The organism is Pseudarthrobacter sp. NPDC092202 (assembly GCF_044755505.1).
GTDB lineage: Bacteria > Actinomycetota > Actinomycetes > Actinomycetales > Micrococcaceae > Arthrobacter.
Map to the genome: position 1 here is coordinate 1 of NZ_JBIVRG010000001.1, position 56,877 is coordinate 56,877.

The 56,877-nt window shown below is 66.7% G+C and carries 52 protein-coding genes (1 of these 52 only partly in view); 34 read left to right on the top strand and 18 right to left on the bottom strand.

Features of this window, described 5'->3' with window-relative positions:
- On the top strand, positions 1-197 hold a 197-nt coding region (locus ACIQF4_RS00005), incomplete at its 5' end, for a hypothetical protein (protein ID WP_400579820.1).
- A 76-nt stretch (positions 198-273) separates the two neighbouring features.
- Positions 274-2,076, top strand: a complete 1,803-nt coding sequence (gene menD / locus ACIQF4_RS00010) for a 2-succinyl-5-enolpyruvyl-6-hydroxy-3-cyclohexene-1-carboxylic-acid synthase (protein WP_400516203.1) — start codon at positions 274-276, stop codon at positions 2,074-2,076.
- Here menD and ACIQF4_RS00015 read toward each other — a convergent pair.
- Entirely contained in the window at positions 2,073-2,537 is a 465-nt protein-coding gene (locus tag ACIQF4_RS00015) for a MarR family transcriptional regulator (protein ID WP_350004461.1), read from the bottom strand. The genes menD and ACIQF4_RS00015 overlap by 4 nt on opposite strands.
- A 125-nt stretch (positions 2,538-2,662) precedes the next feature.
- Here ACIQF4_RS00015 and ACIQF4_RS00020 point away from each other — a divergent pair, with 125 nt between their 5' ends.
- Positions 2,663-3,202 (top strand): YceI family protein, encoded by a 540-nt coding sequence (locus tag ACIQF4_RS00020; protein ID WP_350004463.1) that lies wholly within the window; start codon positions 2,663-2,665, stop codon positions 3,200-3,202.
- A gap of 60 nt (positions 3,203-3,262) precedes the next feature.
- Here ACIQF4_RS00020 and ACIQF4_RS00025 read toward each other — a convergent pair whose 3' ends face one another.
- The 5 genes from ACIQF4_RS00025 to ACIQF4_RS00045 form a co-directional block, all read right to left on the bottom strand.
- On the bottom strand, positions 3,263-4,492 hold the full coding sequence (locus tag ACIQF4_RS00025; RefSeq protein ID WP_400516204.1) for an aminotransferase class I/II-fold pyridoxal phosphate-dependent enzyme: 1,230 nt from the start codon (positions 4,490-4,492) through the stop codon (positions 3,263-3,265).
- A 285-nt stretch (positions 4,493-4,777) separates the two neighbouring features.
- Entirely contained in the window at positions 4,778-5,578 is an 801-nt protein-coding gene (locus ACIQF4_RS00030; RefSeq protein WP_231456244.1) for an amino acid ABC transporter ATP-binding protein, read from the bottom strand.
- Between the two features lie 12 nt (positions 5,579-5,590).
- Entirely contained in the window at positions 5,591-6,382 is a 792-nt protein-coding gene (locus ACIQF4_RS00035) for an amino acid ABC transporter permease (RefSeq protein WP_104184452.1), read from the bottom strand.
- 150 nt (positions 6,383-6,532) lie between these two features.
- The gene (locus ACIQF4_RS00040) at positions 6,533-7,333 is read right to left on the bottom strand and encodes an ABC transporter substrate-binding protein (protein ID WP_350004472.1); all 801 of its coding nucleotides are present in this window, start codon (positions 7,331-7,333) and stop codon (positions 6,533-6,535) included.
- Positions 7,334-7,558: 225 nt separating this feature from the next.
- On the bottom strand, positions 7,559-8,962 hold the full coding sequence (locus tag ACIQF4_RS00045) for an isochorismate synthase MenF (RefSeq protein ID WP_400516205.1): 1,404 nt from the start codon (positions 8,960-8,962) through the stop codon (positions 7,559-7,561).
- A 114-nt stretch (positions 8,963-9,076) separates the two neighbouring features.
- Here ACIQF4_RS00045 and ACIQF4_RS00050 point away from each other — a divergent pair, with 114 nt between their 5' ends.
- From ACIQF4_RS00050 to ACIQF4_RS00065, 4 genes are all read left to right on the top strand, one after another.
- On the top strand, positions 9,077-9,853 hold the full coding sequence (locus tag ACIQF4_RS00050) for a demethylmenaquinone methyltransferase (protein WP_350004479.1): 777 nt from the start codon (positions 9,077-9,079) through the stop codon (positions 9,851-9,853).
- A 3-nt stretch (positions 9,854-9,856) separates the two neighbouring features.
- Entirely contained in the window at positions 9,857-11,188 is a 1,332-nt protein-coding gene (locus ACIQF4_RS00055; protein ID WP_400516206.1) for a geranylgeranyl reductase family protein, read from the top strand.
- Positions 11,185-12,285, top strand: a complete 1,101-nt coding sequence (locus ACIQF4_RS00060) for a polyprenyl synthetase family protein (RefSeq protein WP_400516207.1) — start codon at positions 11,185-11,187, stop codon at positions 12,283-12,285. The genes ACIQF4_RS00055 and ACIQF4_RS00060 overlap by 4 nt, the downstream gene beginning before the upstream one ends.
- Before the next feature lie 802 nt (positions 12,286-13,087).
- Positions 13,088-13,522 (top strand): DUF559 domain-containing protein, encoded by a 435-nt coding sequence (locus ACIQF4_RS00065; RefSeq protein WP_350004485.1) that lies wholly within the window; start codon positions 13,088-13,090, stop codon positions 13,520-13,522.
- 140 nt (positions 13,523-13,662) lie between these two features.
- Here ACIQF4_RS00065 and ACIQF4_RS00070 read toward each other — a convergent pair whose 3' ends face one another.
- Together ACIQF4_RS00070 and ACIQF4_RS00075 are read right to left on the bottom strand one after the other, a co-directional pair.
- Positions 13,663-14,088, bottom strand: a complete 426-nt coding sequence (locus tag ACIQF4_RS00070; RefSeq protein WP_400516208.1) for a hypothetical protein — start codon at positions 14,086-14,088, stop codon at positions 13,663-13,665.
- A 62-nt stretch (positions 14,089-14,150) separates the two neighbouring features.
- Positions 14,151-14,807, bottom strand: a complete 657-nt coding sequence (locus tag ACIQF4_RS00075) for a trimeric intracellular cation channel family protein (RefSeq protein ID WP_400516209.1) — start codon at positions 14,805-14,807, stop codon at positions 14,151-14,153.
- 61 nt (positions 14,808-14,868) lie between these two features.
- Between ACIQF4_RS00075 and ACIQF4_RS00080 the strand changes: the two genes are divergently transcribed.
- From ACIQF4_RS00080 to ACIQF4_RS00105, 6 genes are all read left to right on the top strand, one after another.
- On the top strand, positions 14,869-15,738 hold the full coding sequence (locus tag ACIQF4_RS00080; RefSeq protein ID WP_400516210.1) for a sirohydrochlorin chelatase: 870 nt from the start codon (positions 14,869-14,871) through the stop codon (positions 15,736-15,738).
- A 54-nt stretch (positions 15,739-15,792) separates the two neighbouring features.
- Positions 15,793-17,538 (top strand): nitrite/sulfite reductase, encoded by a 1,746-nt coding sequence (locus ACIQF4_RS00085; RefSeq protein ID WP_400516211.1) that lies wholly within the window; start codon positions 15,793-15,795, stop codon positions 17,536-17,538.
- A gap of 26 nt (positions 17,539-17,564) precedes the next feature.
- Positions 17,565-18,323 carry a phosphoadenylyl-sulfate reductase gene (locus tag ACIQF4_RS00090; RefSeq protein ID WP_374152973.1) on the top strand — a complete coding sequence of 253 codons (759 nt, stop codon included), beginning with the start codon at positions 17,565-17,567 and terminating at the stop codon, positions 18,321-18,323.
- A complete protein-coding gene (gene cysD, locus ACIQF4_RS00095) occupies positions 18,320-19,267 on the top strand; it encodes a sulfate adenylyltransferase subunit CysD (protein ID WP_400516212.1) in 948 nt (315 codons plus the stop codon). The genes ACIQF4_RS00090 and cysD overlap by 4 nt, the downstream gene beginning before the upstream one ends.
- Positions 19,267-20,676: a sulfate adenylyltransferase subunit 1 gene (locus ACIQF4_RS00100; protein WP_400516213.1), complete on the top strand. Its 1,410-nt coding sequence runs from the start codon at positions 19,267-19,269 to the stop codon at positions 20,674-20,676. Before cysD ends, ACIQF4_RS00100 begins: the two co-directional genes overlap by 1 nt.
- Before the next feature lie 233 nt (positions 20,677-20,909).
- Complete coding sequence (locus tag ACIQF4_RS00105) at positions 20,910-21,692, top strand: hypothetical protein (RefSeq protein WP_400516214.1); 783 nt, start codon at positions 20,910-20,912, stop codon at positions 21,690-21,692.
- A 27-nt stretch (positions 21,693-21,719) separates the two neighbouring features.
- Here the strand turns inward: ACIQF4_RS00105 and ACIQF4_RS00110 are convergent, their stop codons facing one another.
- The gene (locus ACIQF4_RS00110) at positions 21,720-22,151 is read right to left on the bottom strand and encodes an SRPBCC family protein (protein WP_350004500.1); all 432 of its coding nucleotides are present in this window, start codon (positions 22,149-22,151) and stop codon (positions 21,720-21,722) included.
- Between the two features lie 83 nt (positions 22,152-22,234).
- On the opposite strand from ACIQF4_RS00110, the gene ACIQF4_RS00115 reads away from it, so the two are divergent.
- From ACIQF4_RS00115 to ACIQF4_RS00145, 7 genes are all read left to right on the top strand, one after another.
- Positions 22,235-23,401: an RtcB family protein gene (locus ACIQF4_RS00115; RefSeq protein ID WP_400516215.1), complete on the top strand. Its 1,167-nt coding sequence runs from the start codon at positions 22,235-22,237 to the stop codon at positions 23,399-23,401.
- Between the two features lie 206 nt (positions 23,402-23,607).
- On the top strand, positions 23,608-24,732 hold the full coding sequence (locus ACIQF4_RS00120; RefSeq protein ID WP_400516301.1) for an ABC transporter substrate-binding protein: 1,125 nt from the start codon (positions 23,608-23,610) through the stop codon (positions 24,730-24,732).
- A gap of 27 nt (positions 24,733-24,759) precedes the next feature.
- Entirely contained in the window at positions 24,760-25,485 is a 726-nt protein-coding gene (locus ACIQF4_RS00125) for an ABC transporter ATP-binding protein (protein ID WP_066278184.1), read from the top strand.
- Complete coding sequence (locus tag ACIQF4_RS00130; protein WP_400516216.1) at positions 25,475-26,413, top strand: ABC transporter permease; 939 nt, start codon at positions 25,475-25,477, stop codon at positions 26,411-26,413. The genes ACIQF4_RS00125 and ACIQF4_RS00130 overlap by 11 nt, the downstream gene beginning before the upstream one ends.
- A gap of 199 nt (positions 26,414-26,612) precedes the next feature.
- Positions 26,613-27,089 carry an SRPBCC family protein gene (locus tag ACIQF4_RS00135; protein WP_400516217.1) on the top strand — a complete coding sequence of 159 codons (477 nt, stop codon included), beginning with the start codon at positions 26,613-26,615 and terminating at the stop codon, positions 27,087-27,089.
- 74 nt (positions 27,090-27,163) lie between these two features.
- On the top strand, positions 27,164-28,435 hold the full coding sequence (gene cobA, locus ACIQF4_RS00140) for a uroporphyrinogen-III C-methyltransferase (RefSeq protein ID WP_400516218.1): 1,272 nt from the start codon (positions 27,164-27,166) through the stop codon (positions 28,433-28,435).
- Between the two features lie 32 nt (positions 28,436-28,467).
- On the top strand, positions 28,468-29,934 hold the full coding sequence (locus ACIQF4_RS00145; protein WP_400516219.1) for an FAD-dependent oxidoreductase: 1,467 nt from the start codon (positions 28,468-28,470) through the stop codon (positions 29,932-29,934).
- Between the two features lie 80 nt (positions 29,935-30,014).
- Here ACIQF4_RS00145 and ACIQF4_RS00150 read toward each other — a convergent pair whose 3' ends face one another.
- From ACIQF4_RS00150 to ACIQF4_RS00160, 3 genes are read right to left on the bottom strand one after another with little or no spacing between them, the layout of a single operon-like run.
- Positions 30,015-31,238 (bottom strand): SRPBCC family protein, encoded by a 1,224-nt coding sequence (locus ACIQF4_RS00150; protein ID WP_400516220.1) that lies wholly within the window; start codon positions 31,236-31,238, stop codon positions 30,015-30,017.
- A 30-nt stretch (positions 31,239-31,268) separates the two neighbouring features.
- Positions 31,269-32,096: a DUF1206 domain-containing protein gene (locus tag ACIQF4_RS00155; RefSeq protein WP_400516221.1), complete on the bottom strand. Its 828-nt coding sequence runs from the start codon at positions 32,094-32,096 to the stop codon at positions 31,269-31,271.
- 3 nt (positions 32,097-32,099) lie between these two features.
- Complete coding sequence (locus ACIQF4_RS00160) at positions 32,100-32,390, bottom strand: hypothetical protein (protein WP_174180091.1); 291 nt, start codon at positions 32,388-32,390, stop codon at positions 32,100-32,102.
- Positions 32,391-32,543: 153 nt separating this feature from the next.
- Between ACIQF4_RS00160 and ACIQF4_RS00165 the strand changes: the two genes are divergently transcribed.
- Complete coding sequence (locus ACIQF4_RS00165; protein ID WP_400516222.1) at positions 32,544-33,080, top strand: hypothetical protein; 537 nt, start codon at positions 32,544-32,546, stop codon at positions 33,078-33,080.
- 168 nt (positions 33,081-33,248) lie between these two features.
- Here the strand turns inward: ACIQF4_RS00165 and ACIQF4_RS00170 are convergent, their stop codons facing one another.
- The 3 genes from ACIQF4_RS00170 to ACIQF4_RS00180 all read right to left on the bottom strand — a co-directional run bounded on the left by ACIQF4_RS00170 (position 33,249) and on the right by ACIQF4_RS00180 (position 36,590).
- Entirely contained in the window at positions 33,249-34,508 is a 1,260-nt protein-coding gene (locus tag ACIQF4_RS00170; RefSeq protein WP_400516223.1) for an AI-2E family transporter, read from the bottom strand.
- Positions 34,509-34,626: 118 nt separating this feature from the next.
- The gene (locus ACIQF4_RS00175) at positions 34,627-35,307 is read right to left on the bottom strand and encodes a FadR/GntR family transcriptional regulator (protein WP_350004517.1); all 681 of its coding nucleotides are present in this window, start codon (positions 35,305-35,307) and stop codon (positions 34,627-34,629) included.
- A gap of 5 nt (positions 35,308-35,312) precedes the next feature.
- Positions 35,313-36,590 carry a CynX/NimT family MFS transporter gene (locus ACIQF4_RS00180; RefSeq protein WP_400516224.1) on the bottom strand — a complete coding sequence of 426 codons (1,278 nt, stop codon included), beginning with the start codon at positions 36,588-36,590 and terminating at the stop codon, positions 35,313-35,315.
- A 145-nt stretch (positions 36,591-36,735) separates the two neighbouring features.
- Here ACIQF4_RS00180 and ACIQF4_RS00185 point away from each other — a divergent pair, with 145 nt between their 5' ends.
- Positions 36,736-38,406, top strand: a complete 1,671-nt coding sequence (locus ACIQF4_RS00185; protein ID WP_400516225.1) for a CHAD domain-containing protein — start codon at positions 36,736-36,738, stop codon at positions 38,404-38,406.
- A gap of 25 nt (positions 38,407-38,431) precedes the next feature.
- Here ACIQF4_RS00185 and ACIQF4_RS00190 read toward each other — a convergent pair whose 3' ends face one another.
- The gene (locus tag ACIQF4_RS00190; RefSeq protein WP_350004522.1) at positions 38,432-39,868 is read right to left on the bottom strand and encodes a PucR family transcriptional regulator ligand-binding domain-containing protein; all 1,437 of its coding nucleotides are present in this window, start codon (positions 39,866-39,868) and stop codon (positions 38,432-38,434) included.
- Positions 39,869-40,036: 168 nt separating this feature from the next.
- Here ACIQF4_RS00190 and ACIQF4_RS00195 point away from each other — a divergent pair, with 168 nt between their 5' ends.
- Both ACIQF4_RS00195 and gabT read left to right on the top strand, forming a co-directional pair.
- Positions 40,037-41,467 carry a gamma-aminobutyraldehyde dehydrogenase gene (locus ACIQF4_RS00195; protein ID WP_400516226.1) on the top strand — a complete coding sequence of 477 codons (1,431 nt, stop codon included), beginning with the start codon at positions 40,037-40,039 and terminating at the stop codon, positions 41,465-41,467.
- 42 nt (positions 41,468-41,509) lie between these two features.
- Positions 41,510-42,880 carry a 4-aminobutyrate--2-oxoglutarate transaminase gene (gene gabT / locus ACIQF4_RS00200; protein ID WP_400516227.1) on the top strand — a complete coding sequence of 457 codons (1,371 nt, stop codon included), beginning with the start codon at positions 41,510-41,512 and terminating at the stop codon, positions 42,878-42,880.
- An 86-nt stretch (positions 42,881-42,966) separates the two neighbouring features.
- Here the strand turns inward: gabT and ACIQF4_RS00205 are convergent, their stop codons facing one another.
- Both ACIQF4_RS00205 and rarD read right to left on the bottom strand, forming a co-directional pair.
- Positions 42,967-44,106 carry a phytase gene (locus tag ACIQF4_RS00205; RefSeq protein WP_400516228.1) on the bottom strand — a complete coding sequence of 380 codons (1,140 nt, stop codon included), beginning with the start codon at positions 44,104-44,106 and terminating at the stop codon, positions 42,967-42,969.
- A complete protein-coding gene (gene rarD, locus ACIQF4_RS00210) occupies positions 44,103-45,134 on the bottom strand; it encodes an EamA family transporter RarD (protein WP_400516229.1) in 1,032 nt (343 codons plus the stop codon). The genes ACIQF4_RS00205 and rarD overlap by 4 nt, the downstream gene beginning before the upstream one ends.
- Before the next feature lie 105 nt (positions 45,135-45,239).
- Here rarD and ACIQF4_RS00215 point away from each other — a divergent pair, with 105 nt between their 5' ends.
- The 10 genes from ACIQF4_RS00215 to ACIQF4_RS00260 all read left to right on the top strand — a co-directional run.
- Complete coding sequence (locus ACIQF4_RS00215; protein ID WP_400516230.1) at positions 45,240-46,238, top strand: DNA topoisomerase IB; 999 nt, start codon at positions 45,240-45,242, stop codon at positions 46,236-46,238.
- A 53-nt stretch (positions 46,239-46,291) separates the two neighbouring features.
- Positions 46,292-47,758, top strand: a complete 1,467-nt coding sequence (locus tag ACIQF4_RS00220; RefSeq protein ID WP_400516231.1) for an FAD-dependent oxidoreductase — start codon at positions 46,292-46,294, stop codon at positions 47,756-47,758.
- 193 nt (positions 47,759-47,951) lie between these two features.
- Positions 47,952-49,307: a GAF domain-containing protein gene (locus ACIQF4_RS00225; protein ID WP_400516232.1), complete on the top strand. Its 1,356-nt coding sequence runs from the start codon at positions 47,952-47,954 to the stop codon at positions 49,305-49,307.
- Positions 49,308-49,457: 150 nt separating this feature from the next.
- Positions 49,458-50,981, top strand: a complete 1,524-nt coding sequence (locus tag ACIQF4_RS00230) for an aldehyde dehydrogenase family protein (RefSeq protein ID WP_350005866.1) — start codon at positions 49,458-49,460, stop codon at positions 50,979-50,981.
- 41 nt (positions 50,982-51,022) lie between these two features.
- On the top strand, positions 51,023-52,045 hold the full coding sequence (gene adhP / locus ACIQF4_RS00235) for an alcohol dehydrogenase AdhP (protein ID WP_350005868.1): 1,023 nt from the start codon (positions 51,023-51,025) through the stop codon (positions 52,043-52,045).
- Positions 52,045-52,455, top strand: coding sequence for a DUF779 domain-containing protein (locus ACIQF4_RS00240; RefSeq protein ID WP_400516233.1), 411 nt, complete (start codon positions 52,045-52,047; stop codon positions 52,453-52,455). Before adhP ends, ACIQF4_RS00240 begins: the two co-directional genes overlap by 1 nt.
- A 169-nt stretch (positions 52,456-52,624) precedes the next feature.
- Positions 52,625-54,172: an amino acid permease gene (locus ACIQF4_RS00245; RefSeq protein WP_400516234.1), complete on the top strand. Its 1,548-nt coding sequence runs from the start codon at positions 52,625-52,627 to the stop codon at positions 54,170-54,172.
- Between the two features lie 88 nt (positions 54,173-54,260).
- Positions 54,261-54,866, top strand: coding sequence for a TetR/AcrR family transcriptional regulator (locus ACIQF4_RS00250; RefSeq protein WP_400516235.1), 606 nt, complete (start codon positions 54,261-54,263; stop codon positions 54,864-54,866).
- 221 nt (positions 54,867-55,087) lie between these two features.
- Positions 55,088-56,074: an ABC transporter substrate-binding protein gene (locus ACIQF4_RS00255; protein ID WP_400516236.1), complete on the top strand. Its 987-nt coding sequence runs from the start codon at positions 55,088-55,090 to the stop codon at positions 56,072-56,074.
- Positions 56,071-56,877 carry the 5' portion of an ABC transporter permease gene (locus ACIQF4_RS00260; RefSeq protein WP_400516237.1) on the top strand. The gene runs 36 nt beyond the window's last position, so only the first 807 of its 843 coding nucleotides appear in the window; the start codon lies at positions 56,071-56,073; the stop codon falls past the right edge of the window. The genes ACIQF4_RS00255 and ACIQF4_RS00260 overlap by 4 nt, the downstream gene beginning before the upstream one ends.

Genomic DNA, 56,877 nt, shown 5'->3' on the forward strand with positions numbered 1-56,877 from the left:
ATGCGACGCCCGGAACACACCCCTGCCCGCGGCGCATCATCTCGCACCGGTCACGCCAGGACGGCCAGCCGAAGGCTCATCGGTGGATCGAGGCTAAGCCCCACTGCGACGCTCTATCACTTAACAGCGGTTTTCTGGCGACGCTCTATCACCTGCCGTCCGGCCTTGGGCGGCAGGTGATAGAGCGTTCCGGTTAAACCCACATCAAGTGATAGAGCGTTCCGGTAAAACCCGCATCAAATGAGAGAGCGTCCGGGGTGGCAGACTGGTTTGGTGACTTCGCTGAACGAACCTTCCCCGGACACCACGCCTGACCCCGCTTCTGATACCGCGACTGACACCTCTTCTGAGGACGCACCTGACGGCACGCCCGGTGCCGGAACCCAGCTGAGCGCGTTGGCGGCGGCGCGGATTGCCGTCGGGGTGCTGGTCGACGGCGGCGTTCAGCACGTGGTGGTGTCGCCTGGGTCCCGCTCGGCCCCCATGGCGTACGCCCTTGCCGAGGCTTCGGCCGAGGGCAAAGTGGAGCTGCTTGTCAGGATCGATGAGCGTTCGGCCGGGTACACGGCGCTGGGACTGGCCCTGGCCACGGGATCTCCTGCGGCCGTGCTGACAACGTCCGGGACAGCCGTGGGGAACCTGATGCCTGCGGTGATGGAGGCCAATCATGCCGCTGTTCCCCTGGTGGTGCTGTCCGCCGACCGGCCGGACGAGCTGCGTGGAACCGGCGCCAACCAGACCACCGTCCAGCCTGACCTTTTCGGCGAGCAGGTGCGGTTCGCCGCGGATATAGCCGCCGGTGCCGACCCCCGGCGCGCCATCCAAACGGGGCTTTCCGCCGCCACCGGCGCGTTCCCGGACCTTCCGCCGGGGCCTGTTCAGCTGAACCTGGCGTTCCGGGATCCGCTGGTTCCGTCGGCGGGGGAGGAGCTGCCGCCTGCAACGGAGCGGCCGCGCTATCGGATCGGCACTGAGCCGCTCATCATGAACCTGCCAGCGGCTTCAGCCGACCTGCCCGAGCGGCGCACCGTAGTCCTTGCCGGGCACGACGCCGGGCCCGTCGCCGAGGCGTTTGCCCGCGCCCATGGCCTGCCGCTGCTGGCAGAACCGTCCTCCAACGCCCGGTTCGGGCCGAATGCGGTAGGGCCCTACCGGCTGCTGCTGGAGCACTTCGGCCCAGGCGCGGCAACGCCCATTGAACGTGTGGTCCTGTTCGGCCGGCCCACGCTCTCCCGCCCGGTGGCAGCACTTCTGGCCAGGGCCGACGTTCAGACAGCCCTTTACCAACCTGTTCCGGTGGCCTGGTATGAGCCCGGCCGGCGCACCGAGCTGCCGCTGGAAAGCCTCGCTGACCTTGCAGACTTCGCCGGCCGCGGGGCGGCAGACTGGTTGGATACCTGGCTGCTCGCGGGCTCGGCGGCCCAGCATGCCCTGGATGGCATACTTTCGGCCGAAGCTCCCGCGAGTGGCCCGGCAGTGGGCTCGCTGGTGTGGAAGAACACCCGCGGCCAGCTCCTCCTGGGTTCCTCCAACGGCATCCGCGACGTTGACCTCGCTGGCCTGCCCGCCCCCGAGCCCGCTGCCACGGTGTACGCCAACCGGGGCCTGGCTGGGATCGACGGCACCCTCTCCACCGCCACCGGCATCGCCATCGGTGGCCGGCAGGAAACCACCGTCCTGCTGGGCGACGTCACCTTCCTGCACGACGTCGGCGGCCTGCTCCTCGGCGCCGGGGAAGAACAGCCTCCGCTGCGGATCGTTGTCCTCAACGACTCCGGCGGCGCCATTTTCGACCTGCTGGAACATGGCGCGGTGCGTGAGGCCGGAACGTACGGCGACGCCGTCGAACGCCTCTTTGGCACCCCCCACACAGTGGACATCGCGGCACTCGCCGCAGCGTACGGCGTCGGGCATTGCTCGGTGAGTACGACGGCGGCACTCGCCGAGGCCCTCGCACGGCCAGTTGAGGGCCGCAGCATCGTGGAAGTCCGCACTGACCGGCAGGGGCTCAGGGCCCTGCACGCCAGGATCAAAGAGGCCGTCGCCGCCGCAGTCGGGGGAGTATTGGCGCGCTAAGAGGGGGAGTCCGGCTCAAGTTTCGCCATGACACGGGAGGACAGCTCGACCAGCATGCGCCGCTCCTCAGGAGTCATCACCTCAAGGAAGTTCTCCCTGACCCACTCGATGTGCCCGGGACCTGCTGCACGCAGGGCTGCCCGGCCTGCCTGCTTTATATGAACCAGAATGCCGCGGGCATCATCGTGCGCCGGTTCCCGGCTGATAAGCCCACGTTCTTCCATCCGTCGCAATTGATGCGCAAGCCGGCTGCGGTCCCAGCCGGCACTGCGGCCGAGGTCCCGGGCCCGCATTCCGCCGGCGCCGGCCGCGGCAAGGGGAGCGAGCATCTGGTAGTCGGCGCCTGATACGCCGCTTCCGGCCAACTGCCTTTCCATCCCGGCTGCCAGTTGCCGGCTGAAGAGGATGTAGGCAAACCACACTTCCTCTTCGTCCCGGGTCAGGCGGCGATACTCAGGCAACGTGCATCCTATTCCTGGAGGAACCATATAGTTGTTGACACGTCAGCATAACAGGGGCAGTGTTGTTGACACATCAGCAATTTCCCGGCGCGGGGGAAGCGGGCCAAGCCCTAAGGAACAACGCCATGACCACGCAATCAGCCACAGACGTCCCGACGCTGCCGGACGCCGGCACGTACCGGGTTGACCCCCAACGCTCCAGCGTCACCTACGCCTGCCGGCACATGTTCGGCCTGGGAAGGGTCCGCGGCAACTTCACCATCTCCTCCGGGCTACTGAACATCTCCTCAACATTGGCAGGGAGCAGCGCCAGTGCCACCATCGACGCGGCCAGTTTCGACTCCGCCAATCAGCGGCGGGACCGCGACGTCAAAGGCCGGGGCCTGCTCGATGTGGCCGCCTTTCCGACCATCGCGTTCTCGTCAACGGGGATTCGCGAGGATGGAGGTGCCATACTTGCCGGCATTGTGGCCATGCACGGAGTGGAAGCTGCCGTGGAAGTGACGGCCCTGTGCTGGGAGTCCCCGGCTCCCGGCCAAATCCGCGTTACGGCGCGGGCCAACCATCTGGACCGTTATTTGTTCGGGATCACGGGTGCAAGGGGCTTCGTGGGCCGCTACTTCGACCTCGCCTTCCAGGTGGTTGCAGTACGCACCGGAAGATAAGCCCGCCGCGCTGCTGCGCGTCGATCCAGCACGGGACACCCTGCGGGTAGGTCCGTTGGTTCATGCCCCGGTCCTGTTCCTGCTTTCCTTCATCGCCGCTTCGAACGCAGGCAGGCTGCGTTCGATCATGTCATCGTTGGCCGTCAGGGAGATCCGGAAGAATCCAGGCGTCTCAAACAGCACACCAGGGAAAACAAAGACATTCCGGCGGGCAAGGGACTCTGTGAACGCCTCGTCGTCCCCAACGGGGGAAGTTGCATACAGGTAGAACGTGCCCTCCGGCCGGTGGAGGTGGTAACCCATGCCGCTGAGGGCATCCACGAGCCGGTCCCGGCGCCGCTGCAGCTGGCCAACGTCGATGGTGAACTTCTCCAGTTCAGGCAGCGCATGCTGCAGCAGGGCGTTGGGATACACCCAGCCCATGGCCACCTGCAGGCCGATAATTGCGGGGCGCATCTCCTCCCGGTGCGGCATCGTGGGCGGCAGCGCGAGGTAGCCCACCCTCTGGCCGGGGGAAAGGTGGGTTTTACCGTAGGAGTACGCCAGCAGGGTGTGGGCATAAAACTCCACAGCACTGTGGAAGCGGAGGCCGTCGAACACTATCCGGTTGTAGGCCTCGTCCGACACCAGGTAGATCCGCCGGCCTATCCTTGCGGAGGCAGCCTCCAGCAGCTCCGACAGCCGACGCAGCAGCTCGGGGGGATAGACCCGTCCGGTGGGGTTGTTGGGCGAATTTACGATCACAACCCGGGTCCGGTCCGTAACGCCAGCCTCAATCGCGCCGAGATCCAGATCGAACGTGGTGGTGTTGACTTTCACCTTCACCGGAACCAGACCGGCTTCAAGGATGAGGGGCTCATACAGAAACCACGGCGGCAAACTGAAGATGACTTCATCACCCGGATCGGCGACCGTCTTAAGCGCCAACGCGATTGCGGCGAAGCCCCCGGTAGTGAGGTAGATATCCTCTGCCCGGAATGGCAGGCCCAGCAGCTGCTCGAGGGACTCCGCCGCCGCCTGCCGGGCAGCCTCGCCGTTCGTCTGATAAGCGAACCACTGATCGTGCTGCGGAGTGAGGGCATCCCGCAGCGTGTTGACGTAGCGCTCGGCCGGCATTTGATGCGGGTTGCCGAACGTGAAATCACAGACTTCCGCCAACTGGCCCTTCCGGCGCACGTTCGCCGCCGTGATGTAGGCATCGACCCGCTGGAAGGAGGGGATGGACGCCAGCCGGGCAGCGCGATCCGATACCGCGGCGGTGGCCCGGGACGGGGTGGCGGAATCTGTCATGCCAGCGCTCCTCTAGCGGCCGCCGGTTGTGGCGGCAGGCGGATTTGCCAGCACGCTGCTGAGCCAGTGGAGGCTGTAGAAGGACCCATTGTCGGCTCCACCATGCGGCGATGTAAAGGGCCCCGCGACGAACGTGCATCAGCCGGCGCCCCGCCGTCGTACGCGTTTCGTCTGATTTCGACGCGCTAATCACCTGCCGACGCGGAAATGCCCTGGCGCTACTGGAATACCAGCAGCGCCAGGGCATATGGGGGTCGAAAACGAACCAGCGGGTCGACGGAGCGCCTACTCCTCGATGTCGATGTGCGTCGGGTCAAGGACGCGGCGCAGGAACTCCTTGGTGCGGGGCTGCGTGGGGGAGGAGATGACCTGCTCAGCCACGCCTTCCTCCACCACAACGCCGCCGTCCATGAACACAACGCGGTCGGCCACTTCACGGGCGAAGCCCATCTCGTGGGTGACCACCAGCATGGTCATGCCCTCCTTGGCGAGGTTCCGCATGACGGAGAGCACGTCGCCCACGGTCTCGGGGTCAAGCGCGGAGGTGGGCTCGTCGAAGAGCATCAGCTCCGGGTCCATGCTCAGCGCGCGGGCGATGGCCACGCGCTGCTGCTGGCCGCCAGAGAGCTGGTCCGGGAAACGGTCCGCGAGGTGCCCGAGGCCCACGCGCTCCAGGTTGTGCATGGACACTTTGTCCGCCTCGGCCTGGGAACGCTTGAGGACCTTGGTCTGGGCGATGGAGCAGTTGCGCTTGGCGTCCAGGTGGGGGAACAGGTTGAACTGCTGGAACACCATGCCCACCTTGCGGCGCATCTTGTCGATGTCCACATCCGGATCGGTGGCCTCGAAGCCGCCCACATGGATGCTGCCCTCGTTGGGCTGCTCCAGCAGGTTGACGCAGCGAAGCAGGGTGGACTTGCCCGAACCGGAAGGCCCAATCAGGCACACCACTTCGCCGGGAGCCACATCCAGGCTGATGCCCTTGAGGACCTCGTTGGAACCGTAGGACTTGCGCAGGTCCTTGATGGCTACGCCGGCCGCTTGGATGGTGCTGGTGCTGCCGGAGGAATTTACGACGTCGTTCATGGTCTTCCCTGCCTATCGATTGTTCCGCGCGGTGCGGCTTTCGAACTTCCGGGCCAGGAAGCTCAGGGGAATGGTGATCACCAGGTAGAAGGCACCGGCCACCAGAAGCGGCGTGAGGCCTGCGCCCAGGCTGGAAATGCCGTCGCGGCCGAACTTTGTGAGCTCGTACTGCGAGGCCGTGAGGCCCAGGACGTAGATCAGCGAGGAATCCTTGGTCAGCAGGATGACCTCGTTGGTCAGCGGCGGCAGCACGATCTTGAAGGCCTGCGGGATGACGATGGTGATCATGGCCCGCCACTGCGGCATGCCCAGCGACCGGGCGGCTTCCAGCTGGCCCTTCGGTACCGCCTGCAGGCCGGCGCGGAGGGTTTCGGCGATGTAGGCCGAGGCCACCATGCCCAGCGAAACCATGACGATCACTGTGATGTTCCAGGAAACGCCGAAGGCCAGGGGCACGCCGTAGCCGAAGGCGATGAACACCAGCAGCGCCGGGATCCCGCGGAAGAACTCGATGTAACCAGAGGCGATCCAGCGGTACAGGGGGAAGCTGGAAAGCTTCATGAGGGCAAGCAGCAGGCCGCCGGAGAGGCCCACTATGAAGCCGAGGAACGTGTAGATCAGGGTGTTCGTCAGCCCGGTGACGAAGATGCCCGGGAACATGGGCCCGATTTTGCCGAAGTTGAAGACGCTGTTGCCGATGGTCTCCCAGTCGGTGGCGAGGATCAGCGCGGCGATGGCCACCACGAAGATTCCGGCCTGGACATACAGGCTTACTCTGGCTCGCTGACGTGCGGTCATTGCCATGGGTTGCTCACATTCGTTGTGCGTGGCAGAGGCCCCGGACGGACTGCGGTACAGCTCGTCCGGGGCCCCGGCTGCGTAGTTCTCAGGGCCGTGACACGGCCGGGGCGGGGGAGCCCCAGGCCTGCGCGGCGACTACTTGGCGGTGGTTGGCTACTTGGCGGTCTCGCCGAACCAGGTGGTCTTGAACTTCTCCAGGGAGCCGTCCTCGGTCAGGCGCTCAAGCGTGCCGTTGACCTTCTCCAGCATTGCGGTGTTGCCCTTCTTGATGGAGATGCCCAGCTGCTCGCCGGTTGCGAAGTCCTCAACGCTCTTGAACTTGGGCTGGTCCTTGATGGCGTAGCCCAGCACTGACTGGTTGCCCAGGGCGGCGTCGATGGTACCGGCCTCAAGAGCCTGTACCAGGAGGCCCGTGTCCTCGAACTGCTGAGCGTCGATGCCCTGTTCCTCGGCGTAGTCGGCGCCGGTGGTGGCCTGCTGCACGCCAACCTTCTTGCCCTTGGCGTCTTCCAGGCCGCTGATGCCGGAGTCCTCGCTGGCCACCAGGGCCAGATCGTCATCAAGGTACGGGGTGGAGAAGTCCATGACGGACTTGCGGGTGTCGGTGATGGAGATCGAGGAGATGCCCAGGTCGCACTGGGTCAGCGCGGTGCCGGTCTCGATTGCCTCGAAGGAGCTGTCCACGATGCTCAGTTCGGCGCCGAAGTCCTTGGCGAGCTCCTTGGCGATGTCCACGTCGAAGCCGACGGTCTCGCCGTCCTTCTCGAACTCGAACGGCTCGTAGGGGATGTCCGAGCAGACCGTGAGCTTGCCGGCGTTGATGAGCTGGATGCCGCCTTCGGAGGCTGCAGGGGTGGAACTGCCGCCGCACGCCGTGAGGGTGAGGGCGCCGGCGGCGAAGACTGCTGCTGCCTTGGCGGTCATTTTGGCCGTAGCCAGGGACTTGAGCTGCATGTTTTCTTACCTTTTGTTGCGGGGAGTATGCGGTACTAAATCGGTTCATAGTGTAGCGCCGATTATGAGATGTGCATCACAGGAAACTAAGTTTCACCATTGGATAACTAAATCACAGGCGAAAGCAAGCCCGCAGGCGCACAACCTGTCTCCCATCCCGGACTGGTGCCCAACTGAGTAGCAGCAGATGCTCTTCTGGCGCTTCACAACGACATCAGCTGCCACCTAGTTGGCGATGCCCAGCGACTCCAGCATCGGCCGGAACTTGGCCCAGGTCTCCGCCAGCTCGGCTTCGGGCTGCGACCCGTCCACTATTCCGCAGCCGGCATACAACCGGACCGTGTCCGGAGACTCGATCACAGCTCCGCGCAGGGCGATGCCCCACTCGCCGTTGCCCGCCGCATCGAGCCAGCCCACGGGCCCGGCATACGGCCCTCGGTCCAGGTGCTCCAGCTTCCGGATCAGTGCACCGGCAACCTGCGTGGGTGTTCCACAGACCGCGGCCGTAGGGTGCAGCGCATTGATGAGTGCCAGGCAAGTGGGAACGTGGCCCTCGATCTCGGCCAGCTCGGCCTTAACGTCCGATGCCAGGTGCCACACGTTGGGCAGCTCCAGGATAAAAGGCTCGTCATGCGCATTCATCGCCTCGGAGAACGGCGCCAGTTGCGTGGTCAGTGACTGGATGGCGATCTCGTGCTCGTGCCGCTGCTTTTCGGACCCGGCCAGCACCCGGGTGGCGTAATCCATCGGGAGGCCGTCCTCGCCGTGCGCGTCCCGGCGGTCCAGTGTTCCCGCCAGCACCCGCGCCTGGGCCGTGCGTCCTTCCACCTGGATCAGCATCTCCGGCGTGGCCCCCACCAGGCCGTCCACCCCGTACGTCCAGCACTCGCGGTAGCGTGCGGCGAGTTCGCGCAGCACCGTGGCCGCGTGCACCCCCGAGGGGATGGTGGCCACCACGTCCCGCGCCAGGACCAGCTTCTCGAGCGCCCCGGTCCGGATCTCGGCCACGCCCGCCTCCACGGCCGCCATCCAGGCTTCTTCGCTCAGTGAGCCTGTATGCAGGGTTGCCCCGGCGGCAAGCGGGAGGGGACGCACGACGGCGCCACCCGCCTTGGCGGGGGCGGCAGTCAAGGTGCCGTCCCCGGCAGGGTCCCCTGCCGCCGTCGTACTTAGTGCAGGCCCTGCCCCAGTAACCGCAGCGCTCCGGAGCCAGCGGTCCAGTGCGGCGACTGCCGTGTCCTCGGTCAGGGGGCCGTCGTCGAACGTCAACTGTGTCAGCCAGACCTGCCCGTCCCGCACGCCCACCACGATCTCCGGGACGATCAGCCGGGACTCGTGGGCGGAGGTCTTGGAAAACGCGAAGGAGCCAAAAGCCACGGGGCCGGTGCCGGGGAGCTCAACGGAATCGGCCACGTCGGCCTCAAGGACGAGGTGCCGCCACCAGATGTCCGCCTCAAGGAACCGCTCCGGACCGGTGGCTGTGAAACGCGCAATCTCACCGAAGCCCGCCAGCCCGGCTTCCCGCCGGGTCCAGCAGAGGACGTCGTCCCGGACCAGAAACGCAGGAAGCCCCCCGGGGAAATCATTTCCATCCAGGGGGACTGTCAGGGTGCGGAACGTGCTCGTCATGATGAGACAACACTACTCCCGCGTACCCGATGGCCTTCCCCGGCCCGGGTGGAGCCGGAATGCGACGAATCGCGGCTGGTCAGCACCGCCGGGAACATTTGAGACAATGACATGGTGAACCGAGCATCCTTGGATAAGCGTCCGGACGAAGTAGCCACCATGTTTGACGATGTCGCACCGAAATACGACGTCGTCAACGATGTCCTGTCAATGGGACAGACGCGCCGCTGGCGCAAGGTTGTGGTGGAAGCCATGGAAGTCTCCAAGGGCCAGCGCGTGCTGGACCTGGCGGCCGGCACCGGAACGTCCAGCGAGCCGTATGCCGATGCAGGCATAGACGTTGTGGCCTGCGACTTCTCCCTTGGAATGCTCAAGGTTGGCAAACGCCGCCGCCCCGACATCAATTTTGTTGCCGGTGACGCCACCAACCTGCCGTTCGCTGACAACTCCTTCGACGCCACCACCATCTCCTTTGGCCTGCGCAACGTCAACGAGCCCAAGAAGGCGCTGCTGGAGATGCTTCGCGTCACCAAGCCCGGGGGCCGGCTGGTTATAGCCGAGTTCTCCCAGCCCGTGGTGCCGCTCTGGCGCACCATGTACACCGAATACCTCATGCGGGCGCTGCCGGCCATTGCCACCAAGGTCGCATCCAACCCGGACGCGTACGTCTACCTTGCCGAGTCCATCCGCGCCTGGCCGGACCAGGACCACCTGGCCGCCTGGCTGCAGGAATCCGGGTGGGAGAAGGTCACCTACCGCAACCTCACCGGCGGAATCGTCGCGGTGCACCGCGCGTTCAAAGCCGCAGAATCAACGCCGGACAACGCTGCTGCCGCCATCGCCGCGCACAAGGGCCCCGTGGCCAAGCTGCGCCGCAACATCACCCGCTGACCTGTGAAAGTACTGATAGTCGGCGCAGGGCCGGCCGGTTCCACCGCTGCGTACTACCTTGCCAAGGCAGGCCTGGACGTCACCGTCCTGGAGAAGACGAGCTTCCCGCGCGAAAAGGTCTGCGGCGACGGCCTGACACCCCGCGCGGTCCGGGAAATCCAGAAGCTGGGCCTGCCCCACCCCGAGGGCGACGGCTGGCGGCGGAACAAGGGCCTGCGCCTGATAGCCGGCGGGCGCACCATCGAGCTGCCGTGGCCCGAGGTTTCGGACTTCCCCCAGTACGGGCTGATCCGTACCCGGCTTGGTTTCGACGAGGAGCTCGCCCGCCACGCCGAGTCCGCGGGTGCCACCATCCTTGAGCGGCACAGCGTCACCGAGGCCATCCGTAACGACGCCGGCCGCGTCACCGGCGTCCGCGCAGCGCTCCTTGACGAGTCCGGACGCAAGACGGGGGAGGAACGCGGGTTCAGTGCCGACGTCGTCCTCGCCGCCGACGGCAACTCCACCCGCACCGCCGTCTCCCTCGGCATCCAGAAGCGCGACGACCGCCCCCTCGGCGTGGCCGTGCGCACCTACTTCACGTCCCCGCGGACGGACGACGACTGGATGGAAGGCTGGCTGGAGCTCCCCGGCCGCGACGGAAAACTGCTCCCCGGCTACGGCTGGGTGTTCGGCGTGGGGGACGGCACCTCCAACGTGGGCCTGGGCATCCTGAACTCGTCCAAGGAATTCGGCAAACTCGACTACAAGCAGGTCCTGCGCGAATGGACTGCCGGCATGCCCGCAGAGTGGGGCTTCACGCCGGAGAACCAGGTGGGCGAGATCCGCGGCGCCGCGCTGCCCATGGGCTTCAACCGCACGCCGCACTACTCGCCCGGGCTGCTGCTGCTCGGCGACGCCGGCGGCATGGTGTCCCCCTTCAACGGCGAGGGCATCTCCTACGCCATGGAGTCCGCCAGGTTTGCCGCGGAGTTCATCATTGACGCCTCCTCGCGCTCGTCGGCCGCGGGCGGAACGTACGACGCCGATGCCCACCTTTCGCGGTACGCGGGCTATGTGCGGGAACAGTGGGGGTCCCACTTCACCCTGGGCCGGGCGTTCGCTGCTTTGATTGGCAAACCTGCGGTCATGAAGCTCGCACTCCGGACCGGCATGCCCATCCCGGTGCTGATGCGGTTCGTGGTCCGGCTCCTGGCCAACCTCACGGACCCGTCCGCGAAGGGCTTTCAGGACCGGGTGATCCGCGTACTGGAATCGCTGGTTCCGGCCACATCCAATACGCCGCCGGCCCCGAATCAGCGGTATCCGCAACAAAAAGTTAGGGTTAACCCGTGACCAACCCCGCAGACCACAGCTGGACCCGCGCCGGACACGGCGTGACCGCCGCTGAACCTTCGCTCAACACCAGCGCCATTGCCACCGGCCTCCAGCTGCCCGCCGGTTTCGCCGCCATCGCCGGAGACGCTGAGCTGGGGCCGGCCATCACCAACAACCTGGCCAAGGTGGAGAAGAAGCTCCGCGAAGCCATCGCCAACTCCGATCCGCTTGCTGACGCCACGTCGCGCCATCTGGTGGAAGCCGGCGGCAAGCGCATCCGTCCGCTGCTGACCCTGCTGTGTGCACACCTCGGCGACGCATCGCTGCCTGCCGTGGTGCAGGCCGCCGTCGTGGTGGAACTGACGCACCTTGCCACCCTCTATCACGACGACGTCATGGACTCGGCCCCGTTCCGCCGCGGTGCACCCACCGCCCACGAGGTCTGGGGCAACTCCGTGGCGGTCCTCACCGGCGACCTGATTTTCGCCCGCGCCTCAATCCTGGTGTCCGAACTCGGTTCCCGGGCGCTCGGCATCCAGGCCCGTACTTTCGAGCGGCTGTGCCTGGGCCAGCTGCACGAAACCGTGGGGCCGCGCCCGGACGAGGATCCCGTGGAGCACTACCTGTCGGTGATCGCGGACAAGACCGGCTCGCTGGTGGCTGCTTCCGGCCAACTCGGCGCTATCTTCGCCGGAGCCGATCCCGCCTACGAATCCGTCCTGGTGGAGTACGGCGAGAAGGTGGGCGTGGCCTTCCAGCTTGCGGACGACGTCATCGATGTCACGGGCATCAAGGTCAAGTCCGGCAAGTCACCGGGCACGGACCTGCGCGAAGGGGTTCCCACCCTGCCGGTGCTGCTCCTGCGCAGGGCCGCCGCGGACGGTGACCAGTCCGCCGTCGAACTTCTCCGGCTGATAGACGGCGACCTTACCTCGGACGAAGCCCTTGCGGAGGCCGTGGCCGGCCTGCGCGAGCATCCCGTTACTGCCGAGTCCTGGGTTGTGGCACGCCAGTGGGCCAACGAGGCGATCGACGCCCTGGCGCCGCTCCCCGAAGGCGTGGTCAAGGACTCGCTGTCCAGCTTCGCGCTGGCCGTGGTGGACCGCGCCAGCTAGACAAGCTTTCATGAAGCCCGGTTCCGTAAGGGGCCGGGCTTCTTGGTGCGCTGCGCAGGGGCAACATGCGTTTAAAACGGGATAGCCCCGGTCCGCAGCAACGATACGAGTCATACGTTGCTTTGAACCGAGGCTATCTCTCCGTTCGCATCAGACCCGCCGGAGGCGTTTAGCGGATCCGTGAACAGTCTATGACAGCTTTGTCACAAGATGCAACTACTAATTTACTACTGGTGTCACGGACTTGTCGGCGCTGAGTTTCCCCACCTTTCTCCCCCGAACTGGCAGGAAACCCGGCGAGTTGCCGGGACCCGCCGACAGGCAGCTCGAAAGCCGGGGAAATTCAGCAGGAGTTTTGTCCACATAGGCCTCCCCGGAACTGCATTTCCCGTCGAAGATTGGGTCTGCTGGCTCCATGGACCTCACCCGATTTCTCATGTACGCAGGCTCAGTTGCCCGCACATCCACACTTCTGCAGGCTGGTTTCACCGACCGGAGCATTCGCAATGCGGTGGCGCTGGGCGACATCCGCCGTCTCCGGCACGGGGTGGTGGCACTGCCCGGGGCCCCGGCGGACATGACTGCGGCTGTCCTGGGCAGTGGCCTGCTGACCTGTGCTTCTGCCGCAGTACATCGCCGACTTTGGCTGTTGAGGGAACCGTCAAGGGTTCACCTCCTCTGCCGGCACCGTGGGCCGGCGGACGCCATCGTGCACCGCGGGTCCCTGATTCCTCCGGATTCACCAAAACCGGTGGCGAGCACCGCTGACGTGTTGATTCACAGCCTGCGCTGCCTTCCGGCTATGGAAGCTGCCGTCATGGTGGAGAGTGCAGCGCGGCAGGGTCTTACCACCCTCGGCTACCTGCGGGGGCGGCTGCCCGGTAAGCGGAACGGTGCAGCCAGGCGCGTGCTCGAGCTCGTTGACGGTACCGCAGATTCGCCCATCGAGGTGGTTGCCCGGATTCTTTTCCGCGCGGCGGGCATTTTCACGGAGACACAGGTGGAGCTCCCCGGCATCGGCATCGTGGACTTCCTGTTGGAAGGATTCCTGATCGTCGAGCTCGACGGCGCCACCCACCTTGAGCCCCGGCAGGTAAAGAAGGACCGTGCCAGGAACAACGCCAGCACCCTCACCGGATATGCGGTACTACGTTACGGGTACGCCGACGTGGTTCATCACCCGGAAAGAATCATGGCCGAGGTGTGGCAGGTCCTCCGGGGCCGGGTTATCCGCTGAGATTCGCAAGGTTTTGCTGGCGAACCGGGGGAAACGCCGTCATCAGAGGGGGACACGCCGCCGCGCACCCCAAAAGGTGAGGAAACTCAGCGGGCGCCGGAGGATCTCGAAGCCACGCTGAAACGGAAGAGAGGGAGGCCCTAGTTGTCGTCGTCCTCGAAAGCCCACTCGAACATGTCGAACACGAACTCCGAGAAGGTGCCTTCCTCGGACTTCCACTGGCCGCGGGCGTTGTTGCGCCGGTACACGATGGGGTCCGGGACGCTGAGGTCGCCCACCCGGAAGCCCCAGGTGTATTCCTCTTCCTCGTCCTCAAGGAACATCAGGAAGCCTTCGTCGTCGACCTCGAGCTCGTCCGGATCCCAGAAGTAGTGGTACGCCTCCATCAGGTCCTCGCAGCCACCGACGGCCAGGTAGAACTCGCGGAGTACCAGGGGGATCTGGAACTGGTGGTCGGCCAGGGCCTTGTCCAGCTCCTCCTGGGTGAGCCCGTCTTCTGCCTGCCATTCGTCTTCGAGATACTTCGGAACAAGCGCACGGAATTTCTCGAGGAACATGTCAGTCATGCTTCATATCCTAGCCAATCCCGGCCCCTGCAAAGTGACAGCGGAGCACCGCGGGAACAGCTTCAAACCCCGGAGTCGCTGCCCCGCCGGTGCCACCCGTGGACGGCGAGCGGCGCCTGCCAGGAGCGCCGCCATGCCAGGATGCGGAAAGTGAAAACCACGGCCGCGACGGCCGATCCCGTCAGCACGTTGAAGATGCCCATGACCCACAGCCCGGCGGTCATCGCGGCCCCCACGAATGCCGGCAGCGCGTAGATGTCCTTGGGGTTGAAAAGTTCCGGAACCTCGTTGGCAGTGATGTCGCGCAGCAGCCCGCCGCCCACCGCCGTCGTGACTCCCAGCAGCACCGACGCCACCGGGTTCATCCCCGCAGCCAGGGCCTTGAGCGTGCCGGTCATGCAGAAGAGGGCAAGGCCGCCGGCGTCGAACAGCGTCAGCAGGGACGTATAGCGCTGGACGCTGGGAAACAGGAAATACACCAGGGCGGTGGCCAGCAGCGGCGGCACCAGGTAGGCCGGGTTGGTGAACGCCGCCGGCGGCCCGCTGTTCAGGATGATGTCCCGGATTACGCCGCCGCCGAGTCCCACCAGGGAAGCCAGCAGCAGGGAGCCCACAATATCGATGTGCTTCCGGGCAGCCAGCAGGGATCCCGACACCGCGAAGAAGAAGACGCCCAGCAGATCCAGCCACACCGGCGAGTTGTCAAAGGCGAATGTCATGGAGCGTCCCGGCAATTCAAAAGAGGGCGGACAGGGCGGCTCCAACGTTACGCTAGCCCGTATGAACAGCCCCATCATGATCGCTTGCGCCCATGGGACGTCCAGCACGCAGGGAGCCGCCGAGGTCAACGCCCTGCGCGCCGCCATCGCCGGACTGCGCCCCGGCCTTGACGTCCGTGAGGCCTATGTGGACGTCCAGCAGCCGGACCTGGTGGACGTGGTGGCTGGCCTGCCCGAGGGGGAGGCCGCCGTCGTGGTTCCGCTGCTGCTCAGCGTGGGCTACCACGTGAAAGTGGACATTGCGCGGGCGGTGAAGAGCAGGCCGGGCAGTGCAGCGGCCGCGCCCCTGGGGCCCGATCCGCGCCTGGCCGCGCTGCTCGACCAGCGGCTGCGCGAGGCCGGCGTGACGGACAACGATGTGATCGTCCTGGCCGCGGCGGGTTCCTCCAACCCCAACGCCGCCGTCAGCGTCGAGGAACTGCTGGGCCAGCTCCGGGGTCTGCGGTCCAACCGGATAGTGGCCGCCTACGGTGCCTCCGCAAAGCCTTCCGTGCCCGACGCCGTCGCGATGCTTCGCGAGGAGCTGGAAGGCGGTGCCGGGGCGGGGGAGTCCGCAGGAGCGGTCGACGTTGGCGGGCGCGTGGTGATTGCCTCTTACCTCCTGGCGCCGGGCTTCTTCCACGACCAGCTCGCCAAGGCCGGGGCTGACGTCGTGACCGAACCCCTGCTGCCGTCCCCGGTGCTGGCCGAGATCGCCCTCGACAGGTATGACGCCGCCGTCGAAAAGGCCTGTGAAGCCGCCGCCCACGCGCGGGCCGAACCAACAGCGCAGGCCCCCGAAAAGGCCCCCGTGGAACCGGCCGCAAATGCACAGCAGGGTGGCTTGTTCAAGGCTGTCCGGCGTTTCGTGACGAAATATTTCCCTAGGTGACTTAGCGTTTCCAGGCCTTTGTGACGCTCTTCGGGCGGGACCTACAGTCGATGCATGACTGATACAGCTCTAGCCGGAGCAACGGCGGATTCCGCTGCCGCGAAGCGCCCGGCCCGCCCGTCCCGTCCCGCCGCGAAGCCGCACGGGCAGTGGAAAGTGGACGGCAAGACGCCCCTGAACGCCAACGAAACCTGGAAACAGGAAGACGACGGCCTGAACGTGCGCGAGCGTATCGAGACCATCTACTCCAAGGAAGGCTTCGACGCCATCCCCGGCCAGGACCTGCACGGCCGGTTCCGCTGGTGGGGCCTCTACACCCAGCGGAAGCCCGGGATCGACGGCGGCAAGACCGCAACCCTTGAGCCGCACGAGCTCGAGGACAAGTACTTCATGCTCCGCGTGCGGATCGACGGCGGCGCCCTCACCACCGAGCAGCTGCGCGTCATCGGCCAGATCTCCGTGGACTTCGCCCGCGATTCCGCCGACCTCACCGACCGCCAGAACATCCAGCTGCACTGGATCCGCGTGGAGGACATCCCGGAGATCTGGACCCGCCTGGAGGGTGTTGGCCTGTCCACCACCGAAGCCTGCGGCGACGTTCCCCGCGTGATCCTGGGTTCGCCCGTGGCCGGCATCGCCAAGGACGAGATCATCGACCCCACCCCGCTCATCGAGGAGCTGGGGGAGCGGTTCATCGGCAACCCGCTGCTGTCCAACCTGCCGCGCAAGTACAAGACCGCCATCACCGGCCACCCCAGCCAGGACGTGGTCCACGAGATCAACGACTTCGCCCTGGTGGGCGTGCGCCACCCCGAACTCGGGGTTGGCTACGACCTCTGGGCCGGCGGTGCGCTGTCCACCAACCCGATGCTCGGCAAGCGCCTGGGCGCGTTCGTGACGCCTGAGCAGGCTGCCGACGTGTGGCTCGGCGTCACCAGCATCTTCCGTGACTACGGCTACCGGCGCATGCGCACCAAGGCCCGCCTGAAGTTCCTGATGGCGGACTGGGGTCCGGAGAAGTTCCGCCAGATCCTGGAGGACGAATACCTGGGCTACAAGCTGGCTGACGGTCCGGCCGCGCCCAAGCCCACCACCCCCGGCGACCACATCGGCGTGCACGAACAGAAGGACGGCAAGTTCTTCATCGGCGCCACCCCGCTGGCCGGCAGGCTCTCCGGCGCCGCGCTGGTCAAGCTCGCCGACACCCTCGAGGCCCGCGGCTCCTACCGGCTGCGCACCACCCCGCACCAGAAGCTCGTTGTCCTGGACGTCGAGAAGGACCAGGTGGAGCCCCTCGTGGCAGAGCTGGACGCGCTGGGCCTGTCCGCCCGCCCGTCCGTGTTCCGCCGCGGCACCATCGCGTGCACCGGCATCGAGTACTGCAAGCTGGCCATCGTGGAGACCAAGTACACGGCCGCCACCGCAGTTGCCGAGATGGAGCGCCGCCTGGCCGACCTCGCCGCCTCCGGCGAGCTGCCGCACGCGCTGTCCCTGCACATCAACGGCTGCCCCAACTCCTGCGCCCGCATCCAGACCGCGGACATCGGCCTCAAGGGCATGATGCTTCCAACGCCCGACGGCGACCCCTCCCCGGGTTTCCAGGTCCACCTGGGCGGCGGGCTGGCTTCCAACGAGCGCGAGGAAGCAGGCCTGGGACGCACCGTCCGCGGCCTCAAGGTGTACGTCGATGACCTGCCCGACTACGTGGAGCGCGTTGTGCGCACCTTCGTGGCCCAGCGCGCCGAGGGCCAGACGTTCGCCGAGTGGGCCCACGCGGCAGACGAGGAGGCACTCCAGTGAGTAAGCACGCACTTGGAGTGGATCCGGTGGCTGCCCCGGCTGAGGCCTCAGCCCAGGTTGAGGCTGTGGTGGCAACCGCCCCCAGGCTCCGTTCCCACGAAGAACTGAAGGCAATCGCCGAAGCCGGCGCCGCCGAGCTCGGCTGGGACGCCCCCGCCCGGGACGTCATCGCCTGGGTGGAGCGGAACTTCGAGCTGCCCGCCGTCGCCGTCGCCTGCTCCATGGCGGACGCCGTCCTCCCGGCCCTGGTCGCGGACCAGATGCCCGGCGTCGACGTGCTGTTCCTGGAGACCGGCTACCACTTCCCGGAAACCTACGCCACGCGCGACGAGGTGGCCGCGAACCTCCGCGTCAACGTGGTGGACGTGCTCCCGGAGAACACCGTGGAGCAGCAGGACCGCCTCCTGGGCAAGGACCTGTTTGCCCGCGACGCCGCCCAGTGCTGCGCGCTCCGCAAGGTGGCCCCGCTGCGGCGCACCCTCTCCGGCTATGAACTCTGGTTCACCGGCGTCCGCCGCGATGAAGCCCCCACCCGGACCAACACCCCGCTGGTCACCTGGGACGAGGCCAACGGCCTGGTCAAGGTGAATCCGGTGGCTGCGTGGACTTTCGACCAGCTGGTCCAGTACTCGGACGACAACCTCCTGCCCGTCAACCCGCTGCTTTCCCAGGGTTACCCCTCCATTGGCTGCCAGCCCTGCACCCGGAAGGTGGCGCCGGGCGACGACCCCCGCGCCGGCCGCTGGGCAGGGACCGACAAGACAGAATGCGGACTACACGTATGAGCACTTCACTGACCGAGGAGACCCCCCAGGTGACTGACGCCGCCGTTTCCACGCGCCTCTCCAGCCTGGACACCCTCGAATCCGAGGCGATCCATATCATCCGCGAGGTTGTTGCCGAGTTCGAGAAGCCCGCCCTGCTGTTCTCCGGCGGCAAGGACTCCGTGGTGATGCTGCACCTGGCCACCAAGGCCTTCTGGCCCGGCAAGGTTCCGTTCCCTGTGCTGCACGTGGACACTGGCCACAACTTTCCGGAGGTCATCGACTTCCGCGACCGCACCGTGGAGCGCCTGGGCCTGAAGCTCGTGGTGGGCTCCGTGCAGGAGTTCATCGACCGCGGCGAGCTGGCCGAGCGTGCCGACGGCACCCGCAACCCGCTGCAGACCGTCCCGCTGCTGGACGCCATCCAGCAGAACAAGTTCGACGCCGTGTTCGGCGGTGGCCGCCGCGACGAGGACAAGGCCCGCGCCAAGGAGCGCATCCTGAGCCTCCGCGACGAGTTCGGCCAGTGGGACCCGCGCAACCAGCGCCCCGAGCTGTGGAACCTCTACAACGGCCGCCACACCGTGGGCCAGCACGTCCGCGCGTTCCCCATCAGCAACTGGACCGAGCTGGACATCTGGCGCTATATCGAGCGCGAGAACATCGAGCTGCCCGGCCTGTACTACGCCCACGAGCGCGAGGTGTTCGCCCGCGACGGCATGTGGCGCGCAGTGGGCGAGGTCTCCCAGCCGCTGCCGCACGAGGAAGTCATCACCAAGACCGTCCGCTACCGCACGGTGGGGGACATGTCCTGCACAGGCGCCGTCGAGTCCGACGCCTACACGGTGGCCGACGTTGTGGTCGAAGTCGCCGCCTCCACCCTCACCGAACGTGGCGCCACCCGCGCAGATGACCGCATCTCCGAGGCCGCCATGGAAGACCGCAAGAAGGACGGGTATTTCTAATGAGCACGATTTCCGAGATTTCGACAGGCTCACTCACCGAAGGCCTGCCCACAACCCTTTTCCGGTTCGCCACCGCAGGATCGGTCGACGACGGCAAGTCCACTTTGGTGGGCCGCCTCCTTCACGATTCCAAGGCAATCCTGGCTGACACGCTCGACGCCGTTGCCCGCACCTCCGCGGACCGCGGCTTCGGCGGCGCTGCTGGCGGTATCGATCTGGCGCTGCTGACGGACGGCCTGCGTGCCGAGCGCGAGCAGGGCATCACCATCGACGTTGCCTACCGCTACTTTGCAACCGACCGGCGCAGCTTCATCCTGGCCGACTGCCCCGGGCATGTGCAGTACACCAAGAACACGGTGACCGGCGCATCCACTGCGGATGCCGTCGTCGTACTCATTGACGCCCGCAAGGGTGTGCTGGAGCAGACCCGCCGGCACCTGTCCGTGCTGCAGTTGCTGCGCGTGGCGCACGTGATCGTGGCCGTGAACAAGATCGACCTGGTGGACTTCAGCGAGTCCGTGTTCCGCGAGATCGAAGCCGACGTGCAGCAGGTGGGCCGCGAGCTGGGCCTGGGTTCCGATGGGATAACCGACCTGCTGGTGGTCCCCGTGTCCGCCCTGGACGGTGACAACGTGGTGGAGCGCTCCGAGCGGACCCCCTGGTACACCGGTCCGGCGCTGCTCGAGGTGCTCGAGACCCTGCCCGCCGCCGACGAGCTGGAAAGCCACCTGGAGAGCTTCCGGTTCCCGGTGCAGCTGGTCATCCGTCCCCAGGGTGCGCTGGCTCCCGACGCCGTGGCCGCCGGCCTGGACGTGGAGGCCTACCGCGACTACCGCGCGTATGCCGGCCAGATCACCGAAGGCTCGGTCAAGGTGGGGGACAAGGTCTCCGTCCTGACGCCCGGCCAGGACCCGCGCACCACCACCGTGGTGGGCATCGACTTCGCTGGCGCCTCGCTGGAGGAAGCCGCCGCCCCGCAGTCCGTGGCCATCCGCCTGGCGGAGGAATTCGACGTCGCCCGTGGTGACACCATTGCTGCTGCCGGCACCGTCCGTGAAGCCTCCGCCGACCTGTACGCCTCGCTGTGCTGGCTGTCCCCGAAGCCGCTGCGCGAGGGCCAGAAGGTGCTGGTTAAACACGGCACCCGAACAGTGCATGCCCTGGTCCGCAACGTCGGCGGCAAGCTGGACCTCGCCTCCTTCAAGCTGGAGCCGGCGTCCACCCTGGAACTCAACGACATCGGCAACGCCCAGCTCCGGCTGGCCGCACCGCTGCCGCTCGAGAACTACCTGCACCATCGCCGCACCGGCGCGTTCCTGGTGATCGACCCGCTGGACGGCAACACCCTTGCTGCCGGCCTGGTCAAGGACCACCCGGGCGACCACGAGGACGAGCGCTACAGCATTTGATCTTTCCTTCGAAACCGCGGCTTGTTCGCGAAGCCTGGCCTTGATGGTCCGGATCCGTGAACAAGCCGCGGTTTTGTTGTCCCCGGCGGTGAGTACCGGAAGCAGCCATCAGTGCTGCCCTGTTCAAATCCAAGTACTGGCTACTCGTGCGGGGTGCTGCAACACCAAGACTTAATGGTCAGCGGGGGCACGAGCTTCCTTAGGGACGTGGACGCAACAGCTGAGGAGGCACCATGCCGGCCATCCAAGAGTGGAAAACCCGGGCGGCAGGGCACCTGCGGCGGGACTCCGAGGACTGGAAAATCTCCCCCCGACATGAGCGGCTGCTCATACTGACTCCCTTCATCATCGCCGTGGTTGCCGCGGCAGCCCTCCCGTTCAAGGACTTCTACCTCTGGCTGGTCAACGAGGACTCCCTGATTGAATGGCTCCAGTTTGCCTGCCTGCTGGCGGCCAGCATCTTCCTGCCCCTCATCACCGTGTACCTGGTCCGGGCCAAACGCTGGGGCATTGCCGCGCTCTACGGGGTTGTGGCGCTAGGGGTCTGGTTCCTCACAGGCGAGGAGATCTCCTGGGGCCAGCGCATCTTCGGCTGGGCCACGCCCGAATCCCTGAACGAGGTCAACCGCCAGGGCGAGACCACGGTGCACAACATCCGCGGCGTGCAGGAACTGGTCCCCGCGGCCATGCTCCTTGCGAGCCTCTATGGCGCCTGTGCCCCGCTGGTATGGGCAGGCATCGGAAAACGGTGGGAGAACCTGAAATCCAGGCGCCTGCTGGTCCCGCCGCTGAGCCTGGTGCCGGCCTTCGCGCTGGCCGCCGGCTACCGCCTGTTCCGCCTGCTGATCTGGCCGGAGCCCACCTTCGTTATCTCCGAGTATGCCGAGGCGATGGAACTGTGCCTGTACTTCGCACTGGCCATGTTCTGCTGGTTCAACCTGCGCCTGCTGCGCGAGCCGCAGCCGGGGCCAGGCCTGAGGCAGCAGCCCCGGGGCCTGCACCGCAGGACGGCGTAGGCTCCAAGCCCGCCCCAGCGTCCGGCGTTAGCTTTCCAGGACCGCTTTGAGTTTCTGTAGGTCCTTGCTGGTTTGGCGGCGGATCATCGGTGCCATGAACAGGCCTGCCAGCTTGGAGAAACCTGAGGGGCTCCCGGTGTTGCCGAGCGTCATCCGGGTCCCGCCGTCGTCGTCCGTCCACGTGTAGGTGGTCTGCATGGGGAACGGACCCTGGGCCGTCCGCATCACAAGCCGCTCGCCGGGGGCATAGTCGACAAACTCATAGGTGTAGTTGAGCTCGCGGCCCAAAAACCTGGCCATGAAGGCAACCTTGGTGCCAGTGCCCAGCGGCCCGGTGGTCAGGCGCTGCGACTTATGGATGTTCACGTACCATTTGGGCGCGTTGTCCGGGTTGGCTGCGTACTCCGCCACCTCTGTGCGGGGGCGGTTGATGAGGATGTCAGTCTGGACGTCCACCATGATGCGTCTCCTTTGGGGTGCCGTTGTATTGCCGGGGGTTAGCCTAGGAACCACGTTAGTCTTGGCGCGGCTGGAGGCGAAGCATGGAAACGATCAATCAGAAGCTCCTGAACTGGGCGTCCATCCTGGATGACAAGACCCGTGAGCAGGCGGTGCAGGCCTCGCAGTTGCCGTTCATCTATCCGCACCTTGCCTTGATGCCCGACGCGCACCTGGGAAAGGGCGCCACCGTCGGCTCGGTCATCCCTACCCTGCACGCGATCATGCCGGCGGCCGTGGGGGTGGATATTGGCTGCGGCATGATCGCCGTCCGGACCCAGTACTCGCTGGAGGACCTTCCCAGGGACAGGAAGAAACTGCGCGAGGACATCGAACGGGCCATTCCACTGTCCGCAGGGCACAACAACAGAAAAGTGCAGGCCACCGCGGAACCACGCATCGCAGAGCTGAAGAGACTGGCCGCTGAAGCAGGTTTCAACCCCGGCCAGTACGTGGAGAAGTGGGACCTCCAGCTGGGATCCCTGGGCTCCGGCAACCACTTCATTGAAGTGTGCGCTGACGAGTCCGACGCCGTCTGGCTGTTCCTGCACTCCGGTTCGCGCGGCATCGGCAACAAGATCGCCCAGCACCACATCGGCGTCGCCCAGCGCGTGGTGACAAAAAGCAAAATCTACCTGCCGGACCCGGACCTCGGCTACCTGGAGGAGGGCACACCGCAGTTCGACCGGTACATCGCCGAGCTGCGCTGGGCCCAGCACTTCGCGCTCCTGAACCGCGAAGAAATGATGGACCGGGTCAGCGCACAGTTCGGCCGGTGGGTGGGCGGGCCCGTCACGGAACTCGAGCGGGTCAACTGCCACCACAACTTCACCCAGCAGGAGGTCCACTACGGCAAGTCCGTCTGGGTGTCACGCAAGGGCGCCATCAAAGCCGCTCCCGGCGATCCTGGACTTATCCCGGGGTCCATGGGGACGTCGTCGTACGTGGTGGAGGGCCTCGGCAACGTGGCGTCGCTGAACTCCTCGCCGCACGGGGCGGGCCGGGAATACTCACGCAACGCCGCCCGCAAAACGTTCTCCCTGGAGGAGCTGAAGAAGGCCATGCGGGGCATCGAGTTCCGGGCCTCGGAGGCGTTCATCGATGAGATACCCGCCGCTTACAAGCCCATCGACGTCGTCATGCAGGACGCCGCGGACCTGGTCACCGTCCGGCACAAGCTGCGGCAGCTGGTCAACGTCAAAGGAAACTGAGCGGTCAAGGGCTAAGGGGCGCCGCACGTTCGCCGGAACGCTGCCACCGCGCCGGAGCGGAACGGCGAGCGGGTACCGTTCCGGCGATCCGGCGGACAGCGTCCGAATATGACGCTAGATGAACCCGCGTGACCCCCCGTTTCCGCGTCATTGAACGGGTTTGGGGCACTCCCTATGGTGAAACAATGACTAGTTCCAAGCCCGGGATGACCCGCATCGTGGCAGGCGAGAGCGCGGTACCCAAGCGCAAGCGTGCCATTGAGGCTGCCCTGGCCATCGGGCTGGTCCTGCTGATCGCCGTTGGCGCCGTGGTGGCCTCGACTGTTTCACGCAACACGGAGGCGCAGGCCGCTGAACCCACGCCCGCCGCTGAGCTCAAACTGGGGTACTTCGGCAACGTCACCCACGCACCCGCGCTGGTGGGCATCAAGCAAGGCTTCCTGGCAGAGGCCCTGGGCAGCACTGCGCTCAGCACCGAAACATTCAACGCCGGGCCCGCGGCTATCGAAGCGCTGAACGCCGGTGCTATCGACGCCGCCTACATCGGCCCCAACCCGGCCATTAATTCCTTCGTCAAGAGCCAGGGCCAGTCCGTGCGGATCATCGCCGGTGCCGCGGCCGGCGGTGCGCAGCTGGTGGTCAAGCCGGAGATCAACTCCGCCACGGACCTCGTGGGAAAGACGCTTGCCTCCCCGCAGCTCGGCGGCACCCAGGACGTCGCCCTCCGCGCGTGGCTTGCGTCCGAGGGGTACCAGACCAACGTGGACGGCAGCGGCGACGTTGCCATCAATCCCACAGAGAACGCCCAGATACTGAAGCTGTTCCAGGACGGAAAGCTCGACGGCGCGTGGTTGCCTGAGCCGTGGGCCTCGCGGCTGGTGCTCCAGGCCGGAGCGGAGGTCCTGGTGGACGAAAAGGACCTCTGGGACGGGGCCGGCACGGGCAAACCCGGCGAGTTCCCCACCACCGTCCTGATCGTCAACCAGAAGTTTGCCGCCGACCATCCGGAGACCGTCAAGGCACTCCTGGCCGGCCACGCGGAGTCGGTGGCCTGGCTCAACGAGGCCCCTGCCGCGGAAAAGGCCACCGTCATTAACTCCGCCCTGCAGGAATCGGCAGGGGCAGCCCTCGCCGACGACGTCCTGGCCCGGTCCCTGGCCAACATCACCTTCACCCTGGACCCCCTCGCCGGAAGCTACCCGCGGCTCCTGGAGGACGGCGTCGAGGCTGGCACCACCAAGCAGGCGGACATCACCGGCCTTTTCGACCTCCGCCCGCTCAATGGAGCCGCAGCAACCAAGATTTCAGCAGCCGGCCTCGGCCAGGACTGATCCACCCCCCTACCTAAGGACGGCACCATGCCAGTCGTACTGGAACACCTGGGCAAGCGCTTCGGCGACGGCGCCCCGGTACTGGACGACGTCAACGCCACCATCGGGAAGGGCGAGTTCGTTGCCCTCCTCGGTGCCTCCGGCTGCGGCAAATCCACCCTGCTGAACATCATCGCGGGACTGGAACCGCCGTCGTCGGGCGCCCTGGAAGTGCCCAGCGACGGTGCCGCCTTCATGTTCCAGGACGCCGCGCTGTTCCCCTGGCTGACCGCCCGGGAAAACATCGAGCTCGCCCTGAAACTCCGCGGCGTGGGCAAGGCCGAGCGCAAGGCCAAGGCCCAGGAGCTCCTGGAACTGGTGCACCTGGGCGCGGCGGGGGACAAGCGCCCGCACGAGCTTTCCGGCGGCATGCGCCAGCGCGTGTCCCTGGCGAGGTCCCTGGCGCAGGACCGCCAGCTGCTGCTCATGGACGAGCCGTTCGCCGCGCTCGATGCGATCACCCGCGACCTGCTGCACGACGAGCTGGAGCGCATCTGGAAGGAAACCGGGCGGACCATCGTCTTTGTGACGCACAACGTCCGCGAGGCCGTGCGGCTGGGCCAGCGCGTGCTGCTGCTGTCCTCCCGCCCCGGCCGCGTGGTCCAGGAATGGGCCGTCACCGAGGAACACCGCACCGACGCCGGGCTTGCCGGCCAGCTGACCGGGGTCATCACCGCCCGGCTCAGGGAGGAGATCCGCCGCCATGCCAAGTAAGTCCCTGTCCGGCTCCGCGCCGGCCACCGAAGCCCCGCACATCCACGCTGCACTCACCCGGACCTCCACCGGTAACGAGGACCTGCGGGAACTCGAATCCGGGCTCGACTCGCTGCAGTCCGACGCCGCCCGCAAGAACAGGATCGACTGGAGCCGCATCCTGCTGCCCATCGCAGCTCTGGTGGTGCTGGTACTGATTTGGCAGTTCTATGTGTCGCTGGGCTTTAAACGCCGCGACCAAGTCCCCGGGCCGCTGGATGTTCTGGGCCAGATGGGTGTCCTCTGGAGTGAGGGCAAAGTGCAGGAGTCCGTGTGGACCTCGCTGCAGCGCGGGCTGGTGGGCTTCGTCATTTCGGTGGCCATCGCGACTCCGGTGGGCCTCCTGCTGGCCCAGGTGGCGCCGCTGCGCCGCGCGTTCGGGCCGCTCATTTCCGGCCTTCAAGTCCTGCCCTCGGTGGCCTGGGTGCCGGCCGCGATCATCTGGTTCGGCCTCACCGACGCCACCGTGTACTTCGTGGTGTTCATGGGCGCCATTCCGTCCATCATCAACGGGCTGATCTCAGGCGTGGACCAGATCCCGCCGCAGTACCGGCGCGTGGGCACCGTCCTGGGCGCATCCCGGCTGGAGATGGCACTGCAGATTATCCTCCCGGCAGCCCTGCCCGGGTACCTTGGCGGGCTGAAGCAGGGCTGGGCCTTCTCCTGGCGTTCACTCATGGCCGCGGAAATCATCGCGGTGGGCGGCACCATCGGCTTCGGCCTGGGCTCGCTGCTGGACCAGGGCCGGCAGCTTTCCGACATGGCCGTGGTGATGTCGGCAATCCTGCTGATCCTCGCCGTCGGCATCCTGATCGAACTGCTGGTCTTCGGGCCCATCGAGAAGCGGCTCCTCCGCAGCCGCGGGCTCCTGGCCGGCAGCACCCGCTAAGCACCCCCGCTTTCCGTAACCCGCAGAGCCCGACGGCGCCACCCGCCGTCGGGCTCTCTGCTTTTCTGCGTCCCGTCCTGACGCAACTGGGGCACATTGACACGGACACGCCGGCAAACCCGACTGCCTGGTGCCAGACCAGGACCATAGTGCCCCACGACCGTGCCGGGCTCAGGCCCCGGAGTGGCAGACTGGCCCCATGACCGCCAGTTTTGTGTGTCGAACCGCGTCAGCCTTGCCCCCGGAGCGGCTGTTCGACCTGGCCCGCAGCGTTGACGCCCATGTGGAGTCCCAGAGGGGCTCGGGCGAGCGGGCGGTGGCAGGGGTGACGTCCGGGCTGATCGGTGCGGGGCAGGAGGTCACCTGGCGGGCCCGGCACTTCGGAATTCCGCTGACCATGACCAGCCGCGTCACCGCGTTCGACTTCCCCCGCAGCTTTACGGACGAACAGGTAAAAGGCCCGTTCAGGTCCTTCCGCCACATCCACGAATTCGAGCCCACCCGCGGCGGCTGCATCATGACGGACCGGGTGGAGTTCACGGCGCCGTTCGGCCCGCTGGGGCGCGTGGTGGAGCGGCTGGTCCTGCGCCCGTACCTGCAACGGCTCATCACGGACCGCGGACACTTCCTGGCTGGCCCTGCAAGGGAGCACGACGGCGGGCGGCAGGCTTTGTGACGCAGCGTTACCTTACGTGAACTGGTGTTGCTGCCCCGTTGTTGGCATCTGTGACGCCGCCCTACCGTTGATTCATGGCAATTCAGGATATCTACCCCACGGCGCTCCGCCTCCTTGGCCGCCCCGTGCTGGTGGTCGGCGGCGGCCCCGTTGCGGCCCGCCGCGCCAAGGGGCTGCTGGACGCCGGTGCACGGGTCACCGTCGTGGCCCCCGTTGCCTCCGCCGCGCTCAAGGAACTGGCCGACGCCGGCCTCCTCACCTGGGAGCCGCGCCCGTACCTTTCCGAAGATGTCGACGGCGTGTGGTTCGTCCAGACCGCCACCGGCGATTCCGCCGTGGATGCGCAGGTGTCGGCCGACGCCGAGGCGCAGCGCGTCTGGTGCGTCAACGCCTCCAACCATGAAGCCTCCGCAGCCTGGACCCCGGCTGTTGCCGAAGTGGACGACGTCAAGATCGCCGTGAACGCCGGGGGAGACCCGCGGCGCGCCATGGCCGTCCGCGACGCCGTCGCCACCGCCCTGGAAACCGGCGACCTTCCGCTGCGCCGCCGCCGCGCGCACCGTGGTTCCGTGGCACTGGTTGGCGGCGGACCCGGCGACACCGGCCTCATCACCGTCCGCGGCCGCCGCCTCCTGGGCCAGGCCGACGTCGTGGTGGCAGACCGCCTGGGGCCCCGCGAACTCCTCAACGAACTGGCTCCGGACGTCCGTATCATCGAAGTGGGCAAAACCCCGGGCCACCACCCGGTGCCCCAGACCGACATCAACCGCATCCTCGTCGAGGAAGCCCAGAACGGCCACCGCGTGGTCCGTCTCAAAGGCGGGGACCCGTACGTGCTGGGCCGCGGCGGCGAAGAGGCCGAATACTGCCGGCAGCACGGCGTCGAGGTTGAAGTGGTTTCCGGCGTCACGTCTGCGATCTCCGTTCCAGCCGCCGCAGGCATTCCCGTCACGCACCGGGGCCTGGCCAAGGGCTTCAGTGTGGTCACCGGACACGAGGAACTCTCAGAAGTCCCGGCCCGGGCCGACCACACCATTGTCCTGCTGATGGGTGTTGGCCAGCTGCGCGAATCCGCGTCCGCCCTGGGCAAAGCCGGCCTGCCATCCGGTACGCCAGTTGGTATCGTGGAAAACGGCTACTTGCCGGACCAGCGCGTGACGATTGGCACGCTTGGTTCCATTGCAGACCAGGCGGAAGCCGCCGGCGTCGCAAATCCCGCAGTAATTGTCATCGGCGACGTTGTGCGCGTGAGCCCCTTCGCGCCGTCGCACTTCAAAACCGCTGACTACAGCACCACCACCCCGAACAGCCCCCGCACCAGCAAGCCCCGAGTCCTCACCACCTAGCCCCGCTGGACCGAAGAAAAAGGAACACAGCCGTGTCATCAAGCACCACCGTAGGTTCTGCCGAACGTCCGCTGCGCGTCGCCGTCGTGGGCTCCGGCCCGGCAGGCGTCTACGCCGCCGACATCCTCACCAAGAGCGAAGCCGTCAAGAGCGGCGAGCTGACCGTGAGCATCGACCTCTTTGACCGCTACCCGGCACCCTACGGCCTGATCCGCTACGGCGTTGCCCCGGACCACCCCCGCATCAAGGGCATCGTCAACGCCCTGCACAAGGTCCTGGACCGCGGCGACATCCGCTTCTTCGGCAACGTGGACTACGGCACCGACCTCACCATCGAGGACCTCCGCACCCACTACGACGCCGTCATCTTCGCCACCGGCGCCATCAAGGACGCGGACCTGAACATCCCCGGCATCGAGCTGGAAGGCTCGTTCGGCGGCGCGGACTTCGTCTCCTGGTACGACGGCCACCCCGACGTGCCGCGCGAATGGCCGCTGGACGCCAAAGAAATCGCCGTGATCGGCAACGGCAACGTGGCACTGGACGTGGCCCGCGTCCTGTCTAAGCACGCGGACGACCTCCTGGTTTCCGAGATCCCGGACAACGTCTACGCCGGCCTGAAAAACTCCCCGGTCACCGACGTCCACGTGTTCGGCCGCCGCGGCCCCGCCCAGGTGAAGTTCACACCGCTGGAGCTGCGCGAGCTGTCCCACTCCAAGGACGTTGACATCATCCTGTACCCGGAGGACTTCGAGTTCGACGAGGAATCGGACCGCCAGATCCAGTCCAACAACCAGACCAAGACCATGGTGGGCACGCTCACCAACTGGATCGCCGAGCAGCCCGAAGACCTTTCCGAGCTGAAGGCTTCCCGCCGCCTGCACCTGCACTTCCTGCACAGCCCGGTGGAGATCTACGACGACGCCGAGACGCCGGGCAAGGTTGCCGGCATGCGGTTCGAGCGCACCGAGCTGGACGGCACGGGCAACGCCCGCGGAACGGGGGAGTTCGTGGACTACCCGGTCCAGGCCGTGTACCGCGCGATCGGCTACTTCGGTTCCGCCCTGCCGGAGATCGAGTTCGACCACACCAAGGGCGTGGTACCGAACGACGGCGGACGCGTCCTGGACGCCGCCGGCACCCACGTGCCGGGCATTTACGCCACGGGCTGGATCAAGCGCGGACCCGTCGGCCTGATCGGCCACACCAAGGGCGATGCCCTGGAGACCGTGACCTACCTGCTGGAAGACCGCGAAAACCTTCCCGTGGCGCAGGCACCCCAGGAAGAAGCCGTCGTTGAACTCCTGGATGCCCGCGGCGTGCAGTTCACCAGCTGGGAAGGCTGGCTGGCCCTGGACGCCCACGAACTGGCCCTCGGCGCAGCGGCCACCGAAGCCGGCGGATCGCATGGTGTGGAGGTCAAGCGTGAGCGCATCAAGGTGGTGCCGCGCGAGGACATGGTGAACATCTCCCGCGACGGCGTGGCAGCACAGGTCTGACGGACAAGGGTTCAGACGGCAGGAAAGCCGGCAGCGTGGGATCATTCCCGCTGCCGGCTTTCTGCGTTAACCCGGCCGCGCTACTTCCCGGCCCCGCCTGCGGCCATCAGCTCGAGCCGCCGAAGCGTTTCCCGGTTCCGGACAGCGATCAGGGGGTCGCGCAGGAATTTGGGGATCATCTTCCCCGGCCCGCGGACGGCGTCCTCGGAGATGGTGACCCGGCATTGCCCGTCCTGGTCCTCCAGCGTGATCACCACTTTGGCTTCACCCATCGGCCAGCCGCGGGCGGTGACTTCCAGCCGGCGGCCCGGCTCGACGGTTGTCACCTGCGTGCTGTCATCGATCACCAGCGGCCAGCCGCCCACGGAGTGGTGGAGCCGGGCGCCTTCTGCAGGCCATTGGTCGTCCACGGCCCGGATCCGGGAGGTTCCCACCACCCAGCCGGAGTAGAGCCATCCGTCGGCGATGACCCGCCACACGTCGGCGGCGGGGGAGTTGAACAGCTGCGACACGGTGGACATGGTGTTCCTTTCTGTAGCGGCGGGTGCGGCTGAGGCAGGGGCGGAGGTTGCGACCGCGGCTGGTGCGGGCCGCTGCGCCGCCCGGTAGGAGTGTTCCCTCAGCCTGCGGGTCCAGGCGTAGGTGTGGGCTCCAGGCGGCTGGTTCTCCAGGGGATTGAAGCGCAGGGGAGTATCAGCCGGTGCCGGTTCCGCCCGCAGGCGGAGCTCGCCGCATTCGCGCCAGGGCCCCGCGGGTTTGGCCCAGTAAAGGTTGAGCACCCATTCCCCGGAGGCCAGCGGCCCGGCCGGCAGCTCGCTGGTCCGCAGCCCCAGCAACACCGGCCCTTTCGCGCCCCGGTACGGCATGAGTGTTGTGAAGGCGGCGCTGGCAACGTCCAGTTTCGGCTGGAGCAGGAACCTGCCGGGAAGCCGCCAGCCGGTGGAGGCGAACAGCACGTCTGTGATGCCGCCGGAGGATGGCGTGATGCGGAGGGCCAGGCCCAGGATGTCCGGAAGCTGCTGGGGCAGCCCCACCGATCGCGAGAACCGGGCTTTGACGGAGTCGATGCCCGGAGTATCGAGCCACTCCACCCCGCTGGTTGCCCCGGAACTGCCTGTCCGCGTCAGCCGTCCTGCCAGGCCGATGCCCTCCGGGTGGATGGGCCGGTCCGGCCTGGCCAGCTTCAGCATCCGGAACAGGCCGGCGAAGGCGCGGCCTGCCGTCTCCGTGACGGCGGGGGTCACATCCCCGGGTGCGGCAGGGCCGGCGCCGGGGGTTTGGTCTATGGCTGCGGAATGCTTCATGGTTCCTCCGTACCCCGAAACAGGCTGGAACTACATCCGGCCGAACCGTGACCGGACCAGGGCAAAAAACCCGTAGGCGATGAATCCGGCGCCGATGGCCACCAGCAGGGTCGGCCCGAACGGGTGGTCCCGCAGGGCTTTGAGGCTGCCGTCCAGTCCGGTGGACTCCTCGGCGTTGTGCTTGGCGGCGGCGATCACGAAAAGCAGCCCGGTGAGGAACAGCGCTATCCCTTTGGCGATGTGCCCGGCAACCCCAAGCGTGTCGATCAGCCGGCCGCGCCGGGTGCCGTCAAAGTGGAAGAGCTCCTCCTTGAACCCTCGCCGCACACCCTTGGCCACAAAGTAGTTCCCAATCCCGATGATTGTCAGGCCCAGGGCCACCAGCGCCCACAGTCCCGCGGGCGTGGCCATCAAGGAGGCACTGAAATCCCGGGTGCTTTCGCTGGAGTCCCCCCGCATGCCCACGGCGAAGCCCGCGAAGCTGAGCCCCACGCTGGTGTAGGCGATGGCCAGGAAGCCCGAGGAGATGAGCTTGGAGAGCCGCTCCTTCCGCGGCAGCGGGCGGGCCCGCAGGGTCGCCTCGCTCGCCTGCCACAACCCCAGGCCGAAGCACGCCAGCACGCAGGACCACATAACTGCCGTGCCCCAGGGGTTCGCGGCCAGCTGCTCAATGGCGCCCGTGGGTTCCGCCTCGCCGGGCTGCCCGAAGGCCACAGCGATGGCAATGGCGCCGATGATGACGTGCAGCAGGGCCATGACGGCGAAGCCGGCCCGGGCCAGGACATCCAGGGTTTTGGTGTTGGACACCTGCTCGACGGCATCGGCGGCCTGGCTGATGGTGGAATCCCCGTCCGACATCGGTCAGCCGTTCATCGGCCCTTCGGCGCGCAGCTTTTCGGCACCCGGTCCCTCCACGTGCACGGTGCAGCGGACCACAAGCTTGCCCGGTGCATTGTCCAGCTCCACAAGTGAATCGTCCGCACTGAGGACCGTGAACACCTGGGAGTCCGCCACGACGGACACCCCCTTGGCCTTGGCGGTTTCCCGGGCGTTGGCCAGGGCCTCGTCCTGCAGGTTTCCTACGTATGCGTCTTCTTGTTCCCGCGCCGGGTCACCAAATGCCCAGCCGAACAGCGTCCCTGTGTTTCCCATGGCCACGATATTACGCGTTCCGCCCGTGGAAGACGGGCTTTCGTAACATTAGTAAGTGTGCTTACCATGGGCGGACCATGACCTTGATGGGACACGGCAACTGAAGTCCGCAGGCGCGGCATCTTAGGCACCTCAACGATAGGAATGCACACCATGGCAGGAAATCTCATTGCCCGTTCAGTTCACGATCTCACGGCCGCGGCCTGGTTTGGCGGTTCGCTTATGGGCGCCATCGGCCTGAACGGGGCGGCAGCGGAGGCGAAGGACCCGTCCGAGCGGACGCGGCTCTCCAGCGCCGGCTGGATGAAGTGGGCGCCGTTCCAGACGGCAGCGTTCGCCTCGCACCTGGTGGCGGACCTCGCCATCGCCTGGGAGAACAAGGGCCGCATCGCCAAGCAGGAAGGCGTGGCCAGGGACACCGTGATCAAGACCGCGGTCACCGTGGTGGGCGCCGCAGTGACCCTGTACTCCGGCATCCTGGGCAAGAAGGTGGAGAAGTTGGCCGCCGAAGGCGCCGAGGGTGCCACGGAACCGCGCCCTGACGCCTCGGAGGAGCTGAAGGCCGCCCAGCAGCAGCTGAAGATGCTGCAGTGGGCCATCCCGGCCTTTGCCGGAGCGGTCGTGGTCCTGGGCGCCAAGCACGGCGAGATGCAGCGTCCCAAGAACGTGTTTGCGGGGCTTCGCTCCTAGGCGGACCGGTGCCTGCCTGCAGGCGCCAAGGCGGCAACGCACGACGACGGCCCGGCACCCAGGTGCCGGGCCGTCGTCGTGCGTCCCCTCCCCTTAAAGGAGTTTTTGTCCAGATATGGCGGGTTTCAGGCCTTGGAAGTCTGCATATCTGGACAAAAACTCCGGAGGTTAGATGGGTTTGGTGCCGGCCGGGGGGAGGTCCGGGTTCATGTCTTCGAGGTGCGGGTCCTCAGCCGTCCAGACCTGGATGATGGCCCAGGTGACGGCCGCCAACGGAACGGACAGGACCGCGCCCACGATGCCCGCCAGGATGGTGCCGGCTGTCAATGCCATCAGGATTACCAGGGCGTGGAGCTGGAGCGATTTGCCCATGACGATCGGCTGCAGGAGGTCGCCTTCGAGCTGGTTGACCGCGATCACCACGGCCACCACGATCAGGGCAACCACCGGGCCGTTCGCCACCAGGGCTACGAGGGCCGCAAGGATGCCGGCCACAGTGGCGCCCACCAGGGGGACGAAAGCGCCAATGAACACAATGATGGCCAACGGAACAGCCAAGGGAACCTGCAGGATGAGCAGCGCGGCCCCGATGGCTACGGTATCCACCAGCGCCACGATCGCGGTGCCGCGGACGTAGCCGCCGAGTACCTCCAGGGTGCGGCTGCCTACCCGGCGCAGCTTCGCCTCGCGGGTGCCGCTGAAGGGGCGGAGGAAGAAGTTCCAGATCTTGGCGCCGTCCTTGAGGAAGAAGAACAGGATCACAATCATTAGGGCGGCCCCGGCAAGGAATTCGGTAACCACCGAGAGCCCGGTGATGGCGCCGGAACGCACCTGGCTGCTGGCGGCAAAGTCAATGATTCCCTGCCGCGCCTGGTCGAGCTGATCCTGGTCGAGCGGAATTGGACCTGTCAGCAGGAACTGCTCCAGCTCGTCCAGGCCTGAGGACGCCTGGGCCGCCAGTTCGCCCCACTGGCTGCGGACCGAGAAGTAGATCACCGTGCCAACCCCGCCGAGGAGCAGCAGCAGCGCGATGAACGCGATGCCTGTGGCCAGTCCGCCGCGCATTCCCCGGCGCCGGAGCATGTTCACGAACGGGCCGATGGCGGCGGCCAGGATCAGCGCAATCAGGATGGGAATCACCAGGAGCTTGATCTGCATCAGCGCGTAGACGGACACCACCGCGACAGTAAGGATCAGCAGTATCTGGGCCGACCTGATGCCCACCCGGCCCAGGCCGTCACCCCACAGCTGGGAGGGGGACTTTATTTCCCTGGGAATCCGGGCCGCCGGACGCGCTTGCGGCGTCCCCGACAAGTCCGTCCCTGACAAGTCCGTCCCGTTTAACTCCGTCCCGGTTGAATCGGTCCCTGCCGGTTGCGAGGGCTCTTTGCCCAGCTCATGCTCGGTCAGGCGTGATGATCGCGCCATGGAAACTCCTCATCGTCAGCGGAGCCCGCCGCGCCGGAATAGACGGCGGACGGGACTACCTTCTTCAGATAGTAAGCCTACTGACCGATTAAGCCCTGACGAAACCCCGGATGCTGCACTATCCTGCCAGCCACTCCGCGCAGGAGTTCAAGTTCCGGTCAACGGTGGCGGCCGCGGCGTCCTCGTCCCCCGCTTCAATGGCGTCCGCCAGGAGGTCGTGGCCTTCGCGGGGTCGGCCGTCGAACCCGGGCCGGCGCTGCTGCTTGAGGAGGTCCTGGTGGAAGGCGCTGCCGAAACTGAGGTACAGCTCGTGCAGCAGGGGATTGCCGGAGGCCTGCGCCACCCGTTCGTGGAACCCCCAGTCCGCCCTGGCCCAGGCCTCGTAGTCTCCGCGGCTCCAGGCCTGGTCGCGGGCGGTGAGCAGCGCACGCAGGGCCGTAACGTCGTCGGCCGTTGCATTGCGGGCCGCCAGGCGGGCAGCCTGGGTGTCCAGGCCCAGCCGGACTTCAAGGATGTGCTGCTCGGTATGGTCCTGGTACATGCGCCGGGCGGCGCCGGAAAGTTCGCTGGTGGCGCGGACATAGGTGCCGTCGCCGCGCCGCACCTCCAGCATTCCGCTATGGGCGAGGGCCTTGATGCCCTCGCGGAGGGTGCCGCGCGAAACCCCCAGGCCGGCCATCAGTTCCGGTTCGGAGGGGATGCGCTGGTGGAGGGGCCATTCGCCGGACTGCACCATGGCGCGCAGTTTGGCAGTGACCTCGTCGGCGAGCGGCGGGCGGGCCGAAGGGCTCAGGGCCATGGCTGTTACTTCCTTCCCACGGCGCTGGTCATGGCCTTGCCCGTGATCAGGTGCGCCACCACGATCTGGGCCAGCGCCAGGGCAAGGAGGAGCAGGAGGGGCAGGGTCCAGCCGCCAGTGGCGCTGTGAAGCAGCCCCATTCCGAACGGTCCCGCCGTAGCCAGCAGGTAGCCCGTGGACTGCGCCAGCGTGGACAGGGCCGTGGTCTCGGCCGTGCTCACACCGCTGCGGCTGATCATCACCATCACCAGCGGGAAGATGCCCAGGCCGAACCCCAGCAGCGCCGCCGGGACAGCGGCCAGCCCCACCGGCAGGACAAGCAGCGAAACCAGGCCCGCCACCATGGTGATGCTGACCAGGTAGAACGCGGGCCGCAGCATCCGCGGACGGGAACCGACGGCAATCAGCACCATGCCGGCCGGAACGGAGACAAGCTGCATCAGCCCGAACATCAGTCCGCTGTCCGCCGCGCCCAGTCCCATGGTGGTCAGCATGTACGGGAACCAGCTCAGCAGGGCATAGGCGAGCAGGGCCTGGAGCGTGAAAATCGCGGTGAGGAGCAACCCTTTGCGGGTCCGCAGCAGCGGCCAGGGGGAGATCCGCCCGCCGGCCGCCCGGGGACTGTTCCGGTGCGCATGCAGCGCCACGGGAAGGAATCCCAGGAGCGCCGCCACGGCGGTGATGCCGATGGCGCCGACGGCGGCCGAGGGCGAGCCGAGTGCCTGCGCCAGCGGAACCACCGCGACGGCGGTGACGGTGGCGCCGGTGGTCATGGTCACCGTGTAGACGGCGGTCATCAGGGACGTCCGCTGGGCAAAGTGTTCCCGGATGAAGGAGGGCATGGCCACGTTGCAGACGGCCAGGCCGGACATCCCCAGGACGCTGCCCGCCACCAGCATCCCGGTGGCGGGAATGCCGCGCAGGAGGAGCCCGCCGGCCAGCATGGCCAGGGCCACCAGGATCGCCTTCTCCACGCCGAGCCGCCCCGTCAGCCAGGACGTGCCTGCCCCTGCAAGCGCGAAGCACAGCGTGGGAATGGACGGGATGATGGCAGCCACCAGCGCCCCGTAGCCCAGCACCGCTTGGAGGTCGTGCAGCAGCGCGGACGCTCCGGTGATGCCCGCCCGCAGGTTTAGCCCGATCAGCACCAGAGCAATAACGCCGAACACGACGGCGGAGCGCGGCTTGGCATTCCCCGTTGCCGGGGTGGGGGCCGGGAATGGTGCTGCGGCCGCCGGAGCAGCGGCCGACGCTCGGGTGGCGGGAGGATTCGGGGCGGACATCCCTCCACTCTAAAGGTTAGACGTTTGATGTCTGTGGTTCTGTGGCCAAGCTCTCCCGGCACCCCGGCCGGGGCAATAGACTGCCAGCGGGAGCCCGGACGCCTTGGTCCGGACCCTGGACGCGCGGATGCGGGAGGGACAGCTTGTGAAGGCTTCGCAAGGACTTGAGATAGAAAAGAAGTACGACGTCGGCAATGACGCCGCCGTGCCCGCGCTGGACAGGCTTCCCGGCGTGGCCAGGGTGGCAGCTCCCCACACCGATGTCCTGGAGGCCGTCTATTTCGACACCGACCGGCACATCCTCGCGTCCCGCCGGATCACCCTTCGCCGGCGGACAGGCGGGACCGACGCAGGCTGGCACCTGAAGCTGCCGCCGCTGGAAGCCGGGGCCACCGCCGCAGAACCCCAGCAGCGGCGGGAATTGCACGCCCCGCTGGGGCAGCCCGGCGTGGTGCCGGACAGCCTGCTCGACCACATCCAGGCCTATCTTCGCGGAGCTCCCGTGGCGCCAGTGGTCCGGCTCGAAACCCGGCGCACCACGCACGCCCTCTACGGCGAGGACGGCGTGCACCTGGCGGACCTGGCCGATGACCGGGTGACGGCGGAGCGCCTGCACCCCGGGGGGCGGGAAGGCTCCGGCGGGCAGCAGCAGTGGCGTGAGTGGGAACTGGAACTTGTCCACGGCGAGCCCGGGCTCTTCGCCCCGGCGGAGGAACTGCTGGTGGAGGCCGGCGCCCGCCCTGCGGGCCACGCATCCAAGCTGGCGCGCGCGTTGGGCGGTAAAGAGGGCGGCGAGCCGGGTAGCGAACCGGGCGGCGCGGTCGGCAGCCCTTCGGCGGACGCCGGCCCGTCCACGGACGGAAGCACCCGGGACGGCAGCATTCAGGCCCAAAGCACCCGGGACGGAAGCACCCCGTACCTTGCCGGCGGCAAGAAAGCGCCCGCGGCAGCCGTCGTCAGCGCGTACCTCGCCGTGCAGATCCAGGAGATCCTGGCCCAGGACCCCAAGGTCCGGCTGGAGGAACCCGAGTCCGTGCACAACATGAGGTCGGCCGTGCGCCGCATCCGTTCCGCGCTCGCGGCCTACCGCAAGCTCTATGCCGCCCGGCCCGTGCGGCATCTGCGGGACGAGCTGAAGTGGTTGGGCCAGTTACTGGGCGGACCCCGGGATGCCGAGGTCCTGCTGGACAGGCTGCGCGGACACCTGGCCGAACTGCCGCCGGGCGAAGGGGTTGACGCCGCCACGGACCTGGTGGAGGGCAAAGTGGGCGGCGCGTTCGATGAAGGGTACCGGCACCTGCAGGAGGCGATGCGCTCGGACCGCTACTTCCGCCTGCTGGACGAACTCGAAGCCTTCCGGGACACCCCTCCGGTCCGGGCGGAAGCGGTGGCCCGCGGCCGCCGGGTGTCCGCAAAGGCAGTGGACAAGTCGGCCAGGCGCCTGCAGCGCTCGCACAGGGCGGCAACGCGTGCCAGGCGTGGGACGGACCACGAAATCGCCCTCCACCAGGTACGCAAGGATGCCAAGCGGCTCCGCCATGTGGCGGAAACGGCGGCCCTGGTGCGCGGCAAGCGCGCCCGGAAAGTGGCCAAGGCGGCGCAGCGGCAGCAGAAAATCCTGGGCAATTTCCACGACGCAGTGATAGCCCGCGACCTGTTGGGCGCCGTAAGTTCGGACACGGAAATGGCCGCCCCCGAGGCGGCGGCGCTGACCGCGCTGCGCACGCGCCAGGCCGAAGAGATGGGTGCAGCCGAGGCCAAGTACGGCAAAGCCCGCAGGAAATCCCGCGGGCTGCTCCGCCGCGGGGTTCTCTAGGGCCCGGGCAATCCCGGCGCTGGGGTTACTTGCCCTGCCGCGCGCCCAGCCGGGCCACGGCCAGGGCCAGCCAGAGCTGGACGCGGTCAGTGGTGACGGCGGGGTCGTACCCGGTCAGCTCGGTGATCTGCGCCAGCCGGTAGCGGACCGTGTTGCGGTGCAGCGTGAGTTCCTCCGCCACGGCTGCCACCGAGCCGTTGTTGTTGAGGTAGCTCTCCAGGGTGGCCATCAGCTCCGAACCGTGGGCGGCGTCGAAGGTCCGCAGCGGGTTCAGGGACTCATTGGCCATGTCCGCCAGCGGCACGTCCTCGCTGGCCAGCAGCAGCGACGTCAGGCTCAGCCGCTCCGGTTCATTGACGGGCAGACCGTGGCTGGCGGCGTCCCGGGCCTCGAAGTAGCTCCACCGCAGGCCGTTGGGCTTGGTGTACGCCCCGCCGATGCCGATGGTCGCGTGTAGCCCCGCCTCGGCCAGGTGGTCGCTCAGTTTACGGGCCAGCGCAGGTGCGCCTGCGCCGTCGTCATTTATCACCAGGACCAGGTCCTTCCCCACGACGGCGGCCACCGCGTTCTCCAGCTCGCGCGGCACCGAGGTGCTCACCAGCGCCTTGTTGTGCGCGGCGGAGACAGCCAGCAGCACCACGTTCTTCCGGGTGCTGTTGACGCCCACGCCCGCCAGCCGCCGCTGGGCCTCGCTGGTTTCCAGGGCGCCGTGGATCACGTCCTCGAGGACCTGGCCGCACAGCGCCCGCTGTGCCTGGCGCTGCTTGACCATGTTGTTCAGCTCCACGCTGATCAGGTTCTGGGCGTAGCCGATAATGCCTGAGTCCTCGAAGGGCTGCCGGACCCACAGGGTGCAGGCGTCCCGCCGGCCGGTGGGGACGGGGTAGGAGGACCAGGTATCCGCCGTGGGGGATTCGCTGCTGCTGTTGTAGAGCTGGGCCGTGAACTGGCTCAGGGCAACATCGGTGCGCAGCATGCCCCCCAGGTGCTTGAGGAGTTCGGCAAGCCCGCCCCCGGTGAGCAGCGCCCGTGCCAGCACCTGGTGCCCGGCGATCAGCCGCTCAAGTTTTGCGTAGTGGTCCGCGGACTGGGCATCGGCCACCAGCTTGCCGATGGCGATGAAGGGCGTCTCGTAGGGGACCTCCACCACGGGCAGCCCCCAGCGGTTGGCTTCCGCCAGCAGGGCCGGGGGGACCGTCTCGTGGGAGAGCCCCACGCCGAAGCCGATCCCCACGGCGCCGGCCCGCTGCACCTGCCGGACAAAGCGCCGCTGCTCCGGTGCGGACCGCAGCCGCAGGCCCGTGGTGAGGATCAGTTCGCCGCCGTTGATGAAGCGGTGGGGATCCTCCAGTTCGGTCACTGCCACCCAGTTGATGTCCTGGTGCCAGGTGGTTTCCGCGAGCCCGGCTTTGGTCAGCTTCAGGGAGTTCACACCCAGGAGGGCGGCAAGGGAAATGGCCATGGATCAAGGATAAAGGGGTGCTGGGCAACCGCACTAAACAGGCTCAGGAAGGGTGTGCAGGTGGCTATTCACTGGGCAGGGGTGCTGGCATAGGCTCAAGGCAGTTCCATCCCTCCGCCCTGAACTCCGCCCGGGCGCGGACGGCCCCTACGAAAGAGGTTGCACACCGTGGTCCAAACCTTGCAGAACTTCATCAACGGAAAGTTCGTCACTCCTGCCGGCACCGCCCTGCTGGACATTGTGAACCCCACCAACGGCGAGGTTGTGGCGCAGTCGCCCGTCTCGGTGCAGGCCGATGTGGATGCTGCCATGACCGCGGCGAAGGACGCCTTCAAGACCTGGAAGCACGTCACCCCGGGCCAGCGCCAGCTCATGCTCCTCAAGCTCGCTGACGCCGTCGAGGCCAACAGCGATGAACTCGTGGAGGCACAGCACCGCAACACGGGTCAGGTGCGTTCCCTGATCGCGTCGGAGGAAGTGGCTGCCGGCGCCGACCAGCTCCGCTTCTTTGCCGGTGCCGCCCGCATCCTTGAAGGCAAGTCCGCCGGTGAATACTTCGAGGGGCACACCTCCTATGTCCGCCGCGAGCCTATCGGCGTCGTGGCGCAGGTGGCACCTTGGAACTACCCGTTCCTGATGGCCATCTGGAAGATCGGCCCCGCTCTGGCCGCCGGCAACACCGTGGTGCTGAAGCCCTCGGACACCACGCCGGAATCCACCCTGGTCCTGGCCCGCCTGGCCGGCGAGATCTTCCCGGCCGGCGTACTGAACGTGGTGCTGGGCACCGGCGAGACCGGCGCCATGATGGTGGACCACAAGGTCCCCGGCCTGGTGTCCATCACCGGTTCCGTCCGCGCCGGCATCGCCGTAGCCTCGGGTGCGGCCAAGGGCCTCAAGCGTGCGCACCTGGAGCTTGGCGGCAAGGCGCCGGCGATTGTTTTCAAGGACGCCGACATCAAGAAGAGTGCAGCGGCGATTGCCGAGTTCGCGTTCTTCAACGCGGGGCAGGACTGCACGGCCATCACGCGGGTGCTGGTGGAGGACTCCGTGCACGACGACGTCGTGGCCGCCATGGTGGAGCACACCAGGACCCTGCGCACGGGCTCACAGAACGACGAGGACAACTATTTCGGCCCGCTCAACAACGTCAACCACTTCAACGCCGTCAGCTCGGTGGTGGAAAACCTGCCGGCCAACTGCAAGATTGTCACTGGCGGCCACCGCGCAGGGGAGAAGGGCTACTTCTTCGAGCCCACCATCGTTACCGGCGCCAGGCAGACAGACGACATTGTCCAGAAGGAAACCTTTGGACCCGTTATCACGGTGCAGAAGTTCAGCACCGAGGAAGAGGCTGTTGAGCTGGCGAACGACGTGGACTACGCCCTCGCCTCAAGCGTCTGGACGTCCAACCACGGAACGGCCATGCGGCTCAGCCGGGACCTCGATTTCGGTGCCGTCTGGATCAACACCCACATCCTGCTCACCGCCGAAATGCCCCACGGCGGTTTCAAGCAGTCCGGCTACGGCAAGGACCTCTCCATGTACGGCGTGGAGGACTACACGCGGATCAAGCACGTCATGTCCGCACTCGACTCTTAATCCCCACCGCACCAACCCCAGGCTTCAAAGAAAGGCCTTCCCATGACCACCACAGCATCAGATATCACCTTCCGCCTGGAGCAGAAGCGCCGGGTCCAGGCTGACTTCCCCGGCCCCAAGTCCGTAGCCCTGACCGAGCGCCGCAAGGCAGTCGTCGCTGCCGGCGTCGCCTCCAGCGTCCCCGTCTACGTTGCAGACGCCGACGGCGGGATCATCCACGACGTCGACGGCAACTCCTTCATCGACCTCGGCTCGGGCATCGCCGTGACCAGCGTCGGAGCGTCCGATCCCGCCGTCGTCGGTGCCGTCAAGGAAGCCGTGGAGCACTTCACCCACACCTGCTTCATGGTGACCCCCTACGAAGGCTACGTGGCCGTTGCCGAGCAGCTGAACCGCCTCACCCCGGGCGACCACGAGAAGCGCACCGTCCTCTTCAACTCCGGCGCCGAGGCCGTGGAGAACGCCGTCAAGGTGGCCCGCCTCGCCACCGGACGCGACGCCGTCGTGGCCTTCGACCACGCCTACCACGGCCGGACCAACCTCACCATGGCGCTCACCGCCAAGGCCATGCCGTACAAGACCAACTTCGGCCCGTTCGCGCCCGAGGTCTACCGCATGCCCATGAGCTACCCCTACCGCGAGGAAAACCCGGAGATCACCGGTGCCGAGGCCGCCAAGCGCGCCATCACCATGATCGAAAAGCAGATCGGCGGGGACCAGGTTGCCGCGATCATCATCGAACCCATCCAGGGCGAGGGCGGCTTCATTGTCCCGGCCGAGGGCTTCCTCCCTGCACTGGCCGCATGGGCCAAGGACAAGGGCATCGTCTTCATCGCTGACGAGGTCCAGTCCGGCTTCTGCCGCACCGGTGAATGGTTCGCCGTCAACCATGAAGGTGTTGTCCCGGACATCCTGACCATGGCCAAGGGCATCGCCGGCGGCATGCCGCTGTCCGCCATCACCGGCCGGGCAGACCTGCTGGACGCGGTCCACCCGGGCGGCCTGGGCGGCACCTACGGCGGCAACCCGGTTGCCTGCGCCGCTGCCCTTGCCTCCATCGGATCCATGGAGGAGTACAACCTCAACGGGCGTGCGCGCCACATTGAGGAACTTGCCACCGGCCGGCTCCGCGAGCTCCAGGCCGAGCTCGCCGCTGCCGGGACTGCCGTGATCGGGGATATCCGCGGCCGCGGCGCCATGCTGGCCATTGAACTGGTCCAGGACGGCTCCAAGGAACCCAACCCGGAACTGACCAAGGCCGTTGCCGCTGCCTGCCTGAAGGAAGGCGTCATCATCCTGACCTGCGGAACCTACGGCAACGTGATCCGCCTGCTGCCGCCGCTGGTCATCACCGATGACCTGCTCAACGATGGCCTGGACGTCCTGGCGGCTGCCATCAGGGCCAACGCGTAACACCCCGCACAGAGCCAGCGCCCCCTCGCAACGGCGCCAACAAACCCCAGGCCCCGGAAGCAACGCTTCCGGGGCCTGGGGTTTTGTTACTCCAAAACTGATGCAAGCGGAATGTACTTCAGGTTGGACGTTGCCCCGCCCTTGTTCTCTTCGTCGTGGACCACCAGGAGTCCTTGCTCAAACTGCGGCCCGGCGTTCAGAGCTGTCACGTCCAGGCCGTCGGTTCCGGACACGCCGTCGATATTCCCGTTCCCGCCCACCGCGAACTTCCTGATGAAGGCGTTGTCGCCGGAGCGGTCATAGACGGCGATGGTGGAGTCTCCCTGGCTGGACACGAACAAATGGCCTGAGCCGCCGGGGCCGTAGGTGATGCCCATTCCCTCCACGTCCGCCACAAGGCGCCCTGCGCCGGTTTTGTCCATGGCGGCCCGTTCCGTTCCGGCATCGGGTTCTGCGTTGTACTTCCACACGCCGACGTCCTCCTGTGCAACATAGAGGTGCCCCAGTTCGTCGTCCGCGACGCAGCCTTCCGTGATGCTGCCGATGGGAAGCTCCCTGACAAGCTCCGCCTCCACCCGGCCTTCGCCGTCGTCAACCAGCTCGAATTGTTGGATGGCCCCTTCCTCGTTCGGGGTGACAAAGGCGTAGAACTTGCCGCTGGCGCTGCTGCGGTACATGCAGAAGCCGTAGTTGGGTGCGAACGTCTTGATGCTGCCCGCGGCCACGGGGGCGAGGGTCCTGGTCCTGGGGTCCAGGGTCCACAGGGCAAGGGTGTCATCCGTCCGGTTGTTGCCGCCCACCAGTACGGCCGGCTTGCCGGACAGCGGGAACCCCGTCCTCAGGTCCACGTTGCCGATCTTTCCGTCCGGGCGGAACTGGACCAGTTTCCCGTCCATCCCAAAGACGCCGATGCCCCCGCCTTTGTCCGCCTTGTTGCCCGCGATCACCACGCTGTTGGCCGGGTTGGCAGGGTCCACCCAGATGGCAGCGTCGTCCGCCACGTCGCCGGATCCCGAAAAGCTGGACGTCTCCACCGCGGGTCCCTTGGCCGCCGGTGCCGAGGTGGTGGGCAAGGACGGTTCAGGGCTGGCAGGTCCGGGCACCTGGTCCCGGGCCGGGAGGTTTGTGACCAGCACCAGCGCCCCCAGGACAGCAAGCGCAAGGAAGGCGGCGAGGGCGATACGGATGCGGGCACGCCTGGTGTTTCCCGGGAAAGGTGATGTCATGTGCCCCGCTTTGCGCGTTTGGCCACCGAGTTCCTGCGCGCCGTCCCCAGCATGTCCACGGTGAGGACAACCAGGGCCAGCCACACCACGCCGAACCCGATCCAGCGTTCCACGGTCATCGCTTCCCTGAACACCACGAGGGCAAGGATGAACTGCAGGACGGGAGCACAGTACTGGAGCAGGCCGATGGTGGTCATGGGCAGCCTGCGGGCCGAAGCGCCGAAGAACAGCAGCGGAACCGCGGTGATCACGCCGGACGCCACCAGGAGCCAGAAATGGCCCGGACCCTGCGTGGTGAGGGTGTCGGTTCCGGTTGCGGCCAGGAAGACCATGGTGGCCGCTGCGAACGGGGCCAGCACCATGGTTTCCACACTGAGGCTCGTGACGGCGTCCACCCTCGGTCCCACCCGTTTCTTGACGAAGCCGTAGAGGCCAAAGCTGAACGCCAGGGTGAGGGCGATCCACGGGAGCTTGCCGTAGGAGTAGGTCAGGACGCCTACCGCAACAAACCCGATGCCGACGGCGGCCCACTGCAGCGGCCGCAGCTTCTCCTTCAGGACAAACACGCCCAGCAGCACGGACACCAGCGGGTTGATGAAGTAGCCAAGGGATGCCTCAACGGCCTGCCCGGTGGTGACTCCATAGGTGTAGGTGAGCCAGTTGACGGCGATCAGCAAGGCAGCCAGAGCCAGGGAGCCGAACACGGCGCGGTTGCGGAGCGCCCGGGCCAGGGCGGACCAGGCTCGGGTGACCGTAATGAGGAGTGCACAGAACAGCAGCGACCACACCACCCGGTTGGCCACGATTTCGACGGCGCCGGCCGGCATGAGCACAAAGAAGTACAGGGGGAGCAGCCCCCACAGCCCGTACGCGGCGATGCCAAAGAGGACTCCCGCCGTCGTCTCCTTGTCTACCGCTTTGGGGACCACTGCCTTTGGCCCCGCTGCCGGGGAAGAGCCTGCGGCGGAACCGGCTGCAGCCGGGGCGGTAAGGGGGGAGGATCCGTGGGGAGAGGGCACGAAACCCATAACACCACCTCCGGGGCAGGTATTCCAGCGGGCAGGACATGCAATCCGGGAAATAGTCAGTAGGCTTGCTTTCATGACATTCGCGAAGCGGCCGGGCACGGCCCTGTGAGGCTCCGTCGCAGCAACGCCTCGGGCCGGGGCTACCGCCGTGTGGCCGCCGGCACGGGCTTCAGCTACCGCGACCTTGATGGTTCAACCCTGCCGCCCGGCCCCATCCGGGACAGGCTGGAGAGCATTGGCATTCCCCCTGCCTGGACAGACGTCTGGATTGCCCCGTTCGAGAACGGGCACATCCAGGCAACCGGGCTGGACGCCGTAGGCCGGCGGCAGTACATCTACCATCCGGAATGGCGCCAACGGAAGGACCGGGTCAAGTTCGACCGTGCCCTGCAGCTGGCCGAGTCACTGCCCGCCGCACGGCGCCGGGTCACCATGGACCTGCGCGCGGAAGGGTTCACGCGGGATCGCGTCCTGGCCGGCGCCTTCCGGATGCTGGACAGCGGGTCGCTGAGGGTGGGGTCCGAACGGTACACGAACGAAAACGGCAGCCACGGGCTTGCAACCCTGCTGTGCGCCCACGTGCAGGTGCGCAAGGACCGGATCCACCTGAGGTTTCCGGCCAAGAGCGGCAAGGACTGGGAATCGGAAATCCGCGACGCCGACCTCGCCGCCCTGCTGCGCCAGCTCAAACGCCGCGGCGGGAATGCCAGGCTCCTGGCGTACAAGGAGGGCCGGCGCTGGCGTCCCGTCACTAGCGCGGACATCAACGCCTACGTGAAGGAGCGGACCGGCTCCGACTTCACGGCCAAGGACTTCCGGACCCTGCGCGGAACCGCGGCTGCTGCCGCCAGCCTGGCCCGGACCGGCCCGCAGCGGACGGCCGCCAAACGCAAGCGCGCCATCAGCCGGGCCATGATGGATGCCTCCGATGTGCTGGGCAACACCCCGTCCATCGCACGCAAGAGCTACGTGGACCCGCGCGTGCTGGACCATTACCACGAAGGCGAAACCATCGACCCCAAACGGCCGGACTCAGCCGAAGCCGAGCTGCGGGCGCTGCTGTACCGGGAGGGCGACGTGGTTCCGCTGGCGAAAAGCGGCTGAGGCCTAGAATAGGGGACTGTGCGCTACCTGTACGGCGCGACGTCATGCATCAGATGATCAGTTCAGAAGGGCTTGCGGTGTCCAACCACAGCGAAACCATTTCCTCCCGTCCCCTCCGCGTCGCCATTGTGGGCGCGGGACCGGCGGGCGTCTACGCTGCGGACATCCTGACCAAGTCCAGCGGGGTCAAGGACGGCGACTTCGAGGTCAGCATCGACCTGTTCGAGGCCTACCCGGCACCCTATGGCCTGATCCGCTACGGCGTTGCACCGGACCATCCGCGCATCAAGGGCATCGTCAACGCGCTCCACAAGGTCCTGGACCGCGGCGACATCCGGTTCCTGGGCAACGTGACCTACGGCCGGGACCTCACGCTCCACGACTTCCGCGCCTTCTACGACGCCGTGATCTTCTCCACCGGGGCCGTGAAGGACGCGGACCTGGAGATCCCCGGCATCGACCTGCAGGGCTCGTTCGGCGGCGCGGACTTTGTGTCCTGGTATGACGGCCACCCGGACGTTCCCCGCGAATGGCCGCTGGACGCGAAGGAAATCGCCGTGATCGGCAACGGCAACGTGGCACTGGACGTGGCGCGGATGCTGGTCAAGCACCCCGAGGAGCTGCTGAGCACCGAGATCCCGGACAACGTGTACGCCGGCCTGAAGTCCTCTCCCGTCACGGACGTGCACGTTTTCGGCCGGCGGGGCCCCGCCCAGGTGAAGTTCACGCCGCTGGAGCTGCGCGAACTGAGCCACATGAACGACGTCGACATTGTCCTCTACCCGGAGGACTTCGAATTCGATGAGGCCTCCGATGAGGCGATCCGCAGCAACAACCAGACCAAGACCATGGTCAATACCCTCACCAACTGGCTGGTGGAGGAACACACCGAATCGGAAAACCCCTCATCCCGGCGGCTGCACCTGCATTTCCTGCACAGCCCGGTGGAAGTACTTGCCGACGGCGGCGAAGGCGGCACCGGCAAGGTGGCCGGGATCAAGTTTGAGCGCATGCAGCTTGACGGCACCGGCAACGTGAAAGGCACGGGGGAGTTCGTTGAGTACCCGGTCCAGGCGGTCTACCGGGCCATTGGCTACCATGGCTCCGCGCTGGACGAGCTGGAGTACGACGCCAAGCGCGGCGTTATTCCGAACGAGGGCGGCCGCGTGCTCGACGCCGGAGGCAATCCGGTTCCGGGCATCTACGCCACCGGCTGGATAAAGCGCGGCCCTGTTGGCCTGATTGGCCATACCAAGGGCGACGCCCTGGAGACCATCGGGTTCCTGCTTGAGGACAGGCTTTCCCTGCCGCCGGCCCAGAATCCCGATCCCCAGGCCATCATCGACCTTTTGGAAGAGCGCGGCATTGAATACACCACGTGGGAGGGCTGGAACCGGCTGGACGCCCACGAGGCACAGCTCGGGGCGGCCTGGACCGGTCCCGAGGGCCTGGACCACGTGGTCCGCGAACGCATCAAGGTGGTGCCGCGCGAGGAGATGATCCGCATCTCCCGCGGCTGACCCGTCCCGCCCCGCTCCCGCCCCGGAGTTTTTGTCCACTTATGCAGACTTAAATCCCCTTGAACCCTGCATAAGTGGACAAAAACTCCAGAGCGTAGGTGGGCGAGGGGAGCCGCGCTACAATGGCGTCCACCCCTTGGCCGGCAGCATGCGGCCATGCCCTTGCAGACGTAGTGCAGCCACCAGGAGTTCGATGACGAACCTGACCCAGCCCGGCGCCGGCGCGGCGCTGCAGCTCCGCGCCCTGGCAGCACACGAAGAGCTCGACGGCGGCACGTTGGCCGATGCGCCGGAGCTGCCCGGCCTGCGTGCACTGATCCGCGAATCCTGGCAGCGGTCGGCAGGCTTCAAGGCGAACCCGGACAACCCCGCGGCCCCGCTGGCCATGGACCTGGATGAGCTGGAGGACTACCGCAGGCAGCACCCGCTGGCCGCCATCATGCCGGTGATCAACAAACTCCTGGTGCAGCCCAGCCACGACAGCGGCCTGCTGGTGGCGGTGGGCGACGAGGTGGGCAGGCTGCTCTGGGTTGACGGGGATCCCGCGCTGCAGCGCCGCGCCGAGGGCATGATGTTCGTCCCGGGCGCCGACTGGTCCGAAGCCACCGTTGGCACCAGCGCGCCAGGAACCGCCCTGGCCCTGGGCCGCGGCATCCAGATTTCCGGCGCCGAGCACTACCAGCGGACGGTCCACCCCTGGAGCTGCACCGCCGTTCCCTTCCACGATCCGGATTCCGGTGCCGTCCTGGGCGTAGTGGACATTACCGGCACGGCCACGGCGGTGGCGCCCCACACGTTGTCCCTCGTCGAGGCCACCGTGGCCGCCGCGCAGGCGCAGCTTCGCGTTGAGCGCCTCCAGCTGGCGGCGTCGCTGGCCAGCAGGCCGGCACGACGGCGGAGCGCGGGCAGCGCTTCCCGGCCACCGGGGGTGGGGGCGAAGGAAGGCAGCCTGTACCGCAACAGCCTCCAGCTGTTGGGCCGCGACCAGGCCCTGCTCAGCATTGAAGGCAAGAGCGTGGTGCTGTCCGCCCGGCACAGCGAGATCCTCGCTCTGCTGGGCTCGCATCCGGACGGGCTGAGCGCCGAGGAACTCAGCGTCCTCCTGTACCCGGGCGACGGCTCCACCATGACCCTCCGCGCCGAAATGGTCAGGCTGCGCAAGGTCCTGCAGCAGCTCAACCCGTCCGCCGTTCCGGAGTCCCGGCCCTACAAGCTCACCATGGACCTTGTTCCGGACAGCGGCCAGGTCCTGAACTGCCTGCAGCGCGGCGCCCACCGGATCGCACTCGAGATCTACCGCGGCGCCGTACTGCCGAAGTCCGAGGCGCCTGGCATCATCGAGCTCCGGGACAGGGTCTCGTCCCTGATGCGGGAAGCCGTCCTCACCGACGGCAGCGCCGAAACGCTGCTCAAGTACGCGGAGCTGCCGGAGGCAAGGGACGACGTCGGGGTCCGCCGTGCCGCCCTGAAGCTGCTGCCTGCCCGCTCACCCAAGCGTGCCGCCGTCGTGGCCGACCTCGAGCGGCTGGAAGCCGAACTCAGCGCCTAGCCACGTGGCGCCGTCGTTCCGTCCGGCTACCTCTGCTGTGAGCTGGACCACTCCTGTGCAACCTGACTGCAACCTTTGCCCTCCTACGCTGGGAGCAACGGCGGAGGCCATGAACCGGCCCCCGCCCCATGCACAGCAAAGGAGCTAGCAATGACTGTTTACGCCCAGCCCGGTACCGAGGGTTCGAAGGTCACTTTCAAGGACCGCTACGAGAACTGGATCGGCGGCGAGTGGGTGGCCCCCGTCAAGGGCCAGTACTTCGAAAACGTCACCCCCGTCACGGGCAAGGCCTTCTGCGAGGTGGCCCGCGGGACGGCCGAGGACATTGAACTGGCGCTCGACGCCGCGCACAAGGTTGCGCCGTCCTGGGGCAAGACCTCCGTGGCCGAGCGCGCCGCGATCCTGAACAAGATCGCTGACCGGATCGACGAGAACTTGGAAATGCTGGCCGTCGCCGAGTCCTGGGACAACGGCAAACCGATCCGCGAAACCCTCAACGCCGACATGCCGCTTGCTGCGGACCACTTCCGGTACTTCGCTTCCGCCGTCCGCGCCCAGGAAGGCCGGCTCTCGCAGCTCGATGACGACACCACCGCCTACCACTACCACGAGCCGCTCGGCGTCGTGGGCCAGATTATCCCCTGGAACTTCCCGATCCTGATGGCCGTCTGGAAGCTCGCGCCCGCGCTTGCCGCCGGCAACGCCGTGGTGCTCAAGCCCGCCGAGCAGACGCCGTCGTCCATCCTGGTCCTGATGGAGCTCATCGGCGACCTGCTCCCCGCAGGCGTCCTGAATGTGGTGAACGGCTTCGGCGTCGAGGCCGGAAAGCCGCTCGCGTCCAGCCCCCGGATCCGGAAGATCGCCTTCACGGGCGAAACCACCACGGGCCGGCTGATCAGCCAGTACGCCAGCCAGAACCTCATTCCCGTCACCCTGGAACTCGGCGGCAAGAGCCCCAACATCTTCTTCAACGACGTCGCCCAGGAAAACGACGCCTTCTACGACAAGGCGCAGGAAGGCTTCGCGCTGTTCGCCTTCAACCAAGGCGAGGTGTGCACCTGCCCGTCCCGCGCACTGGTCCAGGAAGACATCTATGAGTCCTTCATGGCCGACGCCGTTGCCCGGGTGGAGAAGATGGTGCAGGGCAACCCGCTGGACACCGAGACGCAGGTGGGAGCCCAGGCCTCCAACGACCAGCTCGAGAAGATCCTCTCCTACATCGACATCGGAAAGCAGGAAGGTGCCAAGGTCCTCACCGGCGGCGCCCGCGCCGAACTGCCCGGCGACCTTGCCGGCGGCTTCTACGTCCAGCCCACGGTCTTTGAAGGCCACAACAAAATGCGGATCTTCCAGGAGGAGATCTTCGGCCCCGTAGTGGCCGTGACGAAGTTCAGCGACTACAACGACGCCATGGGCCTGGCCAACGACACCCTGTACGGCCTCGGCGCCGGCGTCTGGTCGCGCAACGGCAACGTCGCGTACCGGGCGGGCCGGGAAATCCAGGCCGGCCGTGTCTGGGTGAACAACTACCACGCCTACCCGGCCGGGGCCGCGTTTGGCGGCTACAAGTCCTCAGGCATCGGGCGTGAGAACCACGCCATGATGCTGGACCACTACCAGCAGACCAAGAACCTGCTGGTCAGCTACAACGAAAACAAGCTCGGCTTCTTCTAAACCCGCACCACCTCCGCTACAACGACGCAAGGATTTCGCCAATGACGACGACAATGCACGCAGCAGTAGTAACCGAATTCGGCAAGGACCTCCAGCTCCAGGACCTCGACATTCCTACCCCAGGTCCGGGGCAGGCCCTGGTCAAGGTCCTGACCACCGGGGTCTGCCACACCGACCTCCACGCGGCAGAAGGCGACTGGCCCGTCAAGCCCTCACCGCCCTTTATCCCCGGCCACGAGGGCGTGGGGGAAGTGGTGGCCCTCGGCGAGGGCGTCACCGACCTTGCCGTCGGTGACCTGGTGGGCAACGCCTGGCTCTGGTCTGCTTGCGGCGACTGCCAGTACTGCCGCACTGGCTGGGAAACCTTGTGCGAAGTGCAGAAGAACGCCGGCTACAGCGTGGACGGCTCGTTCGGCGAATACATGCTGGTGGACTCGCGGTTCGCTGCCCGCATACCGGCGGGATCCGACCCCGTCGAGGTGGCGCCGGTGCTGTGTGCCGGCGTCACCGTCTACAAGGGCCTGAAGATGACCGAGGCCAAGCCCGGCCAGTGGGTCACCATCTCCGGCATAGGCGGCCTGGGACACATCGCCGTCCAGTACGCGGTGGCCATGGGTCTCCGGGTGGCGGCGGTGGACATCGCCGACGACAAGCTCGCCCTGGCGAAGGCACACGGCGCGGAGCTGACGGTCAACGCCCTGCACGAGGACCCGGTGGAAGTCATCCAGCGCGAAACCGGAGGTTGCCATGGAGTCCTGGTCACGGCCGTGCACCCGTCAGCTTTCGGCCAGGCGATCGGCATGGCACGCCGTGGCGGGACGATCGTGTTCAACGGGCTGCCGCCCGGCGACTTTCCGGCACCGATCTTCGAAATTGTGCTCAAGGGCCTGACGGTCCGGGGTTCCATCGTGGGGACCCGGCAGGACATGGAGGAAGCGCTGGACTTCTACGCGCAGGGCAAGATCCACCCCACTGTCTCTGTCCGTGAGCTCTCCGAGATCAACGCGGTGCTCGATGAGATGAAGCACGCCAAGATCGACGGCCGCGTGGTCCTGAGGTTCTGATGGCCGTGGACCGGCTCGACGCCGCGGTGACGCTGCCCGGGGAAGAATTTTCCCGGGTGGCGCTCACCCCGGCCGCCGTGCAGCTGCTGCGGAAACTGTGGCTCCAGCACGGGCCGCTGATGTTCCACCAGTCCGGCGGCTGCTGCGACGGGTCCTCGCCCATGTGCTATCCGGCCGGCGACTTCATCACCGGGGAGGCAGACGTCCTGCTGGGCCTGTTCGACCTGGCCGAGGGCATTGAGCCCCAGGCACTGGAATTCTGGATGTCCCGGGAACAGTTCAGCTACTGGAGCCACACCCACCTGACAGTGGACGTGGTGCCGGGGCGGGGGAGCGGGTTTTCCGTGGAGGCGCCGGAGGGCAAGCGGTTCCTGATCCGCTCCACCCTCATGGACTGGCCAGCCGGATAATTCGCTGGGACGCGCGTGGGACCCTCCAACCTGAGGGTCCCACGTGCGTTTGCCTGAACAAAGTTTGGCGCTCGGCCCGTCTCACCATTCGGGACAGTTCGGCCCGTCCAATGGATGGACACTAGCGTTAACTGGTCTGTTTCCTTCGCAAACCAGGATTGTGATCCCCATGAACCTCCTCCGGACCAAATCCATCGAGCAGTCGATCGCCGACGCCGATGAGCCCGGACGCAAGCTCAAGCGTTCCCTCAGCACGTGGGACCTGATGATCATGGGCGTCGCCGTGGCTGTCGGCGCCGGCATCTTCTCCGTGGGTGCCAAAGCGGCAGCCAACTTCTCGGGACCGGCAGTGACCCTCTCTTTCGCCGTCGCCGCGGTCACCTGCGCGCTGGCCATCATGTGCTACGCCGAGTTCGCCACCGCGATCCCGGTGGCAGGCTCCGCCTACGTCTTCACCTACGCCACCATGGGCGAACTCCTCGCCTGGATCATCGGCTGGAACCTGATCCTGGAACTTTTCACCGCGGCAGCCGTCATCGCCAAGTACTGGGGCATCTACCTCAGCAAGGTGTTTGCACTCATGGGTGCCGACATTCCGGCAGCGGTCTCCCTGGGCGGGGTTGACCTTTACTGGGGCGCCTTCCTGATCGTCGCCGTCTTCACCGTGCTCCTGGTCCTTGGCACCAAACTGTCCGCCCGCGTAGGCAACATCTTCACCCTGATCAAGATCGGCGTCGTCCTCTTCGTCATCGTGGTGGGCTTCACCTACGTGAAGTTCGAAAACTACGCCCCGTTCATCCCCGCCGCTGAGCCCACCGGCGGCACGGGCACCGCCGACGTCCTCAAGCAGTCGTTCTTCGGCTTCCTCACCGGCGCCGCCCCGGCCCAATACGGCACCCTGGGCATCTTTGCGGGCGCCGCCCTGGTGTTCTTCGCGTTCATCGGTTTTGACGTGGTGGCCACCTCCGCCGAAGAAGTGAAGAACCCGCAGAAGACCCTGCCGCGCGGGATCTTCGGCGGACTCGCCCTGGTGACCCTGCTCTACATCCTGGTCTCGCTGGCCCTGACCGGCATGGTGTCCTACACGCAGCTGGCCGAGGCGGAAAACCCCACGCTCACCACCGCCTTCGAGGCCGTGGGCGACACCTCAGCGGCCAAGGTCATCGCTTTCGGGTCCCTGGTGGGCCTGACCACCGTGATCATGGTGCTCCTCATGGGCCTGTCCCGCGTGGTGCTCGCCATGAGCCGCGACGGCCTCCTGCCCCGGGCGCTGTCGCGGACCAGCGAAAAGCGTTCGACGCCGGTGCGCCTCCAGGTCATCTGCGGGGCCGCCGTCGCACTGGTGGCCGGCCTGACCAACGTGGACCTGCTGGAAGAAATGATCAACATCGGAACGCTGTCCGCGTTCGTGGTGGTCAGCCTCGGCATCTTGGTGCTCCGCAAGAAGCGTCCTGACCTGAAGCCCGCGTTCCGCGTTCCGTTCGGCAAGGTCCTGCCCATTGTGTCTGCAGTGCTCTGCCTCTACCTCATGACCAACCTTGCGGTGGAAACGTGGATCTTCTTTGCGGTGTGGCTGGTCATCGGCATGGCGATCTACTTCGCCTACGGCCAGCGCCACTCCCGCCTCAACGAGCGGTTCGGCGAAGCCAGCACCGCGGTCAACGGAACGGCCCCCGGCCAGGTGCGCGACGGCGGGGACGAGCTCACCCGCGTCTGACCGTTCACGGAATGCCCGCCCAGGCCTGCCAGGGCGGGCATTCGCATGCCCGGCTACCAGGATGGAGCCGCAACTTAGGATTGGACTTATGGCCCGCCCCACACGAGACGAACGCAAGGCCGAGCTCCTCGCCGCCATCCTTGACTATCTAATGGACAAGACGCTGGCCGAGCTCACCTTCCGGAGCCTGGCGGAGGGCCTGGGAATGAGCGCGTACGTGCTGGTGTACCACTTCGGGAGCCGCGACCAGCTGATCAACGACATCGTTGTTTCCATCGAATCCCGGCTGGACCGGATGCGCAACACCGACGTGCGGGACATCGACCGCACAGCCTGGCGGGAGTTCCTGCTGGACTCCTGGCAGTGGACCATGGCGCAGCGCAACCGGCACCTGACCCGGCTCGAATTTGAAGCCACGGCGCAGGACATCGTTGCCGCCGAGCCGCGTGGAACGTCGCAGGAGCACTTCCGGATGCTCCACCACAAGACCCGCGACTGGCTGATGGTCCAGGGGATACCGGAGGAATTCGCCGACACCGACGCGCGGCTCTTCACCTCCACCTTCTACGGGCTCCAGTTCGACTTCGTGGTCATGAACGAGCCGGAGGCGGCCACCAAAGCCTTCGAGCTGATGCTGGCGGTTTTCTTCAACAACCTCGAGACCCGGCTGGCGGCGAACGGCCACAGCGGCTGAGCCGCACTGTTCCACCGGGCTCCCTGGCCCCATGACGGCGGCAGCGTGCTGCGTCGGGTGTCCCTTACGCGGCCGTCTCAGAGCTGTAACAATGAGCCATATATGGGTGGCTTGACCGTCTCAACCATGGTTGAATCAGAGTAATCGAACGCTTGTTCGAATGGCGAACACTAGGGCTTGGGGACGAAGTTGTCCCCGGTCATGGGCACGAAGGAGTGATCATGAAACGTCGTCTAATTTCCGTCCTGGCAGCAGCGTCCATCCTGGGACTGGCGGCCTGCGGAAGCGGCTCGCCCAGCTCCACGGGAGGCGGAACGGCACCTGCCACCGAGGGCGGGGAAACAGGTTTGACCAAGGTCAGCGTGGGCGTCATCCCCATCGTCGACTGCGCGCCCATTTACCTCGGTGACAAGCAGGGCTTCTTCAAGGAAGAGGGCCTTGAGCTGGATATCCAGACGGCCACCGGCGGGGCAGCGATTGTCCCCGGCGTGGTGAGCGGCAGCTTTGACTTCGCCTTCTCCAACCTGATCTCGGTCATGGTGGCCAAGGACAAGGGACTGGACCTGAAGTTCGTGGCCAACGGCGCCTCCACCACGGGTGAGGAAGGCAAGGACATCGGCGGCGTTGTTGTCCCGGCCGGATCGGACATCCAGTCCGCCAAGGACCTCGCCGGCAAGACCGTTTCCGTGAACAACCTCTCCAACATCGGCGACACCACCATCAAATCGGTTATCGAGAAGGATGGCGGCGATCCCAACGGCGTGAAGTTCGTGGAAGTTGCCTTCCCGGACGCCCCCGCGGCGCTGGCCAACAAGCAGGTTGATGCCGCGTGGATCCTGGAACCGTTCCTGTCCAAGGCAGTGGATGAAGGCGGAACGGTGGTGTCATCGAACTTCGTTGAGATGAGCCCGGAACTCGATATCGCCGGCTACTTCACCAAGGGTGACACCATCAGCGGTAAAGCCGACCTGACGGAAAAGTTCACCCGAGCCATGAACAAGTCGCTGGAATACGCCCAGGAGCACCCGGACGAAGTCCGCGAGATCGTGGGCACGTACACCAAGATCGACGAGGCCACGCGCGCGAAGATGATCCTCCCGCGGTACCGCGTTGAATTCGACGAGGACGCGTTCAAGACGCTGGGCGACGCGGCAGCCAAGTACGGCACCCTCTCCAAAGCGCCCAGTGCGGACGACCTCCTCCCGTGAGTCCGGGAACCCTGGCCGCCGGCGGTGCCGCTCCACCTAAGGAGCGGCAGCGCCGGAAGGCGGGCAAAGGGGCGGCGAAACAGCTGCTGGGGATCCTGGGCATTATCGGATTCCTGGCGACGTGGGAGCTCATTCCCCGGCTCGGCCTGATTGACGAACGGTTCCTCCCGCCCGCCACCGAGGTCATCGCCGCGCTAGTGGTCGACTTCGGGCTGACGGCCTTCTGGGTTGCGGTGGGCGAGACCATGACGGCGTGGTTCCTGGGCCTGCTGATGGCAGTGGCGGCAGCGGTCCTGCTGGGTTTCATCGTCGGCTCCAGCGATTTCCTGCGGAAGGCCACCAACTCCACCATCGAGTTCCTCCGCCCCATCCCGTCGGTGGCCCTCATTCCGCTGGCCGTGCTGCTTTTCGGCGTGAAAATCGAGTCGTCCCTGCTGCTGATCGTGTACGCCTCCTTCTGGCAGGTCCTGATCCAGGTGCTGTATGGGGTGGCAGACGTCGACATGGTTGCCAACAACACTGCCAAGACCTACGGCCTGGGCAGGATGGCCCGGATCCGGCATGTGGTTTTCCCCACCGCCCTGCCCTACCTGATGACGGGTGTGCGGCTCGCCGCCGCTGTGGCGCTGGTCCTGGCCATCACCGCGGAACTTGTCATCGGATCCCCGGGACTGGGCAGGGAAATCGCCCTGGCACAGTCCGGCGGCGCCATCTCCGGCATGTACGCCCTGGTGCTGGCCACAGGCCTGATCGGCGTCCTGATCAACATGCTGATGCGCCAGGTCGAAAAAAGGATCCTGGGC

Coding starts and splice junctions, on each gene's coding strand:
- ACIQF4_RS00020 (WP_350004463.1), top strand. CDS start 2,663: ATGACCACGCAATCAGCCACAGACGTCCCGACGCTGCCGGACGCCGGC.
- ACIQF4_RS00025 (WP_400516204.1), bottom strand. CDS start 4,492: ATGACAGATTCCGCCACCCCGTCCCGGGCCACCGCCGCGGTATCGGAT.
- ACIQF4_RS00030 (WP_231456244.1), bottom strand. CDS start 5,578: ATGAACGACGTCGTAAATTCCTCCGGCAGCACCAGCACCATCCAAGCG.
- ACIQF4_RS00035 (WP_104184452.1), bottom strand. CDS start 6,382: ATGGCAATGACCGCACGTCAGCGAGCCAGAGTAAGCCTGTATGTCCAG.
- ACIQF4_RS00040 (WP_350004472.1), bottom strand. CDS start 7,333: ATGCAGCTCAAGTCCCTGGCTACGGCCAAAATGACCGCCAAGGCAGCA.
- ACIQF4_RS00045 (WP_400516205.1), bottom strand. CDS start 8,962: ATGACGAGCACGTTCCGCACCCTGACAGTCCCCCTGGATGGAAATGAT.
- ACIQF4_RS00065 (WP_350004485.1), top strand. CDS start 13,088: ATGGAAGCTGCCGTCATGGTGGAGAGTGCAGCGCGGCAGGGTCTTACC.
- ACIQF4_RS00070 (WP_400516208.1), bottom strand. CDS start 14,088: ATGACTGACATGTTCCTCGAGAAATTCCGTGCGCTTGTTCCGAAGTAT.
- ACIQF4_RS00075 (WP_400516209.1), bottom strand. CDS start 14,807: ATGACATTCGCCTTTGACAACTCGCCGGTGTGGCTGGATCTGCTGGGC.
- ACIQF4_RS00080 (WP_400516210.1), top strand. CDS start 14,869: ATGAACAGCCCCATCATGATCGCTTGCGCCCATGGGACGTCCAGCACG.
- ACIQF4_RS00085 (WP_400516211.1), top strand. CDS start 15,793: ATGACTGATACAGCTCTAGCCGGAGCAACGGCGGATTCCGCTGCCGCG.
- cysD (WP_400516212.1), top strand. CDS start 18,320: ATGAGCACTTCACTGACCGAGGAGACCCCCCAGGTGACTGACGCCGCC.
- ACIQF4_RS00100 (WP_400516213.1), top strand. CDS start 19,267: ATGAGCACGATTTCCGAGATTTCGACAGGCTCACTCACCGAAGGCCTG.
- ACIQF4_RS00105 (WP_400516214.1), top strand. CDS start 20,910: ATGCCGGCCATCCAAGAGTGGAAAACCCGGGCGGCAGGGCACCTGCGG.
- ACIQF4_RS00110 (WP_350004500.1), bottom strand. CDS start 22,151: ATGGTGGACGTCCAGACTGACATCCTCATCAACCGCCCCCGCACAGAG.
- ACIQF4_RS00115 (WP_400516215.1), top strand. CDS start 22,235: ATGGAAACGATCAATCAGAAGCTCCTGAACTGGGCGTCCATCCTGGAT.
- ACIQF4_RS00120 (WP_400516301.1), top strand. CDS start 23,608: ATGACCCGCATCGTGGCAGGCGAGAGCGCGGTACCCAAGCGCAAGCGT.
- ACIQF4_RS00125 (WP_066278184.1), top strand. CDS start 24,760: ATGCCAGTCGTACTGGAACACCTGGGCAAGCGCTTCGGCGACGGCGCC.
- ACIQF4_RS00130 (WP_400516216.1), top strand. CDS start 25,475: ATGCCAAGTAAGTCCCTGTCCGGCTCCGCGCCGGCCACCGAAGCCCCG.
- ACIQF4_RS00135 (WP_400516217.1), top strand. CDS start 26,613: ATGACCGCCAGTTTTGTGTGTCGAACCGCGTCAGCCTTGCCCCCGGAG.
- cobA (WP_400516218.1), top strand. CDS start 27,164: ATGGCAATTCAGGATATCTACCCCACGGCGCTCCGCCTCCTTGGCCGC.
- ACIQF4_RS00150 (WP_400516220.1), bottom strand. CDS start 31,238: ATGAAGCATTCCGCAGCCATAGACCAAACCCCCGGCGCCGGCCCTGCC.
- ACIQF4_RS00155 (WP_400516221.1), bottom strand. CDS start 32,096: ATGTCGGACGGGGATTCCACCATCAGCCAGGCCGCCGATGCCGTCGAG.
- ACIQF4_RS00160 (WP_174180091.1), bottom strand. CDS start 32,390: ATGGGAAACACAGGGACGCTGTTCGGCTGGGCATTTGGTGACCCGGCG.
- ACIQF4_RS00165 (WP_400516222.1), top strand. CDS start 32,544: ATGGCAGGAAATCTCATTGCCCGTTCAGTTCACGATCTCACGGCCGCG.
- ACIQF4_RS00170 (WP_400516223.1), bottom strand. CDS start 34,508: ATGGCGCGATCATCACGCCTGACCGAGCATGAGCTGGGCAAAGAGCCC.
- ACIQF4_RS00175 (WP_350004517.1), bottom strand. CDS start 35,307: ATGGCCCTGAGCCCTTCGGCCCGCCCGCCGCTCGCCGACGAGGTCACT.
- ACIQF4_RS00180 (WP_400516224.1), bottom strand. CDS start 36,590: ATGTCCGCCCCGAATCCTCCCGCCACCCGAGCGTCGGCCGCTGCTCCG.
- ACIQF4_RS00190 (WP_350004522.1), bottom strand. CDS start 39,868: ATGGCCATTTCCCTTGCCGCCCTCCTGGGTGTGAACTCCCTGAAGCTG.
- gabT (WP_400516227.1), top strand. CDS start 41,510: ATGACCACCACAGCATCAGATATCACCTTCCGCCTGGAGCAGAAGCGC.
- ACIQF4_RS00205 (WP_400516228.1), bottom strand. CDS start 44,106: ATGACATCACCTTTCCCGGGAAACACCAGGCGTGCCCGCATCCGTATC.
- rarD (WP_400516229.1), bottom strand. CDS start 45,134: ATGGGTTTCGTGCCCTCTCCCCACGGATCCTCCCCCCTTACCGCCCCG.
- ACIQF4_RS00220 (WP_400516231.1), top strand. CDS start 46,292: ATGATCAGTTCAGAAGGGCTTGCGGTGTCCAACCACAGCGAAACCATT.
- ACIQF4_RS00225 (WP_400516232.1), top strand. CDS start 47,952: ATGACGAACCTGACCCAGCCCGGCGCCGGCGCGGCGCTGCAGCTCCGC.
- ACIQF4_RS00230 (WP_350005866.1), top strand. CDS start 49,458: ATGACTGTTTACGCCCAGCCCGGTACCGAGGGTTCGAAGGTCACTTTC.
- adhP (WP_350005868.1), top strand. CDS start 51,023: ATGACGACGACAATGCACGCAGCAGTAGTAACCGAATTCGGCAAGGAC.
- ACIQF4_RS00240 (WP_400516233.1), top strand. CDS start 52,045: ATGGCCGTGGACCGGCTCGACGCCGCGGTGACGCTGCCCGGGGAAGAA.
- ACIQF4_RS00245 (WP_400516234.1), top strand. CDS start 52,625: ATGAACCTCCTCCGGACCAAATCCATCGAGCAGTCGATCGCCGACGCC.
- ACIQF4_RS00250 (WP_400516235.1), top strand. CDS start 54,261: ATGGCCCGCCCCACACGAGACGAACGCAAGGCCGAGCTCCTCGCCGCC.
- ACIQF4_RS00255 (WP_400516236.1), top strand. CDS start 55,088: ATGAAACGTCGTCTAATTTCCGTCCTGGCAGCAGCGTCCATCCTGGGA.